This is a genomic window from Collinsella sp. HCP28S3_E9, from assembly GCF_052065455.1.
GTDB lineage: Bacteria > Actinomycetota > Coriobacteriia > Coriobacteriales > Coriobacteriaceae > Collinsella.
The window spans coordinates 1-57671 of sequence record NZ_JBQHTZ010000011.1 but is presented as its reverse complement, the minus strand read 5'-3'; the positions used below and the strand labels follow the sequence as shown (position 1 = coordinate 57671).

Annotated in this window: 45 protein-coding genes (1 of these 45 running past the window's edge); 25 read left to right on the top strand and 20 right to left on the bottom strand. The window is 60.9% G+C overall.

Features of this window, described 5'->3' with window-relative positions:
* The 3 genes from ACTNA2_RS06650 to ACTNA2_RS06640 form a co-directional block, all read left to right on the top strand.
* Positions 1-918 carry the 3' portion of an ROK family protein gene (locus ACTNA2_RS06650; RefSeq protein ID WP_294121694.1) on the top strand. Its footprint begins 21 nt before the window's first position, so 918 of the gene's 939 nt are visible here — the last part of the coding sequence; its start codon lies off the left edge, out of view; the stop codon is at positions 916-918.
* Between the two features lie 271 nt (positions 919-1189).
* Entirely contained in the window at positions 1190-1678 is a 489-nt protein-coding gene (locus ACTNA2_RS06645; protein ID WP_118652431.1) for an S-ribosylhomocysteine lyase, read from the top strand.
* Between the two features lie 143 nt (positions 1679-1821).
* The gene (locus tag ACTNA2_RS06640; protein ID WP_346963377.1) at positions 1822-2466 is read left to right on the top strand and encodes a DUF4867 family protein; all 645 of its coding nucleotides are present in this window, start codon (positions 1822-1824) and stop codon (positions 2464-2466) included.
* A gap of 195 nt (positions 2467-2661) precedes the next feature.
* Here the strand turns inward: ACTNA2_RS06640 and ACTNA2_RS06635 are convergent, their stop codons facing one another.
* Positions 2662-3768, bottom strand: coding sequence for an ATP-binding protein (locus ACTNA2_RS06635; RefSeq protein WP_441048959.1), 1107 nt, complete (start codon positions 3766-3768; stop codon positions 2662-2664).
* A 464-nt stretch (positions 3769-4232) separates the two neighbouring features.
* Between ACTNA2_RS06635 and ACTNA2_RS06630 the strand changes: the two genes are divergently transcribed.
* The 4 genes from ACTNA2_RS06630 (at position 4233) to ACTNA2_RS06615 (ending at position 9805) form a co-directional block, all read left to right on the top strand.
* Positions 4233-5663: a 6-phospho-beta-glucosidase gene (locus ACTNA2_RS06630; RefSeq protein WP_441048958.1), complete on the top strand. Its 1431-nt coding sequence runs from the start codon at positions 4233-4235 to the stop codon at positions 5661-5663.
* 226 nt (positions 5664-5889) lie between these two features.
* Positions 5890-7689, top strand: a complete 1800-nt coding sequence (locus ACTNA2_RS06625; protein ID WP_441048957.1) for a histidine kinase N-terminal 7TM domain-containing protein — start codon at positions 5890-5892, stop codon at positions 7687-7689.
* Positions 7686-9185 (top strand): sensor histidine kinase, encoded by a 1500-nt coding sequence (locus ACTNA2_RS06620; protein WP_441048956.1) that lies wholly within the window; start codon positions 7686-7688, stop codon positions 9183-9185. The genes ACTNA2_RS06625 and ACTNA2_RS06620 overlap by 4 nt, the downstream gene beginning before the upstream one ends.
* The gene (locus tag ACTNA2_RS06615; protein ID WP_441048955.1) at positions 9182-9805 is read left to right on the top strand and encodes a response regulator transcription factor; all 624 of its coding nucleotides are present in this window, start codon (positions 9182-9184) and stop codon (positions 9803-9805) included. The genes ACTNA2_RS06620 and ACTNA2_RS06615 overlap by 4 nt, the downstream gene beginning before the upstream one ends.
* Positions 9806-9997: 192 nt before the next feature.
* Here the strand turns inward: ACTNA2_RS06615 and ACTNA2_RS06610 are convergent, their stop codons facing one another.
* The 6 genes from ACTNA2_RS06610 to ACTNA2_RS06585 form a co-directional block, all read right to left on the bottom strand.
* On the bottom strand, positions 9998-10840 hold the full coding sequence (locus ACTNA2_RS06610) for a hypothetical protein (RefSeq protein ID WP_427727291.1): 843 nt from the start codon (positions 10838-10840) through the stop codon (positions 9998-10000).
* Between the two features lie 81 nt (positions 10841-10921).
* On the bottom strand, positions 10922-12163 hold the full coding sequence (locus ACTNA2_RS06605; RefSeq protein WP_427795573.1) for an SPFH domain-containing protein: 1242 nt from the start codon (positions 12161-12163) through the stop codon (positions 10922-10924).
* A gap of 48 nt (positions 12164-12211) precedes the next feature.
* A complete protein-coding gene (locus ACTNA2_RS06600) occupies positions 12212-13534 on the bottom strand; it encodes a hypothetical protein (protein ID WP_441048954.1) in 1323 nt (440 codons plus the stop codon).
* A gap of 24 nt (positions 13535-13558) precedes the next feature.
* Positions 13559-14296 carry a DUF4428 domain-containing protein gene (locus ACTNA2_RS06595; RefSeq protein WP_441048953.1) on the bottom strand — a complete coding sequence of 246 codons (738 nt, stop codon included), beginning with the start codon at positions 14294-14296 and terminating at the stop codon, positions 13559-13561.
* A 208-nt stretch (positions 14297-14504) separates the two neighbouring features.
* On the bottom strand, positions 14505-16016 hold the full coding sequence (locus ACTNA2_RS06590; protein ID WP_441048952.1) for a nucleoside hydrolase-like domain-containing protein: 1512 nt from the start codon (positions 16014-16016) through the stop codon (positions 14505-14507).
* A gap of 262 nt (positions 16017-16278) precedes the next feature.
* Positions 16279-17613: a prolyl oligopeptidase family serine peptidase gene (locus ACTNA2_RS06585; protein ID WP_441048951.1), complete on the bottom strand. Its 1335-nt coding sequence runs from the start codon at positions 17611-17613 to the stop codon at positions 16279-16281.
* A gap of 490 nt (positions 17614-18103) precedes the next feature.
* Between ACTNA2_RS06585 and ACTNA2_RS06580 the strand changes: the two genes are divergently transcribed.
* The 4 genes from ACTNA2_RS06580 to pyrE all read left to right on the top strand — a co-directional run bounded on the left by ACTNA2_RS06580 (position 18104) and on the right by pyrE (position 23720).
* Positions 18104-19531: a PTS transporter subunit EIIC gene (locus tag ACTNA2_RS06580; protein ID WP_441048950.1), complete on the top strand. Its 1428-nt coding sequence runs from the start codon at positions 18104-18106 to the stop codon at positions 19529-19531.
* A gap of 210 nt (positions 19532-19741) precedes the next feature.
* Complete coding sequence (locus tag ACTNA2_RS06575) at positions 19742-21055, top strand: apiosidase-like domain-containing protein (protein ID WP_441048949.1); 1314 nt, start codon at positions 19742-19744, stop codon at positions 21053-21055.
* A 315-nt stretch (positions 21056-21370) separates the two neighbouring features.
* A complete protein-coding gene (locus ACTNA2_RS06570; RefSeq protein WP_441048948.1) occupies positions 21371-22915 on the top strand; it encodes a LuxR C-terminal-related transcriptional regulator in 1545 nt (514 codons plus the stop codon).
* Between the two features lie 121 nt (positions 22916-23036).
* Positions 23037-23720: an orotate phosphoribosyltransferase gene (pyrE, locus tag ACTNA2_RS06565; protein WP_154518188.1), complete on the top strand. Its 684-nt coding sequence runs from the start codon at positions 23037-23039 to the stop codon at positions 23718-23720.
* Between the two features lie 235 nt (positions 23721-23955).
* On the opposite strand, the gene ACTNA2_RS06560 is transcribed toward pyrE, so the two are convergent.
* Both ACTNA2_RS06560 and ACTNA2_RS06555 read right to left on the bottom strand, forming a co-directional pair.
* The gene (locus ACTNA2_RS06560; RefSeq protein WP_441048947.1) at positions 23956-24810 is read right to left on the bottom strand and encodes a MurR/RpiR family transcriptional regulator; all 855 of its coding nucleotides are present in this window, start codon (positions 24808-24810) and stop codon (positions 23956-23958) included.
* A 42-nt stretch (positions 24811-24852) separates the two neighbouring features.
* Entirely contained in the window at positions 24853-27423 is a 2571-nt protein-coding gene (locus tag ACTNA2_RS06555) for a glycosyl hydrolase (protein ID WP_441048946.1), read from the bottom strand.
* Between the two features lie 116 nt (positions 27424-27539).
* On the opposite strand from ACTNA2_RS06555, the gene ACTNA2_RS06550 reads away from it, so the two are divergent.
* The 4 genes from ACTNA2_RS06550 (at position 27540) to ACTNA2_RS06535 (ending at position 31759) form a co-directional block, all read left to right on the top strand.
* Positions 27540-28547, top strand: a complete 1008-nt coding sequence (locus ACTNA2_RS06550; protein WP_441048945.1) for an AraC family transcriptional regulator — start codon at positions 27540-27542, stop codon at positions 28545-28547.
* A gap of 172 nt (positions 28548-28719) precedes the next feature.
* Positions 28720-30168: a glycoside hydrolase family 1 protein gene (locus ACTNA2_RS06545; protein WP_441048944.1), complete on the top strand. Its 1449-nt coding sequence runs from the start codon at positions 28720-28722 to the stop codon at positions 30166-30168.
* Between the two features lie 263 nt (positions 30169-30431).
* On the top strand, positions 30432-30968 hold the full coding sequence (locus ACTNA2_RS06540; protein WP_427719835.1) for a PTS sugar transporter subunit IIA: 537 nt from the start codon (positions 30432-30434) through the stop codon (positions 30966-30968).
* Between the two features lie 233 nt (positions 30969-31201).
* Positions 31202-31759, top strand: coding sequence for a hypothetical protein (locus ACTNA2_RS06535; protein WP_441048943.1), 558 nt, complete (start codon positions 31202-31204; stop codon positions 31757-31759).
* Between the two features lie 147 nt (positions 31760-31906).
* Here the strand turns inward: ACTNA2_RS06535 and ACTNA2_RS06530 are convergent, their stop codons facing one another.
* From ACTNA2_RS06530 to trxA, 8 genes are all read right to left on the bottom strand, one after another.
* On the bottom strand, positions 31907-32575 hold the full coding sequence (locus ACTNA2_RS06530) for an HAD family hydrolase (protein ID WP_229770728.1): 669 nt from the start codon (positions 32573-32575) through the stop codon (positions 31907-31909).
* A 124-nt stretch (positions 32576-32699) separates the two neighbouring features.
* Entirely contained in the window at positions 32700-33734 is a 1035-nt protein-coding gene (gene hypE / locus ACTNA2_RS06525; protein WP_441048942.1) for a hydrogenase expression/formation protein HypE, read from the bottom strand.
* Between the two features lie 81 nt (positions 33735-33815).
* Complete coding sequence (hypD, locus tag ACTNA2_RS06520) at positions 33816-34931, bottom strand: hydrogenase formation protein HypD (RefSeq protein ID WP_441048941.1); 1116 nt, start codon at positions 34929-34931, stop codon at positions 33816-33818.
* A complete protein-coding gene (locus tag ACTNA2_RS06515) occupies positions 34931-35191 on the bottom strand; it encodes a HypC/HybG/HupF family hydrogenase formation chaperone (RefSeq protein WP_154518167.1) in 261 nt (86 codons plus the stop codon). Before ACTNA2_RS06515 ends, hypD begins: the two co-directional genes overlap by 1 nt.
* A gap of 134 nt (positions 35192-35325) precedes the next feature.
* Positions 35326-38001, bottom strand: coding sequence for a carbamoyltransferase HypF (gene hypF / locus ACTNA2_RS06510; RefSeq protein ID WP_441048940.1), 2676 nt, complete (start codon positions 37999-38001; stop codon positions 35326-35328).
* Positions 38002-38118: 117 nt separating this feature from the next.
* The gene (nikR, locus tag ACTNA2_RS06505) at positions 38119-38625 is read right to left on the bottom strand and encodes a nickel-responsive transcriptional regulator NikR (RefSeq protein ID WP_441048939.1); all 507 of its coding nucleotides are present in this window, start codon (positions 38623-38625) and stop codon (positions 38119-38121) included.
* Between the two features lies 1 nt (position 38626).
* Positions 38627-38875, bottom strand: coding sequence for a hypothetical protein (locus tag ACTNA2_RS06500; protein ID WP_006235225.1), 249 nt, complete (start codon positions 38873-38875; stop codon positions 38627-38629).
* 219 nt (positions 38876-39094) lie between these two features.
* Positions 39095-39415 (bottom strand): thioredoxin, encoded by a 321-nt coding sequence (gene trxA, locus ACTNA2_RS06495; protein ID WP_441048938.1) that lies wholly within the window; start codon positions 39413-39415, stop codon positions 39095-39097.
* A gap of 136 nt (positions 39416-39551) precedes the next feature.
* On the opposite strand from trxA, the gene ACTNA2_RS06490 reads away from it, so the two are divergent.
* Positions 39552-40127, top strand: a complete 576-nt coding sequence (locus tag ACTNA2_RS06490) for a hypothetical protein (RefSeq protein WP_441048937.1) — start codon at positions 39552-39554, stop codon at positions 40125-40127.
* A 60-nt stretch (positions 40128-40187) separates the two neighbouring features.
* Here the strand turns inward: ACTNA2_RS06490 and ACTNA2_RS06485 are convergent, their stop codons facing one another.
* Together ACTNA2_RS06485 and ACTNA2_RS06480 are read right to left on the bottom strand one after the other, a co-directional pair.
* Positions 40188-41465: a sensor histidine kinase gene (locus tag ACTNA2_RS06485; protein WP_441048936.1), complete on the bottom strand. Its 1278-nt coding sequence runs from the start codon at positions 41463-41465 to the stop codon at positions 40188-40190.
* Positions 41465-42187: a LytR/AlgR family response regulator transcription factor gene (locus ACTNA2_RS06480; protein WP_441048935.1), complete on the bottom strand. Its 723-nt coding sequence runs from the start codon at positions 42185-42187 to the stop codon at positions 41465-41467. The genes ACTNA2_RS06485 and ACTNA2_RS06480 overlap by 1 nt, the downstream gene beginning before the upstream one ends.
* Before the next feature lie 242 nt (positions 42188-42429).
* On the opposite strand from ACTNA2_RS06480, the gene ACTNA2_RS06475 reads away from it, so the two are divergent.
* The 5 genes from ACTNA2_RS06475 (at position 42430) to ACTNA2_RS06455 (ending at position 51368) form a co-directional block, all read left to right on the top strand.
* On the top strand, positions 42430-47235 hold the full coding sequence (locus tag ACTNA2_RS06475) for an MBG domain-containing protein (RefSeq protein WP_441048934.1): 4806 nt from the start codon (positions 42430-42432) through the stop codon (positions 47233-47235).
* Positions 47236-47500: 265 nt separating this feature from the next.
* The gene (gene nadA, locus ACTNA2_RS06470; RefSeq protein ID WP_154518146.1) at positions 47501-48526 is read left to right on the top strand and encodes a quinolinate synthase NadA; all 1026 of its coding nucleotides are present in this window, start codon (positions 47501-47503) and stop codon (positions 48524-48526) included.
* Positions 48527-48582: 56 nt separating this feature from the next.
* Positions 48583-49959, top strand: a complete 1377-nt coding sequence (locus ACTNA2_RS06465) for an L-aspartate oxidase (RefSeq protein ID WP_441048933.1) — start codon at positions 48583-48585, stop codon at positions 49957-49959.
* 3 nt (positions 49960-49962) lie between these two features.
* Positions 49963-50823: a carboxylating nicotinate-nucleotide diphosphorylase gene (gene nadC, locus ACTNA2_RS06460; protein WP_441048932.1), complete on the top strand. Its 861-nt coding sequence runs from the start codon at positions 49963-49965 to the stop codon at positions 50821-50823.
* Positions 50823-51368: a transcription repressor NadR gene (locus tag ACTNA2_RS06455; protein WP_441048931.1), complete on the top strand. Its 546-nt coding sequence runs from the start codon at positions 50823-50825 to the stop codon at positions 51366-51368. Before nadC ends, ACTNA2_RS06455 begins: the two co-directional genes overlap by 1 nt.
* 236 nt (positions 51369-51604) lie before the next feature.
* On the opposite strand, the gene ACTNA2_RS06450 is transcribed toward ACTNA2_RS06455, so the two are convergent.
* A complete protein-coding gene (locus ACTNA2_RS06450; RefSeq protein WP_158564522.1) occupies positions 51605-51856 on the bottom strand; it encodes an indolepyruvate ferredoxin oxidoreductase subunit alpha in 252 nt (83 codons plus the stop codon).
* 590 nt (positions 51857-52446) lie between these two features.
* Here ACTNA2_RS06450 and dnaK point away from each other — a divergent pair.
* From dnaK to ACTNA2_RS06430, 4 genes are all read left to right on the top strand, one after another.
* Positions 52447-54339 (top strand): molecular chaperone DnaK, encoded by a 1893-nt coding sequence (gene dnaK / locus ACTNA2_RS06445; protein ID WP_154518137.1) that lies wholly within the window; start codon positions 52447-52449, stop codon positions 54337-54339.
* Between the two features lie 2 nt (positions 54340-54341).
* Positions 54342-55184, top strand: coding sequence for a nucleotide exchange factor GrpE (locus tag ACTNA2_RS06440; RefSeq protein WP_441048930.1), 843 nt, complete (start codon positions 54342-54344; stop codon positions 55182-55184).
* A gap of 107 nt (positions 55185-55291) precedes the next feature.
* Positions 55292-56257, top strand: coding sequence for a DnaJ C-terminal domain-containing protein (locus ACTNA2_RS06435; protein WP_154518131.1), 966 nt, complete (start codon positions 55292-55294; stop codon positions 56255-56257).
* Between the two features lie 72 nt (positions 56258-56329).
* Positions 56330-56746 carry a heat shock protein transcriptional repressor HspR gene (locus tag ACTNA2_RS06430; RefSeq protein ID WP_427719306.1) on the top strand — a complete coding sequence of 139 codons (417 nt, stop codon included), beginning with the start codon at positions 56330-56332 and terminating at the stop codon, positions 56744-56746.
* The last annotated feature ends 925 nt before the right edge of the window (positions 56747-57671 follow it).

Below are 57671 nucleotides of genomic sequence, written 5' to 3'. Positions count from 1 at the left end.
GATATCGGCGGAACGAGCGTCAAATGGGCGATTGTGAATGAGAACTACGAGTTTGGTGACCGTGGTTCGATTCCGACGGCGTTCGTCTCGGCCGATCAGCTGGTCGACGCGCTCGCGGCACTCGTAGGGCCGTATCGCGGACAGGTTGTAGGCGTGGGCATCTCGGCCCCAGGTGGCATCTTCGGTTACGAGGTCGATCCAGACGGGACGATCCATCGCGGTGGTGCGCTGCCGTACATGGACGGGTTTCCGCTTGGCCGAGCGCTGCGCGAACGGCTGGGGCTGCCCGTGACCGTTGTCAACGACGGCAAAAGCTGTGCGCTTGGCGAGTACGCTGCCGGCGCGTTGCGCGGCGTGGACGTGGGTTGCGTGGCGGTAATCGGTACGGGCATCGGCGGAGGCATCGTGGTTGACGGCCGGGTGCTGACAGGTGCGGGCGGCTTCGCGGGCGAGTTCAGCTTCCTGTCCAACAACGTAAGCGAACCGCTTGATCATCGTGATACGTTCGCGACTTCGAGCGGATGGCACGGCCTGCAGAATCTCGTGGCAGTCGAACTTGGCATTTCGGATGAAGCTGAACTGGAGGCCCTCGATGGCCGACGGATCTTCGAGCTACTGGAGCATGGGAGCGCGTCCGAAGTCGCCGCCGTGCAGCGCGGATTGGATGCCTATGCTGAGCTGTTTGATCGTGTGCTTGTGAATCTGCAGTGCGTCATCGACCCGGCAGTCTTCGCGATTGGTGGTGGCATCAGCTGCCATCCCGCGCTGTTCGAGGCGCTCGACCGTAAGATGGATGACGTCATGGCGCACTACACTGGTTTTCTGAAAGATATGCCTCGTCCGCACGTGGTCCCGGCGCAGCTGGGTAACGACGCCAATATCTACGGTGCCGTCGCAACTTGTTTGCAGGTGCTGTAAGTGCAGGCCATCTATTGGTCTGGTGGCGATTCCAGTCGCTGCCGGGTTTTTGGCTGTTGAGCTGCTCGCACGCTCTGCATTGCGGACGACGCAGCATCAATAGGTGAGGGGTCAGAAAACTAGATGCTGAACGGTCGATATTATCGGCTGCGCGGCGCCCCGTCCCAAAGTAGTCATTTGGGACGGGGCTTTTTTGACTGCTATCATGGGTGGGATTGTTGCGACCAGCTAAAAGAGCCCTGTCCCAAATTGACTACCGAGAGGATCTGCCATGGAGCGCATCGCGAGTTTTTCCGTTGACCATCTGCTGCTTGAGCCCGGCGTGTATGTGAGCCGCGTCGACCGCGATCCGGCGACCGGTGCCGCCGTCACCACCTTTGACCTGCGCTTGACCACGCCCAACAAAGAACCGGTTATGAACACGGCCGAGTGCCACACCATCGAGCATCTGGGCGCGACGTTCCTTCGCAACCATGCCGAGTGGTCGAGCCGTATTGTCTACTTTGGCCCTATGGGCTGCCGCACGGGCTTTTACCTGGTTGTGTTTGGCGAGGTGACGAGTGAGGAGATCTTGCCGCTCGTGCGCGAGTTGTTCGAGTTTGTTGCTGGCTTCGAGGGCGATGTCCCCGGTGCCGCTCCCGAAGAGTGCGGTAACTACCTGGACCAGAATCTCCCTATGGCAAATTGGCTCGCGCGTCGCTATCTCGACCGCGATCTGATCGATATCGATGAGGCACACCTGCACTATCAGCAGGCGTAAAGGTTTCGTCGCTCAAAATGAGTTCACTGGGCGCCTTCGCTTATGCGGGGGTGCCTTTTTGTTGAGCGGACATGGCGGACGTTTAAACCGCGCGTGATTGTTCTAGAATGTTCGTAATATCACACAAACGAACAGGAGCGAACATGCATATCTACTCTGTTACCGACCCCGAATTCAAACCCTATGGCCGCGTGTGGGATGACGTCCCGTCCAGCCTGACCGCCCCGCTCGTCGAGGCGCTCTCCGCAACGCCCATCCCCGAGGGCAGCAAGTACGTGGCCTCCGCGCCTGAGCTGGAGCAGGTCGAGGGCGCCGATGCGCTCGGCCTGCTCATGTATGGCGGCCGTCCGTTCCAGCTGGGCTGGTGCAACGGCCACAACACGAAGCTCAACTGCTTGGAGTATCACCGCGCGAGCGAGTTCAACCTGGGTGCTCGCGACTTTATTCTGCTGCTCGCCAAGCGTGAGCAGATTGTCGACGGCAAGCTCGACACCGCGCAGGTCAAGGCGTTCCGCGCGCCCGCCGGCACGCTCGTCGAGGTCTACGCCACCACGTTGCACTACACGCCGTGCATGGTCGACGACGGTGGCTTCCAGGTGATGGTTGCGCTGCCCGCCGGCACCAACGGTCCGCGCCCCGAGGCTGCGGCCGACATGCCCGCGGCCGGTGATAGCTACTGCTACTGGAAGGCCGACAAGTGGGTTCTCTGCCACGCAGATAGTCCCAAGGCTGCCGAGGGCGGCTACGTAGGTCTCGTCGGCAAGAACCTCGACATCACCGTGGACTAGGGTCTTCCGTCTCAATCTGTAACAGTTGGCGCGCTAAATCGTCTCTATCTGTTACAGATCAAGACGAACCACGGAGGCCGCCCGAACAATCTCAATCTGTAACGCCAAGCCCGGTTTTGACGGCCTAACTGTTACAGATCGAGACAAGCGGGCCCAACCCACCACAAAGGTGCCTGTCCCCATTGTGGTGGCTGTCTAGAGCTGGCTGCGCAGATAGTCAGCCATATATGGAACAGCGAAACGCACGTAACCGCGGCGTGCCTGTTCGATAACGCCGACGTCGATGAGGCGTCGGCGATACTTTTGGGCATAGTCGGGTGTGACTGACATGCGCTCGGCCACATTGGAGATGCGCGACACGCCGTCTTTGTCATCAGTCATTGCGTCGAGAAACGCGACGTCTTGGTCCGATAGCGCGGCGAGCGTCGTTTCACAAACATCGTTTTCGAAATCGGCCTTTGACGCTTCGATAGCTCCGTCGACTTGCTCTGGCGTTACGTATTCTCCTGCCTGGCAGCGATTGGCGATGTTGTAGCCGATGAGCTGCAGCATATAGGGCGATCCTTGGGTTGCACGAGCGGCACGGAGGCGAAGATCGCCTGGAATATCAAGGTCGAGCTCTTCGAAAGCCCGCTGATAATAGGCATCGACATCTCCGACTGAAAGCGGTTCGAGCGTGACTTTGCGTGCGCGGTTGAGAAATGTCAGTACGCGGTCGTTGAGTGTCGCGGAGACTGCTCCCGGGAGGCCCGCCATGACGAGCGCGACGTTGAGTCCCTCGCCGACCAGCTCTTGATAGGCGGTGACGAGCTGTCTGATCTCGGGTGAATTTGCCTGGAGCTCGTCGATGAGGATGAGGATGCCGTGTCCCTGCTCGGTTAACTTGCGTGCCAACTGCGTGAGTTTGAACTGGAAACTCTTAGTTTCCTGTACGTCGCGCGTAAACTCGAGGCCGGCTGAGAAACCGAAGACGCTCAAACTGCCACCTGTAAGTTTGGGGAGACGATGCTTGTTGGCGTAAGGCTCGCCCGCTTCCTGGATTTTCTCAACAATGCGCTCGAGCATATCCTCGGAGGCTACGGTGGGCGTGGCGACAACAAAGCCGAGCTTGCGGGCGCGATCGGCAAGTTCCCACAACAGAACCGTTTTGCCGCTGCCTCGCTGGCCGAGCATGAGCATGGCTCGGTCTCGATTGCCCGGCTCCTGCTCAAGGCCGGAGATGAATGTCGAAATCACGCTCCCGCGTCCCACCAGATAGGACGGGCGATTTCCAAATGAGGGGGAGAAGATGGTTTCAGTCATAAGTCTCCTTTCCTTTTTTTCCTATTTTTTCCTTTTTTTCCTATTCAGTCAAATGAGTTGCTGAGCGAAGGCGGCTAAGTAGGTCTCATCGGCAAAAACCTCGACATCGCCTGCGACTAGAATCTTCTGTCTCGATCTGTAACATCTAGCGGGCTAAATCGTCTCTACCTGTTACAGATTTAGACAAACTGCAAGGGACTGGCCGAACAATCTCAATCTGTAACACCTGGCCCGGTTTTGGCGGCCTACCTGTTACAGATCGAGACAAATCGCCCCAAACCGCCACAAAGGCGCCTGTCCCCTTGGTGGTGAATTGGGCAGGCGGGTATCAAAAAGTGTCAGGCGGGGTGGCTGCCGGGCGCCTGCACGCGAAAAGAAGTATCGGCCTGTGCCACCGCCGTTGAGCGACGCGTTGTTTGCAGGGATACTGAGCCTATGACAACAGCGTGCGAAAGGATTGATACATGGCTTTCCGTAATGACTTCCTGTGGGGCGGCGCAACGGCTGCCAACCAGTGCGAGGGTGCCTACGACGTGGACGGCCGCGGCCTGGCCAACGTGGACGTGGCTCCGCACGGCCCCGAGCGCTATGCGGTGGTCTCCGGCCAGCGTAAAATGCTCGACTTCGAGGACGGCTATTACTATCCCGCGCAGACCGGCATCGATTTCTATCACCACTACAAAGAGGACATCGCTCTCTTTGCCGAGATGGGCTTTAAGACCTTCCGTATGAGCCTGGCTTGGACCCGCATCTTCCCCAACGGCGACGAGACCGAGCCCAACGAGGCTGGCCTGGCCTTCTACGAGGAAGTATTCCGCGAGTGTCAGGCGCACGGCATCGAGCCGCTCGTGACCATCACGCACTTCGATTGCCCGATTCACCTCATCAAGGAGTACGGCGGCTGGCGAAACCGCAAGCTCATCGACTTCTACAAGAACCTCGCGACCACGATCTTTACCCGCTACAAGGGGCTGGTGAAGTACTGGCTCACCTTCAACGAGATCAATATGATCTTGCACCTGCCGTTTATGGGTGCCGGTCTGGTCTTTGAGGAGGGCGAGAACAAGGAGGCCGTCGAGTACCTGGCCGCCCACAACGAGCTCGTCGCCAGCGCTTGGGCAACCAAGATCGCCCACGAGATCGACCCCGAGATCAAGATCGGCTGCATGCTCGCCGCGGGTAGCTACTACCCCTACAGCTGCCGTCCGGGCGACGTGCGCCAGGCGCAGCTCGATAACCAGGACAACTACTTCTTCGTCGACGTCCAGAGCCGCGGCTACTACCCGGCATATGCCGTCAAGAAGCTCGAGCGTCTAGGCATCGATGTGGGCATGACGGACGAGGACCGCGAGATCCTGGCCGCTAACACCGTCGACTTCATCAGCTTTAGCTATTACAGCACCCGCTGCTCTGCCGGTGCCGATAACCCCGATGTCGAGCGCACCCAGGGTAACGCCTTCGCCGGCGCCAAGAACCCCTACCTGCAGGAGAGCCAGTGGGGCTGGGCCATCGATCCTCTGGGCTTCCGCATCACCCTCAACGACCTGTACGACCGTTATCAGAAGCCGCTGTTTGTGGTCGAGAACGGTCTGGGCGCCAAGGATGTTGTCGAGGAGGATGGCTCCATCAACGACGACTACCGTATCGACTACCTGCGCCAGCATATCGCCGCGATGCGCGATGCGGTGACCGAGGACGGCGTTGACCTGCTGGGCTACACCACCTGGGGCCCGATCGACCTGGTGTCTGCCGGCACGGGTGAGATGTCCAAGCGCTACGGCTTTATCTATGTGGACCGCGACGACGCCGGCAACGGTACCCTCAAGCGTTCCAAAAAGAAGAGCTTCGACTGGTACAAGAAGGTTATTGCTTCTAATGGTGAGGACCTGTCCTAAGGAAGCTGAGACACTCAACTTCATAGCCTTCTAACCAAGGCGCCCGGCGAGTAGTTATTGCTCGCCGGGCGCCTTGCCGTCTGCGGATTTTGGGACATGCGGCCCGCTTTTTGGGCCCGCCTGTCGGTACACTAAAGGGACTATGAGTACCCGCGAGCGACATATCGGCCACGCGGCCGCCCGGACCGCTCCGGTTGCGGATCCCAGGGGCGGCAGGCTCTTCGCCATGCCGCGATTCCTTGTTGGCATAACGCATCAGGTGTACCGTCACCGCGTCTTTGCTATCGCCGGCGCCATCACCGCGCTGTTCCTCATGCTTTTGGCGATCTTGCCGGTGCTGTTCGCCTTCGACCCCAAACTTTCTAACGCCGTGCCCGCCTATAGCGAGGTGTCCGAAGAGGTCGTGGATGGGCTCACCCATTCGAGCCCTCTCCCGCTGCTTGTCGCCGCAATTGTATTTTCGATTTGGGGCGTGTTGGTCTATCTGCGTTGTTTGGACTATGTGTTGCGCCGCCGCCTTGTTGCCATCGCCACCATCTGTGCCCTGTGGATGATCGAGGTCATTCTCAAGTACAAGTCGTACACGCCGTTCTATGCCACCTTGCTGTGGTACCTGTACTACGTGCCCATGACGCTCATTCCGCTGCTCTACCAGCTCTGCGGCCTGCGCCTTGCGGGCCTGGAGCAACGCCGCCTGGGTCGCCGCTACCGTGCTGCGCTGTGGATTGTGGCCATCCTGCTTATCGGATTTGTGCTCACCAACGATTTTCACCAGCAGGTCTTCCGCTTTGACCGTACAAGCGACACCTGGAGCAACGATTACACGTACGGCCGGGGTTATTTCGCCTTCCTCGTGTGGACGGCCTTTAACTTCGTGGCCTTTTTTATCCTGGTTGGTCGGTCCTCGTCCTTTCGCATCCAACGTTTCTCGGGCACGGCGGCGCTCGTGCTGCTGGGCGGCGCATTCTTTGGCATCTCATATGCTCTGCGCGTGCCCTGGGCATGGAGGCTCAACTTTTCGCTCGTCTATTGCATCCTGTGCGTGGTGGCGATGGAAATCTGTCTCGATTGCGGTGTCATTCCGTCGTACCACGATATCGCCGGCATCTTCGACACCTTGCCGCTTGACCTCAAAGTTCTAACGCGCGACCTGCAGGAGGTCTATGCCACGCCGGTGTCAAAGCCAATGCCGGTAGGCGTGCGCGAGGGGTTGCGGACCCAGGAGCACGGCCGCGCCCATGCCTTTACCGTGGCGTCCGATCCCGATGTGATGTATCGTGCTTTTCCGCTGCTGGGGGGATCGGCCCTGCTTGCCCAAGACGTATCGGAGCTCAACGAGCTCAATCGCGAACTGGCACATCGTCGCATGGAGCTGCAACGCCAAAACGAGCTGCTTGCCGCCGACTACGACCTTAAGACACATTTGGCAGATCAAGAGGCCGAGACCTTGCTAGTCCAAGACGTGGACCAGGCGCTTGCCCGCGCGCTCGAAGAGATGTACGACTTGTTGAGCTCGCTGCCGCCGTTGACTGACGAGGAATCTTCGCGCGAGCGTTACCGCATGCTGCAGCGCGCCAAGATGCTCGTTGCCTATTGCAAACGGAAGGGGTCGCTCACGTTGGCACAGCACGGGGAGAGCGGTTTTGACCGCGACCGCATTCAGCTCATTGCCAACGAGCTCGCAAGCGACCTGCGCACGATCGATGTCGATTGCGCCTCGATTATTGCCATACGGCGCCCGATGCACGCCAGTACGGTAAGCGCGCTGTACGACTGCGTGTATGACTTTGCGTTTTTTGCCTACACCACCGATCATCCGGCACTTATGTATCACTTGGGCGACCATGACCGATGCAGCGTCGAGCTGCGCGCCACACTTTTTTCCAACGATGATGAAGATCTTTCGCAGACGCCCGCTGCGCAAGAGCTCGAAAGCGCTTTGCAAGGGCGCAACGTGGCATACCGCCTTGAGGGCGAGTCCGGTCAGCTGCGCATGATCGTCTTGATGCCGAGGGCGGGTGAGTGACGATGCAGATTTCGCTCATCCTTCCCCAAATCGTTGCGCTCGATGTTGTCTTTGCCCTGGCTGCGTGTCTGCAGACGATCCACGTCCCGCTCATCGCATCGCGCCGCTCGTCCTATAACCGTAAGGTGATTTGCGCCTACGAGGCTAGTCTTGTGCTTCACCTGATGATTTCGGCGCTCATCTTGTTCACGTCGTCTGGCTCGTATCTGGTGGCGCCGCTTGACGTTTGCGCCAGGGCAATGGGCGGAGCGTTGTGGCTCAATGCCGCAATCTTTGCCTATGGCGTGGTACTTATGGTGCACTATCGTCGTCCCGTCATGCTGGTCGAGCTGCTGCTTGTTGTCGCCGTTACACCACCGGTGGTTTTTGCCATGGGCTCGGCGTGGACCGTTGTCCTTATCGCAGAGGGAGCGTTCTTCCTGTTCCGTTCCATCGCGGCGCTCTTGATGGACGTCCGTAACCGCCAAGAGGATATCACCTTGTTCTCGACGATCGAGACCATCAACGTGATTCCCGTGGGCATCCTGTATCTAGACCCGAGGGGCCGTCCGCTGCTCATGAACCGCTGCATGCGCAAAAACCTCGTAGAGCTCCATATGCCCACCGACCTGGGCGACATGAGCAGCACATGGAACGACCTGCGCAAACTGAGCATGCAAATGCCCGAAAGCAGCGCTAATCGCGCCCATATCGACCTTGATCGCTTTGGTAGGGATCGCGCCGTGGTCGAGATCTCTCCTTCCGAGATTCGTCTGTTCGTGCGTGACTCCGTTACGGTCTCGAGCCGTCCGTTCGAGCGCGTCGTCGGCCTGGACGTGACGGAATACGCACACGCCTACGACCGTCTGGCGCAAGCCAACCACCTGCTTGAGCGTGCTGGCCAAGAGCTCCAGGCCCAGATTGAAGAAGCCAAAAAGGTTGCCGACAATGCGGCCTACCTACGTATGCGTGCCCGCGTTCACGATGTGATCGGCCAGCGCCTGTCCATTCTTCATCGCTATTTGGAGGAGGGACGTCTGGATGATGAGTCGCTCGAGCAGATTGACCCGTTGCTGCGCTCAATAGCCGCCGATTTGCGAAGTGGCGGTGCCAGCGAGCCTGCAGAGCAGCTGAGCGATATCGTCCACGCCTTTGGCTTGGTGAGTGTGCAGATCGATGTTGAGGGTGCGCTGCCTGAGGACGCGCGTGTCGCCGCCGCATTTTTGCAGATTATCCGCGAGGCCTCGACCAATGCTACCAGGCATGCGCAGGCGCATCAGGTCCACGTGCGCCTGTGGCAGGAGGGGACGAATGCTAGCGCCGTCGCGCGCATGACGATTTCTAACGACGGGTCCCCGGCCCCCGTATCGTATCGCGAGGGAACGGGTATCCCAGGTATGAGGCATGTCGCGCAAGATTTGGGCGGCGGCCTGGAAGTCCACGCCGCCCAGCCCTTTACGCTTGCGGTGTCCATCCCGCTGAGCCCCAACGCCACGGTCCAAAGGAGAAGTTCATGATCCGCGTGTTAATTGTCGAAGATCAGGCCATTCTGCGTGAAAGCCTGGCGCGCTCCATTGGCGACCAGCCCGATATGACCGTCGTCGCCGCGATCGCCGATGCCTCCGAGGCCTTGGGTGTCGCGCTCAAGGAGCGCCCGGACATGATATTGATGGACGTGTGCACCGAACACGATTCAAACGGCATCGTGGCGGCGGCGCGCATCAAGGAGCAGCTGCCCGAGTGCCGCGTCATCATCATGACAGGCATGCCCGAGATCACCTTTGTCGATCAGGCTCGCGAGGCGGGCGTCGATAGCTTTGTGTACAAGAACGTTGGTATCGACGAGCTGTTCGCCGTGATGCGCTCCACGCTGGCGGGCTACTGCACGTTTCCCAAGCCGCCCGAGAGCATTTTTTCGGGTACGGCGGCACTCGACGATGTCGAGCTGTCGATTTTGCGCCTTGCCTGCGAGGGCAAAAGCCGCCGCGAGATCGCGGCCGAGCTGTTTATGAGTGAGGGTACCATCAAGCGTCGCATCTCGGAGATTCTGAGCAAGACCGGCTACGACAACATCATGCGTCTTGCCGTGCGCGCGGTAACGGAGGGCAGCATCGTCCCCAACATGGAGCGCCCGTAATCGACGCGCTCGCCGTGTTCCGGCGCCGTAAAGATAGGCCGCCCGCCGTTTTGCATCAGAAAACGACGGTCGGCCTGCTTGTGCGGCTGTACTGTCGGCATAAAAACGACGGGGCCGCAGGATCAACTCCTGCGGCCCCGCCTGGCAAGTGCGCGGATGTGTCCGCCAATCCGTGGCTGATGTTACGTGCCGCTACGCGATGGTTGCGGTGTAGGAGGCGACGTCCTCGTAGGAATCGGTCAGATAGGCGTCGATGCCGATGGTCGTGTTGACCAGGTCGTCAAGGCTGTCAAGCTCGCCGCTCGAGAATGTGAATTCCTCGGTGGCGTTGGTGCCGGGCATCAGGTTAGCCGAGAACCAAGGTTCCTTCATGGTGCCGTTGACGTTGGTCTTGCCGGAGGGAGCGTAGAAGGTCAGGTCCTTGTCGCTCTTGTTGGTGATGTTGACGACAAAGCCGATGTCGCCCCATTCGTCCTTGAACTTCTCGGTGATGGTGATGGTGCACAGATCGTCATCGGCGACGGTGACGGCGGGGGAGATTTCGACGCTCTGGACGTCGTCGTCTTCGACGGCCTCATCGATCTCCTCTTCCTTCTCGGCCGCCTCGCGATCCTTTTTTAGCGTACCGGACAGATCCTTGTCGGACTTCGTAAAGATAAGCTTGTCGCCTTCCACCTCGAGGACGAGCTTGCCGTCCTTGAGTTTCATGTCCTGCGAATCGCCGTCGGCGGTGATGGTTGCAGTGGTGGCGTCCTTGGCCTCCCATTTCAGGTCGGCGACCTCAAGGAACATGTCGAGGACGCCCGTGCCGTCTTCGTCGAGGATCAGGATACAGTTGAGGCCCCACTCCTTGAGCATATCCATGTACTCATCGGTGAGCTCTTCGCCCTCCAGGGTTCCACCCGAGAGTTCCCAGCTGCCGACGAAGTTGGCCTTGGGGTCCTTGCCGCCGCCGCTGCAGCCCGTTAGGGCAAAGGCGAGCGCCAGGACGCATGTCAGGAATGCGAGTACGGACTTTTTGAACGTTGTCTTCATGGTGTCCTCCTTTATCGAACGAAACCCATAGAAGCAAATGCGGGGGTGGCGGACCTCCCCGCCAATTACCAGGTAGAGGGGCTAGGGCCTGGGCGTTCCGCAGTTGCTGCAGAACTTGCCGCCGTTTTCGCTGCCGCAGTTGGGGCAGAACCACTTGGTCGGTGCCGGGGCGGGTGCGGGACTGCCACACTCGGGGCAGAACTTGCCGGTGTTGGTGGCACCGCAACTGCAGGTCCACGTGCCGGCCGCGGGGGCAGCGGCAGGAGCTGGTGCGGGGGCGGGTGCCGGAGCCGGCTGTGGGGCGGCCTGCTGCTGTGCCTGGCCGGCGGCGAACAGCTGGCTGGCGTTCATGCCGCCCATGCCGCCCGCCATACCCATGCCCATAAAGCCGGCCATCGCGCCGTTGGGGTTGGCGGCTGCCGCGCGCATCGCATCGCTCTGGGCGCTGGCGATGTTGGCGGCTGCCATGGTGGGATCGCGCATGACCGCGGCCTTCTGCAGGTCCTTGATCATTTGCTCGTCTTCTTGCGAGGCGGCGATGGAGTTGACGCCAAAGCTCACGATCTCGACGCCGCGCAGGTCGCGCCAGTCGGCGGAGAGAACCTCGTTGAGCGCGCGGGCGAGCTCGGTGGTGTGGCCGGGGATAGCGCTGTAGCGGATGCCCATCTCCGAGATCTTGGCAAAGGCGGGTTGCAGAGCGGTGAGCAGCTCGGACTTAAGCTGGCTATCGATCTTATCGCGCGTGTAGCTATCGGTCACGTTGCCGCACACGTTGGTGTAGAACAGCAGCGGGTTGGTGATGCGGTACGAATACTCGCCGTTGCAGCGAACGGAGATGTCGACATCCAGGCCAATGTTGTTATCGACCACGCGGAAGGGCACAGGCGAGGCGGTGCCGTACTTGTTGCCGATGATCTCCTTGGTGTTGATGAAGTAGACACGCTGGTCCTTGCCCGCGTCGCCGCCAAAGGTAAAACGGCTGCCGATATTGGCGAACGTCTCCTTGATGGAGTCGCCCAGGTTGCCGCTAAAGACGCTCGGCTCGCTGCCGGTGTCAAAGACAAACTCGCCGGGCTCCAGCGCGACCTCGATGATCTTGCCGTTTTGCACCACGAGCATGCCCTGGCCGTCGTTGACGGCGATGACGGAGCCGTTGGAGATGACGTTGTCCTCGCCGCGCGTGTTGGAGCTGCGGCCGCCGGTGCGCTTGCTGCCCTTGCAGGCCAAGACGTCAGCGGGCATCGATTCGCAATAGATATATTCCTTCCACTGGTCGGCCATGACGCCGCCGGCAGCACCCAATCCAGCTTTCAAGAGTCCCATGGTGATCTTCCTTTCTCGTCAAAGGCCGGGTGGTATTGGTTAGAATGGCTAATCGTCCTTGTTGTCCTTCATGACAACGGTGGTCTCGGTGTGGCTGAAGGTGTCGTGCTTCTCGGTCAAGTCGAGCTCGCCGCAGTAGCAATCGGCGTGGGTGGCCTCGTTGGCCGTCTTGAGCTGGCCTACCAACAGCACGTCTCCGATGATTACGATGATCAGCGGTGCGACGATGTTGATGAGGATGCCCTCGATATCAAAGGTGAGGTAGTCCGGATCGAAGGCGTTCTCGCCCATAAAGAGAATCTGGGAGAGGACAAACCCGATTACAAAGAACAGCACCGAGGCGATGGCGAGCTTGGGCTTGGAGCAGGGAAGCTCGCCGACCATGCGGCCGGTTTGGCCGTTCATGGCAAACAGGTAACTCTTGCCGTTCCACGAGGTGGAAAGCATCCACACGGGGAACAGGGCATAATCGTTTTCTTCCCAGGTGTAGTCGAGCTGCTTGCTTTCGACTGTGGCGTCGTCATATTCGTCGACGACGGTCTCGCGCAGGGCCGAAATCGTACTTTCTTCCATACGACGCTCGGCGCGCGCCTTGCAGGTCTCGCAATCCTCATCGTAGCGGTTGGCGATGTAGCCGGGCATATACGCGACCGAGAACGGGCGCAGCGCGTCGTAGTCAAACGGCTCGATGGCATCCATATGGCCGTCGGGCATCTTGGACGATCCGTCGACGGGCACGCGCTCAAACGAGATTTTGCCCTTACGGTAGGCGTCGTAGTGGTCGGTGGTCGTGACAGTGCGGTCGGATTCCTCGGTCACGGTCTCGTTGGTCGCATCGAAGTACACTTCGCCATCCACGCGGGCGCCGTAGAGCCAAAACGGCACGTAAACGCCTTGGACCTCGTCGATGTGGTTGCCGGTGACAAAGCTCTTGGGCAGCAGGATTTTGCCCTTGTAGTGCTCTTTGAGTGCTGCCATAACATCATCGCGCCCGAGCTTAAACGGAATCACCAGGTCGGGTGAGAAGTCGCCCGAGAGCTGGCCGGGCGCCACGGCGGAGTTGCCGCAGTATGGGCAGGTGGTAACGGCGACGGTGCCGTCCGAGACCAGCTCGGCGCCGCACGACGAGCAGATGTAGCCGGCGTTTTGGGCCAGATCCTGCACGGCATCGTCGACAGCAGGTTTGGGGGCCGCGGCTGCGGCATCGGCTTTGGCATCTGCCTTGTCCTGGCGCTCGCGATAGAGGGCCTCGACTTCTTCGACTTCAAAACGCGAATCGCAGTAGTCGCAGACAAGCTTTTGTTCGGCACTGGCAAAGTGAAGGGGGCCGCCACACGCGGGGCACTGATAGTTGACACTCTCGAAGGCCATGATCGGTCCTTTCCGTGCCGGAGGCTATGCGCCGATGGCGCCGCCGCAGTATTCGCAGCGTCCACTGGCATCGGGAATGGTGGTTGCACCGCAGAAGGGGCAGGTGACCGCGGTCTTGGGGGCCTTGGCGGCCACGACGCTGTCGCGTGCCTCCTGACGCAGCTGTACCAGCGCATCGCGGACTTCGGTTGCCTGGCGCTTGGCCTCGCGATATTCGATGGAGCCACGCTGATCGATGGTGGAGTCGTTCACGCGCAGGTTGATCTCGGTAAAGTACGGCGTGTTGACGTGGATGGTCAGGTTAAAGTCGTAATCCAGGTCGTAGCGCGGCGGGTTGTAGCTCTCGCGCTCGCCGTCCTTGGTCTCGCGATAGATCTCGGTGCGATGCTCGTCGATATCCATATCGCAGCCGAGTACCTGTGAGAACTCGATGATGTCGGGATTGGCGTCGCGCCAGCGGCTCTGCGAAGTGATGATCAGCAGACCCGCGTCTTCGTCGAGCATGATGTTGGTGCGCCCGGCAGAGAGTGTGCGCGTGGGGTTGAACGAGGCCAGGCGCTCGGCGTTGGCCTCGCGGTAGGCGAGTTGCTCGCGGATATCGTCCGCGGTGCTGGAGCGCCAACCACTAAAGAAGGGGGAGAGCTTGCCTGCGCACTCTTTGCACAGGTAGCCTTCGTTGATCTTGGTCTTTCCCAAAATCCCCAGTTCGGTACCGCAAATCGCGCACTCTTTCTTCTCGAACATCTTGTCAAAGAAGCCCATGGCTGCCTCCCATCAACAGGTAGCGTGTGTCACTTTTGATGATGGGTGAGCGCGCGATCTTTCACGATACCCAGACGGCTCAAGGAGTCTCCACAACTGGGACACATGGCCCATTTTCGGCCACTCATTGGGGACGTACTTAAATGAGTGGCAGCTGGGGACAGTCCATGCCGAATGTGGCGGCTGCCGAATGTGGGCGCCGTCCCTGCTATGCCACGGTCACGGCAACCTGGGCGTAGCGGCTGCAGGGGCGCTCGGCGCGCGTCTGCACGGTAAGGGTGAGCACGAAGCGGTCGCCGGGCTGCGCGTCGGCGGGCACGATAAAAGCGGTGCTCACCGTGCATTCCTGCCACAGCGAAAGATCCTGCGTGCCTGCATAGCTCGACGGGTCCACGGCGACATCCCAATGTGCATCAAAGCCCTTGCCGTCGGGGTCGACGACGGTCGCTGCAAGGGTGACGTGCTCGCCGGCTGTAGCGCTGCGGTCGGCCGTGACCTCGACAACATGTGTCGGATGCGAACAAGCTGCCGGATCATGGGCGCACCATTGCGCGCGGGCGGCAAAGTCTTCCTGATAGGCGCGCAGGTAGGGATTGGGGTTGCCGTCTACGGGCGTGCCGATGGCGGCAAAACCGGCGGGTGCGTCCGTATCGGGATGTCCATCAAGAAACATGCGGCCGAGCAGTGTGTCGAAGCCGCGGTCGTCGATGCCGCGCAGGCCAAACGGCAGCAGCGGAATATAGGTCATGCTGTCGCCTTCGGCCATAAAGTCGCCGCGCTCAAACTGCATCGCGGGCATGCCTTCTAGACCCCAATCCAGACGGGCATGCTTGCCAAACTGAAAGCGCTCGGGCTCATTTTCGTAGACCTTGCCGTCGCCATAGAGCATGTAGCGTGCCATGAGGGGGCCGTTACCCTGCGTGAGATTCTGCTCAGGCCAAGGTGCCTTAAACAGCGGCAACGTATCGGGTTGAGCCATCTTGGCATCGACATAGCCGCCATACATATAGGGCACACACCAAAAGATGAGCTCGGGAAAGAGCTCGCGTCCATGGTCGAGCCATGAGTTGTCCTGCCCCACGCCATCGGCAACGCCCATCACGCGCACCTTCTGATAGACCCGCTGCTGCACGGCAGGCCATTCGGGCGTGGCGCGATAACGCTCGGCAATACTCATGAGGGCGCGAACGATGGTGTTCATGCCACCCCAGCTGAGCAGCCATAACGTACGCGGATCATCATCCAAGATTGCCTGCGCAATTACACGAGATCCCTCAGTTTCCTCAGTCACATCACCCTCAAAGGCAACATTTCCCACAAAGGTGCGCTCGATCATCTGGGCGGGCGTGGGAAACGGCGGCTCACCGGCAGCGCCCGCATTCGCCTGCAACTGCGGCCAAGCCTGGGCATATTCATTACTCCAGAGACTCTCAATCCAATGCTCGGGAAACGGACGATACTCACGAAGCTCGCCGGCCAGCGGATCGGGCTCATGAGGCACAACATCCCACTCATAAGAGCGACGCCCTTTGGTCCGCCAATGCGAATTCACCTCGCCCAGCGTATGAACCCCATCCCCAAGAAAGTGATACTGCGAAGCCGTGTACACCACAGCCTGAACATCAAGCACATTAAGATACAGAGCCAAATGAACGAGCGAGTTCATATCGTCGACTTCCATATCGGTAGTAACAATCACCCGAGTTAACTCTTGGGACATAGGAACAGCTCCAATCAAAATCAATTCAGCCAGTTACGCGCAAGGCAAGACGGGACCCGGTCCCCATCGCCGCCGACCCGGCGTGCTGCCGGAAGCGGCCGGCCAGGGCCAACGACAATGGCAACGCAGCGGGGGCCGGGTGTTAGTTTTGCAAACATTCCGCAGGGGGCATGGGAAGGCGCAGCGCGAAGCGCAAAGCGCCGCCCCATGCATGCCCGAGGACGTTTGCAAAACTAACATCCGGTCCCCGCGCCGGGACGGATTACCTATTGACCCTGGCCGACCACTCCCAGCAGCCCACCGGCTCGCCGTCGATGAGCACGCTGCCCCCGTCGAAGTCTTGATAACACAGGTCGTTGAATTGGTGGATCCACACGCCGTGGTTGAACGTCTTCTTGGGCGAGCCATCGGCCTCGCGATAGCGACCGGTCAGGTCCTCGACATGGCTAAAGTAGGTAAGGTGCACGTTGGCTCCGGCGTCACGCAGGCGTGCCGTGAGCGGCAGCACGGTCTGCTGCGGCGACACGAGCTCGTCGCCCTTGGAGTGCGTAAACCACAGCGGCGTCTTGGCGAGCGCGGCTACGTCCTCGTCCGTGGCGTTGTACCACGGGGCACAGCAGGGAAGGCCGGCGGCGAAGAAATCGGGGTAGTCGGCGCACAGACGCAGGGTCATAAAGCCGCCGTTGGAAAGGCCGGCGACCACGATGCGGTCGGTGTCGATGCGCTCGGCATGCTCGGCGACAAACTCGTCGATGAGCGCCTTGAGTACGGGGGAGTAGATGCTCTGGTTGGAGCGGCCGAGCTGCTCGACGCCGTTATCCATCCAAAACGTGGGAGACTGCGGCACGAGCACCCAGGCAAAGCCGCCAAAGTAGCGCTGGATTTGCGCCTGGCTAATGGCTGTCACACGGTTGCCGATATAGGCGCGCGTGGCGCCTTCGCCCTGCGTGGCACCCCTGCCTTCGCCAGCGCCGTGTAGGTACACCACGAGCGGGGCCTTTTGGGGCACGACCGTGGCCTCGGGCGCGAAGGGATTGAAGCAGGCCGAGTCCTCGGCTTTAAAGCTGGGCTCAAAGAAGCCGTACTCGAGCGCGATGCCATTGACGGCGGTCTTTTGCACGGCATTGCTCCAGCCCTTGAGCGCGGGGCAGATGTCGCCGCGACAGGTATCGAAGACCAGGCCGCAGGTGGGTTCGCCGTCGTCGCCGGGAAGAGCCGCGAGCTGCGTGACGTGAAGCTGGTTATCGAGCATGCGCGAGCCCATGACGCCGCCTTCGATCTTTTTGGTCAGGCGCTGCTCGGCGACCTCGAGTGCCACATGGGTGCCCACGGCGAGCTTGCGGCCGTTCTCGTCACTCGGATACGCGGCGAGAACGTCGATGTAACCCACGGAGGGCGTGGCATGGTCGGCGCCGTGCTCCTTGCGCATCAGGACCTCGCCCGTGCGCTCGTGACGCTCTACATATATATGGAAAGTGTTCGCATCGACATCGTTGGCGCGCACGGTGCAGGGTAGGTCGAGAACGACCTTGCTGATCCAGGGGCCAAAGTCGCCCAAGGTGCTGACGGTTGCGTAGGTGCACGATTTGAGTTCCATGAGCTGCCTCCCTTGTGCCGCGCGTGCTAAACAATCGCGGCAATACAATCTAAACATGTTTAGTGTAAAGCAGAATTTGAGAATAAGCGGATGAACTCGGTAAACGGTAGCATCAAACGTTCAATGAACTACTAAACACTCGTTTACTACTATCTAGCAGGGCTTTTGTTGATGAGTCAACAAGGCATTGAGATGCCAGATTATATAAAATCCCACGTAAAAGACCATTTATAAATAAATGTCACTATATGTAATGCCTCTGCATTCAATTACGTTCACCCCCGATTTCCTACCGTTCACCGGACTGCAAACGGCAAAACTGCCACAAATTCAATGCTGAGTGTAAACTAAGCGCTGTAAACGTTCAGTAAACAGATTGTTTACGACAGCGTATCCAAGGGTTCGGTAACCGTAAGGGGTTATAGTCACCGGGCCAAAGGCGTGCCTGCGCCCAAGCGATTAGGCACACGACGATATGGGGAGGGGTCCCATGGCAGTAGATAACAAGCAGATTGCCACCGATGTCCTCGAGCTCGTGGGCGGTGCGGAAAACGTCACCGTCGCCACCAACTGCATGACGCGCCTGCGTCTGACGCTCAAGGATAACAGCAAGGCCGACGTGGAGAAGATCAAGAAGGTCAAGGGTGTTCTGGGCTGCCAGTTCGCCGGCAGCCAGCTCCAGGTCATCATCGGCCAGAACGTGCCCAAGGTGCTCGCCGAGTTCGTCGCCATGTCCGGCGTCAAGCAGGGTGCCGCGGTCGACGAGAACCTCGACGCTCCTAAGGAGAAGTTCGAGCTCAAGAACCTGCCCAACATCATCCTCGACTACCTGTCGGGTTCCATGACCCAGCTGATTCCGCTGCTCATGGCCGGCGGTCTGTTCCGCACCATCGCTGCGGTTCTTGGTCCCACCATGCTCGGCGTTATCTCCGATACCGATCCGACCTACACGTTCCTCTACACCACCCTGTACGAGGCCACGTTTACCTTTATCCCCATCTACTTGGGCTATGCCGCTGCTAAGAAGCTCGGCGCCTCTCCGGTTCTGGGCATGCTCCTCGGCGGCGCTCTCATGGCCCCGTCCGTCGTGAGTGTCGCGACTCAGGAGGGTGGCGGAATCATCTCCGTCTATGGCATCCAGATCACCGCTGCCAACTACCAGCAGTCCGTCCTGCCGATTATCCTCTCGGTGCCGGTCCTCTACTTTGTTGAGAAGTTCTTTAAGAAGGTCATGCCCGACGTGCTGTCCACGGTCTTCACGCCGTTCTGCACCATGATCGTCACCATCCCCATCGCCTTCATCGTCCTTGCCCCGATCGGCAACGAGCTCGGTACGCTGATTGCCAACGCCCTCTTTGGTCTCGCCGACCTTGGCGGTATCGGCATCCTGATCGTCATGGCCGTCCTCGGCGCCTTCTGGCAGCTCTTCGTGGTCTGCGGCATGCACATGCCCGTCATCCTGCTCGCTCAGGTTCAGATCATCGCCGCCGGCTACGATCCCTTCGTCTTCGTTTCCACCAACTGCGCTATGGCCGCCGTCTGGGGCTGCGCTTTCGGTGCCTTCCTCAAGATGAAGAACCCCGACGAGAAGGGTCTTGCTCTGGGCTACGTCATCTCCGCCATCGCCGGCGGCGTCACCGAGCCCGCACTCTTCGGTATCCTCATGCGCTTCCGCCGCACCATGCTCGGTATGTTCATCGGCGGTGCCATCGGTGCCGTGTTCTCCGGCCTCATGGGTGTTACTTACTACCTGGCCGGCGGTGCCTCCAACTTCCTGGTCTTCACCAACTACCTGCAGGGTGGCCAGATGAACACCGTCTGGGCTATCGTCGGTATGGCAATCTCCTTTGCCATCGCCGCTGCCGTCGTCTTTGTCACTGGCTTCTCCAAGGAGGAGCTCGCCGAGATGGAGGCCTAAGGCCAAACCATTCGGTCACATACGACCTTACCTACACGACAGGGCCCCGTCAGGCGCAAGCCCGGCGGGGCCCTTTTTACAAGGTAGACTGATTGGGGGCGCGTGGCGCCTGCTCGCCGGGGCTTGCTAAGCGCCAGGGGCTTTCGCGCGGGGTTACCGCGAAAGAATCTGCCGGTTCGCAACTCCTTTATCAAACGAAAGGACATGCAGATGAGTTTGGGAAAGCTGACCGTCAACGGTCGTCAGGACGGCTTTTTGTGCGAGGGCAAGCCGTTCTTTTGGTTTGCCGATACGTGCTGGAGCGCGTTTACGAGCATTACCGAGGCCGATTGGGACTACTATCTGACCCGCCGCGCCGAGCAGGGCATGAACGTGCTGCAGATCAACACGCTGCCGCAGTGGGATCGCTGCTGCCCCGATCTGGGCATTTGGCCCTATGCCAGCGAGGATGGCGTGCATTTTGATTGGTCCCGTCCCAACCAGGCGTACTGGGATCGCGCCGCTGCCATGTGTCGCGCTGCCGTCGAGCACGGCATTCGTCCGGCGCTCGTGCTTATGTGGTGCAACTACGTGCCCGGCACCTGGGGCGCCAAGATCGCTGAGCATTGCGGTGCCGAGGTTATGCCGCGCGAGGAGGTTCGTGCCCACGTTGCCCGCGTCGTCGAGAACCTGGGCGAGTTCGACCCCGTCTACGTGGTGACGGGCGATACCGACTTTACCAGCGACGAGGCGATCGCCTACTACGAGGATGCTCTCGACGAAGTCGTCAAACGCGCGCCCGAGGCGTTGCGCACCATGCATATCAACCGCGGCAACCGCACCATTCCGGCACAGTACCTGGACCGTCTGGACTTTTACATGTTCCAGCCCGGCCACAACTACGAGGGCCAGCCCGAGGCCTGGCACCTGCCGCAGGACTTTATCGCCAACTACCCTAAAAAGCCGATGGTCAACTCCGAGCCCTGTTACGAGCAGATGGGTGCGTCGCGCAATGTGTACTGGCGCTTCACCGCGCAGGACTGCCGCGCGAGCGTGTGGTCGTCGATCCTTGCCGGTGCGAGCGCTGGCGTGACCTATGGCGCGCACGGCGTTTGGAACTGGCAGACCAGCAAGAGCCAGGGCTCGGCGCTGGGCGAGGGCTTCGACATGCCGTTCCGCTGGCAGGAGTGCCTGCAGTTTGCGGGTGTTTGGGACTTTGGCGCGATCGAGCATGTGCTTGCCGGCTTGGGCGCTACGGCTGGCGACGACGCACTTGCCGTGGTTCCGGCGCAGGAGCTGCTCGATGACGCGCGCGAGGCCATTCGTGTGGCGCGCGTTGGCGATCGCGTCGTCACGTACCTGCCGCGCACTACGGCGCTCAAGTTTAAGCTCGACGGCGCGTGCGGCTGGACGGCGACGGTCCTTGACATGGAGGACAAGCGCATCGCCAAGCTGCCCGTTCGCGACAACGGTGACGGTACCGTGCGCGTGGCTCAGCATCCCTTTGAGCACGACGCACTGGTGATCTTGGCTCCCGGGCGCTAACGGCTCTTCTCCAACATTTACAATCCAGTCCCTTTCATGAGGTTGCGACGGAATGGTTCCTGCATGACAGCTTTAAGCTGCCAAGGGAGCCATTCCGTCGCACTCATTGGGGACGTACTTAAATGAGTGGTAGTTGGAGACGCTCCTAGCCGAGCTAGAGGTCTCGCGTGTCCCTTCTGGTCCATGCGGCTCAAAATCGCGGCGTGATATGGACGGTGGGCTCGAAATGAGCGGCATTTCGAGCCTGGCTTCGATATTGAGACTGGCTCTGTATTAAAATAGATTTCCAGACAATTGAGCGGCTGGGGGTTAACCATGAGAGGCACGGGAGACACAACCGCATGTCTGCGTCGGGGCATTCAGGAGATTATATGCCTGGCTCTGTTCTTCTTTACGTTTTTGGCGTGCGAGTATCTCTTTGATGTGCGCATGGCCGAGTTCGTGTCTCCGAACGAGGTCGTTATTTATGAGAGCCTTGTCCTCGGCGCGAGTGTGATTGGCTTTCTTGTGCGTCCCGTTCTGTACTATCGCCGTCCCCATGCCATCGATGCAACGAGTGACGTTACGGGTGTTTTGCTGGTGGCGGCATTCCTGCTGTTGATTATGGCGGTTCGGACTGAGGTGGTAATCGCCGCCGGTTTGGTGGCGTGCTGCGCGCTGGGCTACTGCGGATCGACTGCCCATGCAAACTTTGCGCGGCGCTTTGCGCGGACGCCCTGCTTGGCGCGCGCCGCCGCACTTTCTTACGCCATGGGCGTTCTGGTGCAGGTCTTCAACCATATGGTGATACCTGCCGGCATTCCTCAGCAGGCTGTTCTGGTCGTCGGTGCGATCGCGCAGGTGGCGTTGCTTCACGGTGCCCGACGCGCCAAACTGCGCGATGAGTCCGATCCCAACTTTGAACCCAGTGCTGCCGGGCTTTCGGTAGATGCTTTGGAATATGGCGCCAAGTGGCATGACGAGCCCGAGACAAAGGCGGCATTCCGCCGCGCCGTAGTTCGCCTGACCGTGGCGACGGCGTATCTTTCCGGCGTATTCGCCGCTCTCAACGCGGGCCTCACAACCCTGCATGCTACCGGAGCCGTTGATTTGGGTGATTGGCCGCGCCTGCTGCTTGTTGCGAGTTCGTTGGCCGCCGGCGCCCTATTTGACCTGAGCGGCCGTTCGTATATGAATATCGGCATGACATGTGTCGCCATGCTGTCCACGCTTTCGTTCTTTGTGATCATCATCGATGGCAATGGCGGCAACGAGCTTGCTGCCACGATCATCTTTTATCTGGGCTCGGGCTTCTTTGTGGTGTTCTTTACCACAAAATTCGCCGCTATCTCGCTCTATGCGCACTGGTCATATTTTTGGCCGTGCATGGGTCGCGTCGTCAATAACGTGTGCTCGATGCTCGTGACGGCGCCGGCGGTAGCGATTATCTCGAGTCAAAACGTGCTGGCTGCAGTCGGCGCGGCACTCGTGATGTTTGTGGGTATTGCGATTACGCTGTTGGGACAGTTGGGGCAACGGGCCGATGATGCCGTGATGCAGGACGGGCTGGCGCTTGCTGCCGACAATCTTGGTGGAGATCTTGCGCCCGCATGTTCCGACCCCGCGCTTGTGGAGGCAGCGGAGCCCGCGCCCGATGAACGCCTCGATGCCTTCGTCACCACCTTTGGGCTTACAGAGCGCGAGCGCGATATTCTTGAGGCCTTGGTCGTTTCGGATCGGAGCGTTCAGGACATTGCCGCAACGCTTTTCCTTTCGCGCTCTACGCTCTACCGCCACATTTCCTCGATCAACAGAAAGACCGGTACCGACTCGCGTGTGGCCCTTATCAACTTCTTCTGGTCCTGGGCACCCAAGGACTAGCGTATGAGGTGCCGCCCAGTTCCTTACTCTAACGGGGGGATGTGGCTCCAAAGCGCACCCGCATCGATGCTTCGCCTGCGCTAAACTGGAGGGCACGTACGCGATTACGAGAGGAGCCCGCATGGAGGCTTACAAGCAAGAGTTCATCAAGTTTATGGTTGAGTCCGACGTTCTTAAGTTCGGCAGCTTTACGCTCAAGAGCGGCCGTCAGTCCCCGTTTTTTATGAACGCCGGCGCTTACGTGACGGGCTATCAGCTCAAGAAGCTGGGTGAGTATTACGCCCAGGCCATCCACGATAACTTTGGCGACGACTTTGATGTGCTGTTTGGACCGGCCTACAAGGGTATTCCGCTGGCCGTCGTGACCGCAATTGCCTACCACGAGCTGTACGGCAAGGAGGTCAAGTACTGCTGCGACCGCAAGGAGGCCAAGGATCACGGTGCCGATAAGGGCAACCTGCTGGGTTATGAGCCCCAGGACGGCGACCGTGTGGTCATGGTCGAGGACGTTACCACCAGCGGCAAGTCCATCGACGAGACCTATCCCAAGGTTAAGGCTGCCGCCGACGTCGAAATCAAGGGCCTGATCGTGTCTCTTAACCGCATGGAGGTCGGCAAGGGTGGCGTGACCACCGCTCAGAAGGAGATCGAGGCAAAGTACGGTTTCCCCGTCGCGAGCATCGTCTCCATGGCCGAGGTCGTCGAGACCCTCTACAACCACGAGATCGATGGCAAGGTCGTCATCGATGACGAACTTAAGACCGCCATCGACGCCTACTACGAGCAGTACGGAGCACAGGAGTAGTTACGGCGTTTTACCAAACGCCGTAACCGGCCGACGCTGCGCGCCGCCCAGGGCGACAGTTTGTCATTCAAAAGGCGAGGCATGACCAGAAGGTCAATGCCTCGCCTTTTTCACGCCAACTTGTTCGCCCTGGACGTCGCTCGCTGTCCGTCCTCTACTTGCGGCGTTGTCTTGCTCCGAATGCGGCCCGCTCGCTGCCGTTGCCAGAGTAGTCATTGGGGACGTTCTTAAACGACTACTTAAGCCCGGGCAGGCGAGTATAGGGGAACGAACGCTCCAGGAATTCGGAACAGCGGGCGTAGTCTTTGGCGAAGTAGCTGCTGTAGAGCGAATCGAGCACGTATTGCACGGCGATGTGGCTGGCGAACTGCGTGATGCGATGCGTCATGCTCTCGTGGTCACTCACCGTAAGGTAGGCGGCAAAGCCGGGGTGAATGCGAGCGCAATAAGGCGTGCCGATGACGATGACCGGGACATGCCGACTGCTGAGGATCGGCAAGATGTCCTTGAGGTTGGGGGCAAGGCCGCTGTAGGAGATGACGATTGCCGCATGGTCGGGATCCGAGGCGAGCGCCGTTCGCACCTGGGCCTCGACACCGTTGTGACACGTCGCGCTTTTACCGGCGGAGAGCAGGCGGTCGCGGAACATTCCCGCTGGATAGAGGTTGTGCGAGCCCGTGTAGATGTCGACCTGTCGGGCGTTCGCGATGAGCCTGGCGGCGTGGTCGAGCTGCGTGGGGTCGAGCAGCTCCTGCGTTTCGGCCAGCGTGGTCTGGTAGAGCCCCTCCATGCGCTCCATAACCTGCGCGGGAGTGGACGTAGCATCGAAAGGGAAGTTGATGTCCACGTCGCGGCGGTTTCCCGCCTCGGTTGCCAAGCGAATAAGCTCGACCTTGAGATCCTTGAAGCCCTCGAGGCCGAGCTTTTTGCAAAAACGATGCACGCTCGCGACCGAAACGTTGGTGCGAGCGGCAAATTCCTTAATAGAAAGCCCGCGGATGTCCTGACCGATGGCAAGGGCTGCAATGCCGAGCTGTTGCTCGGTGGGGGTGAGCCCCTGCGCCTCGATGATCTTGCGTTTGATATCCATGCGAACTCCCACACTCGCCAAACCTGCCAAAAAGGGACAGGTTTATTTTGGCAGGTTTTGCCCGCAAAGGGTAACGGGGCCGAGGATGCCGCTGGGGGCGACGGGCTCGGTGAGGGCGAAAATGTCGGGGATCGCATGGTCGAGCGTGTTGATGACGTCGATCGTGAGCTCATGCGCACCGGCGGAAAGTGCGCCGGCGGCAAAACGATAGGGCGGGCAGATGCGTGTGCCGAGCGGGCGTCCATCGAGCGTGAGCGTCGCGGTTTCGTAGATGTCTCCCAGGTCGATTGTGGCGTCGGCGCAATCGTTGGCCAGCTCAAACGACGCATGATATCGGTAGGTACCGCAGGTGCCGGTGAACAGATCGGCTGTAAGGTCGCACAGGCGCTTGAGCTTTTGTGATTCACCAAAGGCGCCATTGCTGCCGGCAGGAGAGAGGGCGACGGTCCATGGGCCTTCGATGCGCAGGCCGAGCGACGTGTCAGCGTCGATTGCGCCGTCTCCAGGCGCATTCTTGCTGCTCGTTTCCAAAACAACGATGCAGCTCTCGAAGGGTGCGAGCTCCAACGCACCGTCAAACGCAACGGGCCCGGCGCCGTTTAGCAGGTCGAGCCGCGTGCCGCAAAGGCGCTCGCCTGTCGCAAGTGCAACCGTGCAGTCGATACGCTCGCGTGGGTGTTCGTTGACGAGCATAACGTAGGTCTCGCCCACCCGCTCGTAGCGAAGTACGCGTAGCCAAGGCTGCGGTGTGTCAGGCACAACGGTCTGCAGTCCCGCGCTTGCAAGCGCGCGGGCGACATCGGCCAGCGGCGTTGCGACGAGCCTTCCCAGCTCGACCGCGCCATCGGTATCGTAGAATGTGCCGGGCACCTCGTCGACGGCAAGCACCATAACGCCTGCATCCGCCATGCGTCTCACTGCCTCCGCCGTCGCAGCGCCAATAAATGAAGCTCCTGGCATAACAAACGCCTGGTAACGACAATCGTTTACGGTAAGTAATCCGTCGGCAATCGAAACCTCGTAACGGTTCTCATCCTCAAAAGCCTCGGCGGGCACAAAATCAAAGTCGATCTGCGCGCGCGTGAGCTCTGCCGCCACGCGCTCGATAGGCATGGCGTTGCCGGCCCATTCGGCATCGGCATGGTACAGGATGGCAACGGGGCGCATGGCATAGCCTCCTGAAAGCAGCGTTGCCGTACGGTTCATATAGCTCATGAGCTGGCCAAAGTGCGGCCATTGCGGATTGTTGCCGTGTGCGTAAAAGTGCGGCGGGCAGTCCCAATCGGGGAAGGGCGCCATGCTAAACGCGTGCGGCGTAAACCAGTTAATACCGCGGACGAGCATGTGGTCGGCGATCCATTTCATCTCGCGCAAGCCCTCGTGCCAGCCGAAGGCGCCAAAGACCTCGGCCATGCAGCGCCCCTGCTTTTTGGGGTCGAGGCGTGCGGCCGAAGAGCCCAACTTGGCGAGCGCGTAGGTAAAGAACTCCATGTTCCACGCGCCGTGGAAGTAGCTGTAACGTCCGTGGTCGACGCTGGGGGCAAGCTGGTTGATGACAACGTCGATGCCCGCCATATCCTGCCCGGCGACCGCGCGGAAGTAGTGTCCGGCGCCCTGGCCCAGGCGCGTGTGGCAACTCTTGTCCTCAATCACATGTCCGATGTGCATGACGCCGCGCTTGCGGCACCAGTCACCAATCTGCTCGTCAAAGCACGCGCGGTAGAGTTGCGTGGCGATGTCCATGTAAGTGTGGCGGACCCGAGCGCCGGCGGGGTCGCGCGTCCAAAGGCCGCGGAGCTCGGCAAGCCAGCTCGCGCTCAACTCCTCGTGCAAGCGGCGGGCAAGTTCATCCGACCAGGGCAGTGCCATATCGCCGCGTCCAATAAAGCTGCTGGTGGAAGCGTCTTCGAGGGTCGCACCCTTCTCGTTCATAAAGCCCGGTTCATCGGTAAAGAAGCCCAGAATGGTCTTGCCGAACTCGTCGCCCAGATGCTCAAACGTGGGTTCGTAGACGGCGTTGATGAGCATACGGCACGAATCGGCGTCGACCATGTTGATGTACTCATCGCGAAAGCCGGTCTTTTGGCTGGTGACGTAGAGCTCGAGGGTGGTGATGCCGGCAGGAGCGTCAAAGCGCAGGCGGACGGGAGTGCCATCCTCGGTCTGTTCAACGGCGAGCTCAAGGTCGAGCGGTGCACCGGCGGCGTCGAAAGTCGCCGTGCCCACAAAGCGCTCCGTGGGATCCATAAGATTACCGAGCTTAATGGTCGTGGACGGCTGGGGACCGACGACCGTTACCGTGTGATGCTTAAGCACGGTCTTTTTGAGCGCGGGGTCTACATCCTCGCCTGCAAGCGCGCCGTTGGCGTAGCCCGTGGGAAAGTGGGCATCATCGAGCAGCCAGATCTTCAAGTCCAGGCGCTTGCACTCGCCAATGATAAAACGCAGGTCGGACCACCAGCCGTCGCGACAAAACTCGGGATGCGTGCGCGATTCGAGGCAGACCTCGTGGATGTCCGCCCCGGCAATCTGCTCTAAGTATTCGGTAATCGTCTCGCGCGCCTCGCCCTTGAGCCACAAGAACGGAAGCACATGGTTGTCGTATGCCGCCATATCCACTCCTCTAAAACAAACCTTTTAAATCGATTGAAGTCAGAGTACGTCGCGCGCACACTCCTGCTAATATCACAAGCACGGCAGAATATGACCAAATCAATGATGGTGGCGATATGGATATCGCACGTTTGGACAATCTTTTGCTCAAGCTGACCGACAGCGAGCGCGCTTACTGCGCAGGCGCCCGCTATGACTGGAACGATGCGTTCAGCTCGGGTCATCAGCAGAATAACGGTGAAAAACATATCCATAAAATCGGTGACCCGACGCGAGCCCTGCACCAAGGAGGCATGCCTGAGGGCCTGTCAATCGTGCGCAACTCGCGCTTTAACCCCGTGCCGGAGCATGTGCACAATTATGTCGAAATCAGCTATGTCTATCGCGGGCATGCGCCGCAGGTCGTCAACGGCGCACGGCTCACGCTTGCCCAAAACGAGGTGCTCTTGCTCGACGCGGCCTGTCCGCATGCCGTAGGCGAGCTCGGCGAGCATGACATTATGCTGAGCATCGTCATCTCGCGGGTGATGTTGCACCGCAGCCTAGAGCAGAGCCTGTCGCCGTCAAGCGCCGTCTCGCAGTTCCTCATTAATGCCCTCAATGACGAAACCGACCACCGCGGTCATGTGCATTTCCGCACGGGCAACAGCCGCCGCGTGCGCCGATATATGCAGGAGATGCTGTGCGAGCTTCTGGAGCCGACGGCGGCGAGTCCCCAGATCGTGTCGAGGCTGTTTGAGTTGCTGCTGGTCGAACTTATGCAAAGCTATGAGACATCGCTGCTGCAGGCGGACATGCCCACGCTGCCTTCGGCGCAGGTCGCGGCCGCCGTGAGCTACATCGAGCGCCATGCCTGCGATTGTACGCTCGAGGACGTAGCTCGCCACCTGCATCTGAGTCCCAACTACGCAAGCGCGCTGCTCAAACGGCAGACGGGCCGCACGTTTATGCAGCTCGTGCAGGAGAGCCGCCTGGCACGCGCGGCAACATTGCTCGACGCCGGCGCCACTGCCGAAACCGCGGCACGCGAGGCCGGCTACGCCAACATGAGCTTCTTCTACAAAAAGTTTGCCGAGCGCTATGGCTGCACGCCGGCCGTCTACCGCCGGCGTTTGTCCAGATAAAACCTGCCAAAATAAACCTGTCCCTTTTTGGCAGGTATCAGGAAGTGTCAGGGGCGGGGCGGTGACGGGGCGCAAGGGCGAAAAGAAGTGTCGGGTTTGGTGCGCCCGCTTCTGCCCGTCCCGCGCGTGGGCGATACTCGGCTTATCGACCCACGATGCAAAGGAGATGCTCATGGCAAACATCAAGTTCCCCGAGGGATTCTATTGGGGCGGCGCCACCGCTGCCAACCAGTTTGAGGGCGCTTGGAACGTGGACGGCCGCGGTCCTTCCGTCGACGACCATTTCTTGGGCGGCAGCTACAAGGAGCCGCGTCAGATTACGATCGATATCGATCCCAACCGCTTCTACCCCAATCATGACGGTATCGATTTCTACCACCACTACGAGGAGGATATCGCGCTGTTCGCCGAGATGGGCTTCAATATGTTCCGCATGTCCATCTCTTGGAGCCGTATCTTTCCCAACGGCGACGACGCTGAGCCCAACGAGGCCGGCCTCGCCTTCTACGACCGCGTCTTCGACTGCCTGCGCGCCCACAATATCGAGCCGCTCGTGACCCTCTCGCACTACGAGATGCCCTATCACCTGGTCGAGAAATACAACGGCTGGGCGAGCCGCGAGCTCATCGGCTTCTTTGAGAAGTACTGCCAGACCGTCTTCGACCGCTATCAGGACAAGGTCAAGTTCTGGCTCACCTTCAACGAGATCAACTGCGGTACTCAGGACATGGGCAACCTCTTTGAGACCAGCATGATTCAGGGCTTTGAGGGTCCGGCGTCGGCGGTCCACACCACGCCGCAGGCTCGTATGCAGGCGTTGCATCACCAGTTTGTCGCCAGCGGCCGCGTCGTGCGCTATGCCCATGAGCATTACCCGCAGTTTAAGATGGGCAACATGGACTGCTTCATCCTTTCCTATGCCGCCACGTGCGATCCGGCCGACGTGTTCGCCACGCAGCAGGAGATGAATACCATGAACTGGTACTGCTCCGACGTGCAGGTGCGCGGCAAGTACCCGTTCTATGCCAAGCGCTTCTGGGCCGAGAACGATGTCGAGCTCGTGATGGAGGACGGCGACCTGCAGGATATCGCCGACGGCAAGGTTGATTTCTACACCTTTAGCTACTACATGTCCGGCACCGTGGGCACCCACAAGGACCACGAGATGACCGAGGGCAACATGACCTTTGGCGGCAAGAATCCCTATCTGGAGTCCACCGACTGGGGCTGGCAGATCGATCCGCTGGGCCTGCGCATCGCCCTCAACGAGATTTACGCCCGCTACGAGATTCCGCTGATGGTGGTCGAGAACGGCATGGGCGCCTACGACGAGGTCGAGGAGGACGGCTCCATCCATGACCCGTATCGCATCGCCTACCTGCAGAGCCACATCAAGGCCATGGGCGAGGCCATTGCCGATGGCGTTGACCTGATTGCCTACACCTGGTGGGGTCCCATCGACCTGGTTTCCGCCGGCACTGGCGAGATGCGCAAGCGCTACGGCTTCATCCACGTCGATAAGTACGACGACGGCACCGGTACCTACGAGCGCCGCCGCAAGGACAGCTTCTTCGCATACCAGAAGATTATCAAGTCCAACGGCACCGAGGGCTTGGAATAATTGAGCTCCGGCGTTCCGCCGAACGCCGGACCGGCCGCCGACTACGTGACCACCGACGTCGATGACGACGGCATCTGGAACGCTTTTGTTCACCTGGGGCTTATCGAGGCTTAATCGACAATATGAGTGCCCATGGGAAAAGGTTTTGGAAGGGCTTGGAAGGGCTTGTGATTCGGGCCCTCGCCTTAGCATTTTGGCCATTTGGCACTATAATCACCATAGGTATGCGCATAACATTGCGCTTAATCAAGAGGAGAAAACGTATGGGTCTGTTTGATATGTTCAAGAAGAAGGCTGAGCCCGTGGCTGCCGCTGCTCCGGCCTCCATTTCTGCTTCTGCCGGCGCCGACGTGCTGTGTTCGCCCGTCAAGGGCAAGGTCATCAAGATGGCCGACGTGCCCGATCCCGTCTTTGCTGGCGAGGTTTTGGGCAAGGGCTGCGCCGTGTGGCCCGAGGACGACCTGGTCTACGCTCCCTGCGACGGCAAGGTGACCGTCACCATGGGTCACGCCGTGGGCCTGCAGTCCGATAGCGGCATCGAGGTTCTGGTGCACGTTGGCGTCGATACCGTCAACATGAATGGCGACGGCTTCGAGGGCTTCGTCAAGGCCGACGACGTCGTGAAGGCCGGCCAGCCCTTGCTCAAGATCGACCGCGCCAAGATCGCTGCCGCCGGTTACAAGGACTGCGTCGTCGTGGCCGTGTCCAACACCGCCGAGTTTGCCGATGTCGAGCTCGCCGTCGAGGCCGAGTCTGCCGTCGCCGCCGGTGACGCCATCGTTAAGGTCGTCCGCAAGTAGTCTGCGGCATCCAGAAGATGCACAAGGGTGGTCGGGTTATCCGGCCACCCTTTTTTAATAGGCCGAGTAGGCGCATTTTATTGCAGGGGGCTTGCTTTATGGGCCATTCACTCGTCAAATTGAGCCGCCCACGCTTTTGCGACGTAGGGGGTTGAACGGAGCCGCTAATATGGACCTACTGTTACGACGTGCGCTGCGCGGGAAACGCAGCGCCGCTTGTTTGGAGGAATGTCATGAAAAAGAAGCTGCTGCTTGCGCCCTTGATGGCTGCCCTGGTCGCGTGCGTGGTTTTGCTTTCCGGCTGCGGAGGGCCTTCGGTGGAGGAGCTCATCACCGACGACCTTACGAGTCAGTTTGACGAGATCAAGAACGGCGGCGATGATTTCCTCTCCAGCCTGGAAGAGGCTTCGGGCGACGAGTTTGAGCAGCTGGGCATCGATCCCGAGGAGTATGCCAAGAGCTATCTCGAGGGTTTTGATTACAAGATCGGTGATGTGACGGTCGATGAGGACAAGGGCACCGCGACCGCCGAGGTCACCATCACCTGCAAGTCCATGAACAAGATCGTCGAAGATTTCGCCACCCAGTATCAGGAGAAGATCGCCGCACTCGATACGATGCCTTCCGAGGACGAGCTGTACAAGATGGCCGGCCAGGTGATGGTCGACGTGACCAAGGCCGCTAAGACCAAGGACACCAAGGTCACCTTTAAGTATTCCGCCAACGAGGATAACGAGTGGTCTGCCGACGATTCCGCAACCACCGAGATGATGAATGCGATGATGAACTAGTTCGTTGCGGCGCTTTACCAAACGCCGCAACTGCTCGACGCTGCGTGGGCACCAGAGCGACAACTTGTCATTCAAAGAGGACGGCATGACCAGAAGGTCTATGCCGTCCTCTTTTCATGCCAATTTGTTCGCTCTGGTGCCCGCTCGCTACTCGCCCAGCACCAGCGCCGCGAGCTCTGCCTGGCTGTCCACCACGTAGTCGGCGCCGGCGGCTTCCAGCTCTGCGCGGCCGCGGAAGCCCCAGCTGACGCCTGCGCTCTTAAGACCGGCGTTGTGGCCGGTCAGGATATCGACATTGGAATCGCCTACGTAGAGCGTGGTCGCCGGGTCGGCGCCCAGCTCTTCCATCACATGCAGCGTGACGGGTGCTTCGGGCTTGGGCGGAAACGCATCGACACGGCCCTGTACCAGCGCAAAGCGCTCGGAACCAAAATACTTCTCGATAAGCGGGGCCGCCGAGACGTGGTCCTTGTTAGTGAGCACGGCAAGCTGCACACCCGCGGCACGCAAGCGGTCGAGCATCTCGATCGTGCCGGCATAGGGGGCGGTGTGGTCCTCCTTGTGCTCGCCGTAATAAGCCCTAAACTCGGCAAGCGTCTGCTCAAACATACGGCCGTCGCCCGCGTACTCGGCGGGCATAAAGCGCTCAACCAGCTTGAGCATGCCGTTTCCCACCTTGTAGCGGTACTCGTCAACGGCAAACGTGGGCCAGCCGTGCGCCTCGCAGGTATGGTTGCCGGCGGCTGCCAGGTCCTCGAGCGTGTTGAGGATGGTGCCGTCCAGATCGAAGATCACATGGGAAAAAGCTGCTGCCATGAAAGCTCCCGTCATTGGGTTTTAAAACGCACCCCATAATACTGGGCTTACGCGTTGGGTGTGCTTGGAATCTGAACATCTCCAGGGATATCAGGTGACATCGCGCCGACTGTGCGATTCCGCCCTAGCAAATCCTTGGCAGCTGCTCTCCCACGAGCATGTCGAGGATGCGGGTCGAGCCCCAGCCGGTGCGCACGCGCACGGCGGGACGGGAGCCCTCGGCAAGCGGCAGCACGCGACCGATGATGGCGGCATTCTCGCCGTAGCGGGCGGCGCGCATGGCGCTCAGCGCGGCATCGGCCTGCTCGGCCGGCACGACGGCAACCATCTTGCCCTCGTTTGCCACCTGCAGCACATCGCAGCCGAGCATCTCACATGCCGCCTGCACGTCGGGGCGCACGGGCACGGCATCCTCGTCGATCTCCATGGCAACACCGCTGGCCTGGGCAAACTCGTTGAGTGTGGACGCCAGTCCACCGCGCGTGGGGTCGCGGAAACAGCGCGTGCCGGGCGCTGCGGCCAAAACGTCGGCAATCAGGTGGTTGAGCGGCGCGGCATCGCTTTCGATCGTGCTCGAAAATGCCAGGCCCTCGCGTTGGCTCATGATGGCGATCCCGTGGTCGCCGAGTGTGCCTGACACCAGGATAACGTCGCCGGGGCGGCAGTTGGCGCCGCTGAGCGCCACGCCCGTGGGAACCTCGCCCACGCCGGCGGTATTGATGTAGACGCCGTCGGCCCCGCCGCGCTCGACCACCTTGGTGTCGCCCGTGATTATGGACACGCCCGCCTCGCGCGCCGTCTCGGCCATCGTCTGCACAATCTGGCGGAGCTTATCCATGGGATAGCCCTCTTCGAGGATAAAACCGCACGATAGGTAGCGCACGTTGGCGCCCGAGGTCGCGACATCGTTGACGGTTCCGCACACGGCGAGACGGCCGATGTTGCCACCGGGGAAGAACTGCGGCGAGACTACAAAGCTGTCGGTCGACATGGCGATGCGCCCGCTCGCGGGCAGCGCGGCGACGCCGGCGTCGTTGCCTTCGAGCAACTCGGGCGTCCCAAAGGCATCCAAAAAGACCTCATCGATGATGCGTTTCATCATCTGACCGCCGGAGCCATGGCCCAAAAGGACGGTGCTATCGGTGATGCTATGGGACATATCCAAAACTCCAATCGAGGGTGGAATTATATGGGTGAGGCGCAGCGTCGACCAGTCCGCCGCTCGTTAGAACGGCGGAACCTAATAGTCGCGGTAGCGGTAGTACGCCGCGCAGCTGCCTTCGGAGCTCACCATGCACGGGCCGACGGGGTGCTCGGGCGTGCAGGTGCGGCCAAAGAGCGGGCAGTCGCTCGGCGTAATGGCCCCGCGCAGCACGTCGCCGCAGCGGCACCCACGCGGCTCGACCGTCGCCTCAACGGGCACGTCAAAGCGGGTACGGGCATCAAAGCGCGAGAACTCGGGGCGGATGGAAAGGCCCGAGCTGGCAATCGGCCCCAGCCCGCGCCATGTGGTGTCGCATGGCTCAAACACCTGCTCGACCAGCTGTCGCGCCACGGGGTTGCCGCCTGCGTTGACGCCACGGCGGTAGGCGTTGCCAATCGTAGGCCTGTCCTCGACAACCATCTGGACCAGCATGCAGATGCCTTGCAGAATATCGACCGGTTCAAATCCCGTGACCACGCCCGGGGTATCGAACTCGTCGACCAAAAAGCTAAAGGGCGCCAAGCCCGTGATGGTGGCGACGTGGCCCGGCAGGATAAAGCCGTCGATGGCGGTCTCGGGATCGTTGGCGATGGCGCGCAACGCCGGCGGCGTGGTCTTGTGGGCGCAATAGACCGAAAAGTTCAAAAGCCCGCGCGTCTCGGCCTCCAAGATGGCAGCGGCGATGGTGGGCGTTGTGGTCTCAAAGCCGACGCCCATAAAGATGACCGGGCGTTCGGGATTTTGCTCGGCAATGTCGAGTGCGTCGAGCGGAGAGTAGACGATGCGGATATCGCGCCCTGCCGCCTTTTGCGCTGCGAGCGAGGTGGACGATCCGGGCACGCGCATCATGTCGCCAAAGGTGGTGATGATGGCGCCGTCTATGTTGGCGAGCGCGATCGCGTGGTCGATGTCACGGTTGGCGGTAACGCAGACGGGGCAGCCCGGGCCGCTCAGCAGCTTGAGCCCAGCCGGCATAATGGAGCGAAAGCCATAGCGGCCGATGCTCACGGTGTGTGTGCCGCAGACTTCCATAAGGTTGATGGTACGGTCGCCGACAAGACCGCGAATGCGTTCGATGAGCTCGCGAGCCAGCTTGGGGTCGCGAAATGCCGAAAAGTCGATACCGGAGCGCACCGGCTGTCCGGCCGCCACTAGTATGCCTCGGCCGGGTTACTGGCCAGTTGGTCTTCTTCGGCCAGTTCGGTCATGGCGTTAACGAGCTCGAGCGTTTCTTGCGCTTCCTGCTCGTCGACGATCTGGATGCCAAAGCCGGCGTGTACGAGAATATAGTCGCCAACCTGCGCCGTTGGCACGAGTCGCAGCGACACGGGGCGCTCGATGCCCATCATGTCGACGGTAGCCTTGAGGCCGTCGTCGCGTTTGACTACTTTACCGGGGACGGCAAGGCACATATTGTTCCCCTTTTAGACGCTTTGCGCTGGATGGGCGCTCAATAATCCATCAGTTGATGGTAACGCTCGCGGGGTTCGCGGGCAAACGCGTTACGCCTGTGAGACGGCTGGGCACAGCGGTGTGCGAGAGCGAGCTACTGCGATGCGATCTGCGCAAGACGAGCGCTTGCGACCGCCGCCTGACCGTAGGCGATGCAGCCGTCATTGACGGGCACGGTATGGGGGATAAGGACAGTAAGACCTGCGCTTTTGAGCTCGCGGGTGAGGAGCTGGAGCAGAAGTCGGTTCATGAACACGCCGCCCGAGAGCGCGACGGTGTCGATGCCCTCGCACGCGCAGATCTCGCTGGCGATGCGTGCCGAGGAGCGCGCGACGGCGACATGGAAGTCGAGTGCGAGCCTGTCGGCGGGCACACTGGCTCTGGTTCCCTCCAAAAGCGCCGCAAAAAGTGAGCTGGGGCTCAGGACGAGAGACCTGCTCGAGGTTGCTTGGACAGTTAGTTCAGATTTGTACTTTTTAGAGTGGTAATGGGTGGTATAGATCGTCTGCGAGGGCCCCGAATGGGTTGATTTGGGGTATCCGGCGGGCGAATTAACCGCAAATGAGGTGCCTGGAGAGCCCTCTTCGGGGTAATCTGAGCCAAAACCGTTGGTTAGAGGGTCTGTTTTTAATACAAATCTGAACAAACTGTCCAGTCGCAATGGGTCAGATGCGGAACAGCCGTCTTTATCGCCGGGAACATGGGTAATTTTGCTACCGAGCGCGCGCCAGGCGGCGGCTTCGAGTTCGATGGCGGGCTCGCCTTCGTAGGTTGCCTGCCCGCAAATGCCCAAAACTGCAGCGGCGGCGTCAAAGAGACGCCCCATACTGCTCGTGCGTGGGCTGTTGATGTTCCGCTCGATCATCGTTGCCGTCACGCTGCGTGTTTGCTCGTCTAGGCCGTCCAAGAGCCGCTCGGCCCCCGGATGTTCAAGCAGGCCGAGCTCGCTGAGCAGGGCAAAGGCGTTGCGGCGGGCGTCGCGCACGGAGGCCGCCCCGCCGGGGAGCGTCCAGGTGCGCAAATGCGCGGCGCGCTCAAAGCCGCCAAGGCTGGCAACAAGAAACTCGCCGCCCCAAATGGTCCCATCGGTGCCGGCGCCGGTGCCGTCAAAGGCGATGCCAAGGACGCGCGCGTCGGTTGTAAGCTGGCCCGCGGCAATCGCCTCTGCCATTACGCTCGCGATGTGCGCATGATGGTGCTGCACCTCGACGAGCGGCAGATTGCATTTTCGCGCCTGCTCGCGCGCCCACTGGCTCGATAGATAGCTGGGGTGTAGATCGCAGGCCAAGGCGGCGGGCGCCAAGTCAAAGAGATCTTCCAAGCGCGTGCGCGCGGCGTTCCAGGCATCGAAGGTCTCGCCGTTTTCAACATCACCGATATACTGCGACACAAAACAGGTCGCCTCGCCGTTCGTCCCTTCACGCGTGAGCGCAATCGTGGCCTTTTGTTGTGGCCCGCAGGCGAGCACGCAGGACGGAGCGCCGTCGAGCGCCGGCAACGGCAGCGGCTGGGGTGCATATCCGCGAGCGCGGCGAACGGGCATAACGGCGCCGTTCGCCGCGCGCACCACAGAGTCGTCGTAGCGCGAGAGAATCGCACGGTCGTTGCCAAGTAGCGCGTCAGCGATGCCGGCGGCAACAAGGTGCTCCCATGCAAGGGTATCATCGGTCTCGATAGGTTCCTCGCTCAGGTTTCCGCTGGTCATGACGAGCGCGTGCATACCGCGGGCTTCTGCCGCGGCAAGCAACAGATGCTGAAGCGGTGTATAGGGGAGCATAACGCCAAGCTCAGGAAGGTTGTGCGCGACGGACGGCGCGAGCGCGTTGGGGGAGCCGCCGCTCTCGCAAACGGCACGTCGGCGCAGCAGCACGATGGGGCGAATGCTGCCGGCCAGCAGGCCGCGTTCAACGTCGTTGACATGGCACAGGCGTTCAACATCTGCAAGGCCGCGCACCATAACGGCAAGCGGCTTGTTGCTGCGGCGCTTGCGACGGCGCAGCTCGGCTACCGTCTTCTCGTTGGAGGCGTCGCATGCCAAGTGAAATCCGCCCAGACCCTTGATGGCGATGATACCGCCGTTGGCCAGCAGCTCAGCACAGCGGTCGATAATGGCATCGCTGGCCTCGCGCGTAGATCCGATGGCTGGCGTTGCATCGGCGGTCGCTGGGGCAACGCCGCAATCCGCCTCGCGCCACGTAATGTGCGGCCCGCAATCAAAGCAGGTATCGGGCTGCGCGTGAAACCGCCGGTCAAGCGGGTTGCCATACTCTGCGGCACAGGTGGGGCACATGGGAAAGCAATCCATCGAGGTGGCCGCTCGGTCATAGGGCAGCGACCGGATGATGGTAAAGCGCGGTCCGCAGTTGGTGCAGTTGATAAAGGGATAGTGAAAGCGTCGGTCGGCGGGGTCGAACAGCTCGTGCAGGCAGTCGTCGCACGTGGCGATGTCGGGCGAGACGAGCGTCGTGTGGGCGGTTTGATCCTGCGATGCCACAATGCGAAAGCCCCGCTCGTTGGCGGCGTCCCAGTCGCCGGGCGCTAGGTCCATAACCTCGACATGCTCCACACGAGCTGCCGCAGGCGTATGCTCGGAAAGCGCGGCGACAAATTCGTCGAGCGCCTCGCTTAGGGCGTGCGCCTCGATATGCACGCCATCGCCCGCGTTAAGCACCCAGCCGCAAATGCCGTGCGCCATGGCCTCGCGATACACAAATGGCCGCATGCCAACGCCCTGCACAATGCCCGTTACATGGATATGCGCATGTCGCATGCGACCCTCCTTCATCGAGACCTGCCAAAAAGGGACAGGTTTATTTTGGTAGGTAAAACGTTAAACCTGCCAAAACAAACCTGTCCCTTTTTGGCAGGTGCGCCGCGCAAAGACCCGCTACAGCCCCAGGCTCTGCTCGGTGGCGGCGCAGGTGAGCTCGCCGTGCTTAACGCCGCGCAGGCCCAGCAGACGGTCAGCCAGCTCGTAGACACGCTCGCCGCGACCCTTGAGCGCCAGAATCTCCAAGCAGTTGTGGTGGTCCAGATGCACGTGCATGGTCGAGACAATCTCGTCGGTGTAGTCGTGCTGCACCTCGTCCAGACGGCGCGTCAGATCGCCGGTATGGTGGTCATAGATCATGGTGAGCGACCCGATAACCTGCTCGTTGGGCGTCCGCATCTGCTCCTTGGCAATGGAGGCGCGAATCAGGTCGCGCACGGCCTCGGAGCGGTTGGCAACGTCGCCGCGGCGCGCGATTTGCTCGTCAAAGCGGCGCAACAGGTCGTCGGGCGCGGTGACCGAAAAACGGACCAGCTCGGAGGCGGAGGCGCTGAGGCGGCGGCCCACGTCGCCGGTCGGCCCGTGCGGATGCTCGTGCTCGCAGGCGTGTTCGTGCTCGGCCACGCTACACCAGCTTTACGGAGCCGACGGAGTTGTGATCTGCCTCGATGGCCTCCTCGTAGCCCTCGAGCGCATCGTGCGCCTCGTGGAGCGCCGCCATGGCGGCCTCGAGCTTGGCGCCAATGCGCTCCATGTCAAAGTTCTCGGTCGCATGCAGCAGCTGATGGCTCCACTCGTGGGCGAGCTCAATGGTGTCGTCGACCTGCTTGACGCTCATGGCAAGCTGGCTCATGTTCATTCCGACGTCATGCATGGGAATCTCCTTTTGTACGGGTCTAATCAGTGGTTCAGATTCTACTACGCCCGCTTTACGCATCGCCGCATAAGAAAACGGGTGCGAGTCCGTCTGACCCGCACCCGTTCACTGGGGGCTGTTTGTGATTACCATACTATCCGTGGTCGCGGGTGCAACACCCGGCTCTCCGGCGAGCGGCACAAAACCACTCATGGACGGCAACACATGACCGGCGTATTACAGGTGCTTCTCCAGCAGCGCCTGCAGCCTGGCCTTGGGCAGCGCGCCGACGGAGCGGTCGATTTCCTCGCCGTTCTTAAAGACAACCAGCGTGGGGATGCTCATAACGCCAAACTTCATGGCCAGGTCCTGATTGTCGTCGACGTTGCATTTGGCGACGGTAATCTTGCCGGCCAGCTCGTCGGCCACTTCGTCAACAATGGGCGAGAGCGAACGGCAGGGACCGCACCACGGTGCCCAAAAATCAACCAGCACGGGAAGGCTGCCGTCAACGACGGAATCGAAATTCTCGGGGGTAATCTGCTTAATGTCAGCCATGGTGACCTCCATAATGCGACGCGGCTCTGCCGCGTAAAACTCAGTACGACTGTGCTTATACCCAACGGCCCGCAATGCAACCACTCGCGGGCGGCTCTTTTATATAATGGTGGGCATGCAAACGATTGGAGAGCGCATGCCCACGTCACAAAGCCAGAAAAAAGAAGCCATCGCCCAGGCGACCGAGCAGGAGCTCGCATCGCTCGCGGGCCGCGGCGTGCGTATCGCGGGTAACGCGTGCTCGCCAATTGTGCTGGTAAAAGGTGATTTAGACGATGCCGAGCGCGCAGGTGGCGAGTTGGCTGCCGGTCCAGACGGCGTCGCGTTGCGTAAGGCGCTCGGCGCCATCGGTTACGCGCCCGAGGATTTCTGCGTGCTGGCAAGTGTTGCCGGCGCGGGCGACGGGGCGGTTGCGATAGGCGAGGACCTGCCGTGCGAGCTGTTCCGCGAGGCGCTCGAGTCTTTGGATCCCGAGGCGGTCCTGCTGCTGGACGATCGCGCGGCCGATACCATGCGCGAGACCTACGCAGACATGCTCGTGGCGATCGACGACTTTGATACCGCCATGCTCAAGCCCGGCTTGGTCGCCCACGTGCAGGGTCGTCGCGTACTCGCGCTCGACGGCTTTGAGGCCGCGCTGACCGACAAGGCCGCCAAGCAGCGCATGTGGGCCTACATCAAGCAGCTGACCCCGGCCGCCGCGCCGCTGTAGCGGACTGGCGCCGGCAAGGCGGTCCTGATGGGTCGAGCGCGGCGCCGACTTGTCGCGCCCTTACATCACTGCGCGAAACTCAAACCGATCGCCGTGAATGCGAAACTGGCAGTTGCCGTTCATGCGCTCGACGGCAAGCTTAATGCTCCTGGTTCCAAAGCCGTGTCCGGTGTGCTCGGCCACGGGCATGCCGTCGACCATGCGCGGCGGGCGCCCAAACGTGTTGGAGACCAAAAGTAGCAGTTGTCCGTCCTCGCAACGCAGGTCCAGATCGACAAATCGCTTGCCCTGGGGAGCGGCGCTTGCGGCGACGATGGCGTTGTCCAGGGCGTTTGAGAGCACGCTAAACAGATCGACGTCGGCTACATGGACGCTCTCGGGCACGGCGGCGCGCAAATCGGCGCTGATGCCGTTTCGGTTGATATCGGAGCTAAATGACGAAAGCACGATATTGACCGTGTCGTTGGCGCAGTAGCGGCGCACAGCGGTGCGGTCGTTTGTCTCGCAGAGCTCGTCGATGCGCTCGAGCGCCTCGTCGATGCGGCCCTCCTCGATCAAAGCCGCAAGGCCGCGCAGGAAGTGCCGCATGTCGTGGCGGAGAACCGAAAGCTCACGTCCAGATTGGCGCCAGGCCTCAAGCTCCTTGATGGCTGCGCTGTCGCGGGTCGCGAGCATCCAGCGCTCGCGCTCGGCGATTTCCTTTGCCTCGTATTCGCGCAGATACACAGTAAGAAACATGAGGTAGAACGCGCAAAGCGCAAACGCCAAAAACTCAACCGTCACCACGGAGCCCGAGTGGAAGAGCGTGGTGTAGACGTTGGTGGCGTAGTCAAAGATGTAATAGACGAGCGGCAGGATGAGCAGAATCTCGAGCTCGGTGGGGGTTTTAACCGCCAGGCGCGGACCGATGTCGCTGGCCCAATGCAGCAGGATTGCAAAGACGACGGCCGTGGTGATAATGCGTGCCGCGTAGTACGCGATTTGCGAGTCGGTGGCGGCGAGCGCGGCGATGCCCATCCAGTTGCTAAACTGGCAGCTCAGATAAGCACTGGTGACGCCCAGCATAACGAGCAGCGGGTTCAGGCGATAGCGCGCGCACAGGTAGATGACGAGCGGCAGATGCACGACGAGCGGATATACCTGACGGGCGAAAAGCTCGCCGCCGACGGCATTGGCGAGGCCGAATGCGCATCCGGTTACGGCGCCGACCATCACCAGCTCAAGCGCATGACGCCGGTTGATCTCGATACCGCAGAGCGCCGCCGAGGCAAAAACGCCAAAAAGCAGGGTCGTTGCGTGGTGGATTGCCCAAAGTACCATCTCGGCCGCGGGGAGCATTAGCGCCTCCCGCTCTCGAACCGTGCCGCAAAGTAGGCATCCTGGAAACCCTGCTTGCAACTGCGCGCCAGCGGGATGCAAGCGCCCGAGCGCATGACGATATCCGTACGGTTAAAGTGGTCGATATTGCGCAGGTTGACCTGGTAGCTACGGTGACATTTAAAGAAGTTCGCGTTTTTGGCCAGCTGGTCCTCGATGTTGCGGAACGGCTCGAGCGCCTCGATATCGCGCCCGTCGCGCAGGTGGAATACCACGTGCTTGTTGCGGGCCTCGGCGTATTCGATATCGGACAGGCGCAGGGCATGGTATCCAAAGGACGTTTTGGTCACGAGCTCATCGGTCGCGTCAGGTCGCATGCGCGAAAGCTCGTCGAGCAGTTGCGCCAGGCGTTCGTACGTTACGGGCTTGAGTAGGTAGTCGAAGGCGCGGACCTCATAGGACTCCAGCGCGAACTCGGGCGATGAGGTGAGGAACGCCAGACGCACGGCTGTATCGGATTGGCGCAACTCCCGCGCGGTGTCCATGCCGTTGACGAGCGGCATGATCATGTCGAGCAGAATGATGTCGGCGCGCGATGCGGCATGGCGGGCCAGCAGGTCCTCGCCGCGCGTGACGAGTGCAACGTCGACCGCCGTGCCCGTCTCGGTCGACCAGCGGTCGATCATCCGGTGCAGTCTATCTAGAAAAGCGACGTCGTCGTCGCAGGCGATGATCTTGAGCATTCGGGCCCCCTTAGTAGTTCGATTTTGCCACATTGGGTGCGCGCCGCCCGCGGAGGAACACCCCGTTTGCGCCCCACGGTGCGCAACTCGCGCTGAGCGGCAGGGCGTCAGTTTTGACGGCCGCACAATACTCCATGGATACACATGTCAATCGATGCCGGCGGTCGGACGGGGAGTCAGGCCGACCGCCGGCGCCAAGCGATAGCGAACATTGCGAAAGCATAGGGGTAAGGGGAGCCGTGATGAGGGAGAAGAAGATGGGGATGCGCAGACTTGCTGCTTGCGTGCTGGCTGCAGCGCTGGCGCTTGGGGGCGTGGCGACGACGCTCGCCACGCCTACGGTAGCCGAGGCGTATCCGTCCGCCGCGATCAAACCGAAACACCTGAAAAGCGAGCTTTCGTATGGCGAAAGTGATGTAATCCAACTTTCCGGCGGCAAAGACTATCGGTTTGCCGGCACGGTTGATATCGACCACTATGAGGTCGAGGGTGGCACCAAGGAGAACCCGACCCGCCTATATTTCACTGACAGCTCGTCTCTGGGCGGTCCGCTGACCGTCGAGCGTGACCTTACATATTCGCAACACCCGCTCTTTGTGCTCAAGGGCGGTTATGTCGAGTTTATCGGTGATTCGGGTATCCCGACCGAGGTACGCTGCGATGGAAAAACGTTTTTGAGCGATAGCAATGATTACGAAGCGCGTGGAGGTGTCGATAAACCGAATACGGGCAAGAGCCTCAACCTTTCCGTGGAAAACCTCAAGCTTGTTTCAAGGACCGAGAACAAAGATACCGATCGGGCAATCACGCTCTATGGAACCATGGGTGCGGGGGAGACGGCCAGCTTCACGAACGTGAGTGTCAGCGGTTGGAAATGCTGCAAGAACAGCGCATTCAATGTTGACCAGGGTAATGAAATTTACGAAGCCTCGCCGGCGCCTGTAACTATCAGAGGCAGCCAGGTCGCGGTGGATGCAACGTTTGTCAACTGCACGTTTAAGAATAATAGTGATGACTGCGTCGGCGCCTTGAGCGTGGTCGGGCGGTCGAAGACTCCAAAAGTTACGTTGAACGGTTGCACGTTCGAAAACAACAGTCAGGGAATGATTGCATGCGACGAGATGAAGGTTGAGAGCGGTCATGTGCATGCGGGCAATATTGGCGTCAAAAATGCCATAGTTGCCCTGAATAACTGCAGTATCCGTTCAACAAATAACACGTCATGGAATGGCCCCTGCTCTTATATGTTCAATGTGTGGGGTATTCAATATCAGATGCACATGACGAGTGCCATTGCGGTGGCAAAGGATGCGTCGTGCACCATAAACGGTACGGTTATCGACGACTTGTACGTGTTCCCTTCTAATTACTTTAACGGTCACAAAATAATCAGTCATGACGAGAAGCGCTGCGCGGTTTACGCCCTTGGTTCTGTGACGCTCGCTGGCAACACGAAGGTCACTACGGCCAAGGCGAAGGGTGTCGATGCGTCCGATGTCGGTAGCTACGGTAAGGTTCATGTCGATAAGTCTTTTACGGGCGAAGCCGTCCTGTCTGTCGACGATACCAAGTTCGATCCCGAGTCCAATAAGCAGGATTACTACTATGGGTATGTGAACCTTGGCACGAGCGATCTTTCGCAGGAGGATCTTGCGAGCAGGCTCAAGTTTGCTAATGCCGACCTTGCATACGACGTTACCGATGGCAAGGTCAAGGTTATCCATCGTAAGCACGAGCACGAGTGGGCCTATTCCATCAACAAGGATGGGTACAGCATCGCGGCTACGTGCAACGGACAGTATGAGGCCTCGCACTGTGTCTACTCCAGGGACGGCGAGACGATCTCGCTGATGTCGTCCAAGAGCGGCGACCTGAGCTTTACCTACAACGGCAAGCAGCGCGACGCCGTGCTTGCTACGACCAAGCCGTCTCAAAAGGACAACGCTGTAGCCCAGGGCAAGGTAAAGATTGTGAGCGCACGCTTTTACCGTTTCGTGGATGAGAATGACACCGTGGGCATCGAGATGGAAGGGTCGCAGCCGTGCGATGCGGGCACCTATCGCGTGGTGGCGACGGTTGCCATCGAGGGGCAGAGCGATGTTACGCTCGAGCGCGTGTTCAAGATTAACCCCGCCTCGCTTGCGGAGAAGGACTCCAACCGCAAGGATCTTTGCAAGGTCGAAATCATTGGCTACGACAAGTTGAAGGATAACGTCAGGTTCAGCAACGGTGACGTGCTCAACGACGTTCCGTCTTATGAGTGGACGGGTGAGGAGATAACGCCTCGCATTAAGGTGAAGTATAAGCTTGGCGACGAATGGGTTGAGCTTAAAGAGGGCGTCGATTTCGAACGCCTCGCTTGGGGCGAATCGATTTCGGAGAAAGATCCAGGTGCGTACCGGAGCCAGCTCTGGGGCCTGGGAAACTTCGCATCCTACGAGTCAATTTTCTCCTGCAAGTTTTTCTACTGGAGCATCTACGGCACGCAGTTCGAGAATGTTCAGGCCAAGGGCTTTGACGGCACCTACGATGGCATGGCTCACTCGCCGTCGGTGACGGTCGACAATGCCCCCGAGGGCATGCAGATCAAATATAGCGTCGATGACGGTTTACTGTACGAAGACCGAATCCCCTCCTATACCAATGTCACGCGCGATATCTATGACAACGTGTGTGCTGAGACAATTAAGTACCGTATTACCGCACCCGACTACGTGCCGGTGAAGGGTGAGCTCCAGATTATGATCCGCCCCGTCGATCAGGCCGCTCCCAAGGACGTCAAGACGACGGCCGCGACCGGGCATGCTTTGGCGGATGGCAGCATCGACGGGGTTGATAACACCTACGAGTGGAAAGCCGAGGCCGCCAGCGACTATCAGTGGATTGCCGAAGGCGAGACGTCGGTTAAGGGCCTCGCCGCCGGCAAATACAGCGTTCGCCTTAAGGCCGACCGTAACCATAACGCCTCCAAGGCCCTGACGGTTGAGGTCAAGGACGGCCCTAAGAAGGCCGACGGTAACGGTTGGAAGCACGACGACGCCGAACACTGGAACACCTGCACCTGTGGCAAGGAGGACGTTGACCGCGCAAAGCATGACTTTGAGTGGGTCGTCGTCAAGGCCCCCACGGCAACCGAGAAGGGCTCCAAGCAACAGAAGTGCAAGGTCTGCGGTCACAAGCTGGCCGAGGTCGAGATTCCGGCTGCCGCCATCGTTGGCTACTCCGACAAGTACGACGGCGACTATCACACGGTTGATGCGACGAGCCTGCCCGAGGGCGCGACGGCCCAGTACAGCACCGACGGTGAGAACTGGTCCCCCGAGGCCCCCAAGATTAAGGACGTCGGCACGCTGACCGTTGCTTACCAGGTGACGATTGACGGTGCGACCGCCGAGGGTGAGGTCACGCTCGAGGTCAAACCGCGCGCGATTACGGTCACCGCCCAGGACGCCTCCAAAACCTACGGCGAGGCCGATCCCGTGTTTACGTGGGCGATCACATCCGGCGAGCTTGTCGAGGGCGAGAGCCTTCAGGGCATTGAGATTAAGCGCGAAGATGACGACAACGTGCGCGACGGCGGCTATGCTCTGCAGCTGACGCAGGCCAAGGACGCCAACCCCAACTACAACATCACGTTTGTCGACGGCGTGTTCACCATCAACCAGCGCCTGCTTACCGTGACATGGGGTACCAGCGAGTTTGTTTACGATGGCAAGGAGCACTGCCCTGTGGCCACGCTCGGCAACGTCATCGGCAAGGATGACCTTGGCGCGACCGTCGAAGGCTCCCAGACCGAGGCCGGCGCTTCTTACACGGCGACCCTCAGTGCACTGACGGGCAAGGCCGCGGGCAACTACGCGCTTCCGACTGAGGGCCTGACGTGCGACTTCTCCATCAAGAGCGCCGCGCAGGGCGCGCCGGTGGTCCAGGTTGCGGCCGAGACCGTGAGCGGCAAGCGTGACGGCAAGATCACGGGCGTCGACGCGACGATGGAGTGGCGTGCCAAGGGTGCTGACGAGTATCAGGCGGTGGACGAGGGCACGGCCGAGCTTACGGGTCTTGCCGCCGGCACGTATGAGGTGCGCTACCAGGCCAAGGCCAACTACGACGCTTCTTCCGCCACCGAGGTTACCGTGGCGGCCGGTCCCAAGCTGGTCGTGACGCTGCCGAGCAATCAGGTGGGCTACGCGCTCACCTCGACGGCAACCGAGCTCGATTGGCACGGGACTGCAACACTCACCATGGGCATCGACAGCGCGTACTTTGCGGGCAAGGACTACACCGTCAAGGTCAACGGCAAGGCCGTTAAGCTTTCCGCCAAGGGCACCTATGAGCTCAAGGATGTCGAGGGCGACGTGAACGTGACGGTCGAGGGCGTGCTTAAGCACGAGCCCGACGGCTCCGGCTGGGCACGCGATGCCAAGAACCACTGGCATAACTGCCGCTGCGACGACATCATCGACAAGGCCGGGCATACCTTTAAGTGGGTCGTCGACAAACCGGCGACTACCGAGGCCAAGGGCAAGAAACACCAGGAGTGCACCGTCTGCGGCGAGAAGGGCGCAACCGAGGAAATTGCGATTCTGGTACCCGAGATCATCGACGGTAAGGGTCAGACGATGGTGGTTGACGCCGCCAAGGACCTGAGCTTCCGTTCGAGCGCACCGCTCGCGTTCTTCCAGAAGGTACTGGTCGACGATAAGGAGGTCGCCCCCGAGAACTACGTGCTCACCGAGGGCTCTACGATCGTGACGCTCAAGGCGAGCTTCCTGAATACGCTCGGCGTGGGCGAACACAGGCTGAGCGTGGTTTCGACCACGGGCACGGCCGAGACGACCTTTACCGTTGCCGAGACTGCCAAGCCCGCTCCTGGCCAGACCACTACGACTACTACGACCACGACTACGACTTCCAAGCCTAAGAAGAGGGCTAGCAAGGAGGCGTTGCCTGAGTCCGGCGACAGCACTTATGTCATTGCGGGTGCCGTACTCGCTGCCGGTGTGGCAGTCCTGCTGCTGGCGTGGGCCATCATGAAGCGCCGCGCTTAACCGCGCACCAGCTCCCAGCGGGTCGGGATCGAGCGATCCGGACCCGCTTTTATGCCCACCGCCTCTCGGACCAAGATAAAACGGGCCGCTCGAACCGTGTGGCAGATCCATTTTCGACTGTCCTCAGCTTGCCAGTTCGAAAATGGACCCGCCCCAAAATTGAATCCTTATTCCAACTTTACACCTGGCTTTACAGCTGTCTTGTCAGCTGTAAAGCCAGGTGTCATACTAAAGCCCCAAGATTCGCCAAAAGAGAGGGGCCTTGATGGCACAGAGCGCGAACATGGATGCATCGGAGCTTGCACGCGATATCGCGGCCGGCCTGGCATCGGCAACGACGGCAACGGAGCGCGCGGCACTGGTGCCCGCAGAGCTCGTCGAGGCCATTCATCAGCTAAAAACCCAACGTGACGCAGTGATCCTGGCGCACTATTATGTGGCGCCCGAGGTTCAGGCTGTGGCCGATTTCGTCGGCGACAGCTTCTACCTGGCAAAGCTTGCCAAGAGCCTGCCGCAGCAGACTATCGTGCTGTGCGGCGTGGAGTTTATGGGCGAGAGCGCCAAGCTGCTCAACCCCACCAAGACCGTGCTGCTGCCCGAGCCGGGCGCGGACTGTCCCATGGCGCACATGGTCAAGCACGAGACGGTCGACGCGGCGCGCGCCGAATATGGCGACGACCTGGCCGTGGTGTGTTACGTCAACTCGACGGTCGAGATCAAGAGCTGGAGTGACGTGTGCGTTACCAGCTCTAACGCCGTCAAGATCGTCTCCGAGCTGCCGCAGCAGCACATCTTGTTCATTCCCGACCAGAACCTGGGCCGCTTTGTGGCCGAGCAGGTGCCCCAAAAGCACGTCATCCTCAACAACGGCTACTGCCCGCGCCATCACATCATCACCGTCGAGCAGATCGTCGACGCGCAGGAGGCGCACCCCGACGCGCTCGTGCTGGCGCACCCCGAGTGCAAGGCCGACGTCCTGGCCGAGGCCGACTACATCGGCTCCACTGCCGGCATCATCAAGTATGCCGAGGAGTCGGACGCGAGCGAGTTTATCATCGTGACGGTCCGCGGCGTGCTCTACGAGCTCGAGCGGCGCTGCCAGGGCACCGGCAAAAAGTTCTACTTCCCCGCGGTACAGCCCACCTGCGTCAACATGGATCTCATCACGCTCGAAAAGCTCGTGCGCTGCCTGGAGACGGGCGAGGGCGAGGTGCAGATTGGCGTGTCGGATGAGGCCGCCGACCAGGCCAAGCTCACGCTCGACCGCATGCTCGAATACGCGGCTCGCTAGAACGATGTGACATGAGGGACCATCCCTTATGCCACATTACAAGGGAGAGGATTCCTGTGGAAACCAAACAATGCCCCGACATGGAGTGCGACGTCGTCATTGCCGGTTGCGGCGTGGCGGGCCTATACGCGGCCCTCAATCTGCCGACGAGCACGCGCGTGATCATGCTCTCCAAGGGCGCTGTCGACGAGTGCGATTCGATGCTCGCGCAGGGCGGTATCTGCGTGCTTCCCGAAGGCTCTGACTACGACGCCTTCTTTGAGGACACTATGCACGCCGGCCACTACGATAACCGCCGCGAGAGCGTCGACATCATGATCCGCTCGAGCCGTTCGGTCATCAACGACCTGCTGGCCATGGGCGTGGACTTTGAGCGCAAGGCCGACGGCAGCCTCGACTTTACCCGCGAGGGTGCGCACAGCCGCCCGCGCATCGCCTTCCATGCCGACATTACGGGCAAGGAAATCACGACCAAGCTCCTCCAGGCCGTTCGCAAGCTGGATAACGTGCAGATTTTGGAGCACGTGGCCATGACCGACATTCTGACGGGCGAGCGTGATGGCGCCACGGCGTGCCTCGGCGTCGTCGCCGTTCCCGTGGACGAGGACAACTCGGTTCGCCCCGCCGACGAGCTGGCAAATGCCGCCGAGGGCGTGCATGCCGGCGAGCCGTTTAAGATCCATGCCCGCCACACGCTGTGGGCGACAGGCGGCATCGGCGGTGTATACGACCACTCGACCAACTACCCGCAGCTCACGGGCGATGCCTGCTACATCGCCCAGGAGCATGGCATTAAGATGGAGCACCTGGACTACGTGCAGATTCACCCCACGGGACTGTTCTCGCCGCAGCCGGGCCGCACCTTCCTGATCAGCGAGAGCTGCCGCGGCGAGGGCGCGATTTTGCTCAACGCCGCCGGCGAGCGCTTTACCGATGAGCTTCAGCCGCGCGATGTGGTCGCTGCCGCCATCCGCGAGCAGATGAAGCAGGATGGTACCGAGCACGAGTGGCTGAGCTTTGCCCCCGTTGAGCGCGACGTGGTAACCGGACACTTTGCCAACATTCGCGCACGCTGCCTGGAGGACGGCCGCGACATCTTGGACGAGCCCATTCCCGTCACACCCACGCAGCACTACTTTATGGGCGGCGTGTGGGTCGACAAGGACGGTCAGACCTCGATGCCCGAGCTCTACGCCGCCGGCGAGACGGCCTGCAACGGCGTTCACGGCAAGAACCGCCTTGCATCAAACAGCCTGCTCGAGGCGCTGGTCTGGGGTCGTCGCGCCGCGTGGCACATGCGTACCGGCCAGTCGCTCGCCGTGGAGCAGGCGGGCGAGCCCGCGCTCGATGGCCGTCATCGCGCCCTGAGCGCCGACACCCTGGCAATCGATGATTTGGCCCGTGCCGCCGGCACGCAGGCCGTGGAGGAGTAGACCATGAACCCCATTACCATGAAGCTCGTCGTCGATGATCTGATTCTGCAGGCTCTGCGCGAGGACATTACGTTTGAGGACGTGAGCACGGCGAGCGTGTGCCCCACGGCGCGTCCCGCCACGGTGGAGCTCATCGCCAAGGCCGATGGCATCATCGCGGGCCTGGATGTGTTCGCTCGTACCTTTGAGCTGCTGGATCCGCAGAGCTCGGTGCTGTTTGACGTTGCCGATGGCGACGAGGTGCACGCCGGCGACCATGTGGGCCAGGTACGCGGCGATGCGCGCGTGCTGCTTTCGGGCGAGCGCGTGGCGCTCAACTACCTGCAGCGCATGAGCGGTATCGCTACCTATACGCACCAGATGGCTGCGGCGCTCGAGGGCACCAAGACCGTGCTCGTCGACACGCGCAAGACCACGCCGGGTATGCGCGTCTTCGAGAAGGCCGCGGTCGAGATCGGCGGCGGCAGCAACCACCGCTACAATCTGTCGACGGCCGTCATGCTCAAGGACAACCACATCGACGCCGCCGGCGGCGTGACGCGTGCGATCGAGATGGCGCGCGCCCATGCATCGTTTACCGCGACGGTCGAGATCGAGTGCGAGAACCTGGACATGGTGCGCGAGGCCGTGGAGGCCGGCGCCGACATCATCATGCTCGACAACATGACCCACGATGACATGGCTGCCGCGATTGAGTTTATTGCCGGTCGCGCCAAGACCGAGTGTTCGGGCAACGTGGATGCCAGCAATATCCGTGCGCTTGCCGACCTGGGCGTTGACTTTATTAGCTCGGGAGCGTTGACGCACTCTGTGCCGATTCTCGACCTCTCGCTTAAGCACCTGCGTCTGCTGGACGGTAAATAATGGACGCCCGCGAGCGTCGCCGTTCCATCATGGGCGTGCTCGAGCGAGCCAAAGACCCCGTCTCCGGCAGTACGCTTGCTCGCGAGGTGGGTGTGAGCCGCCAGGTTGTCGTGCAAGACATCGCCCTGCTGCGCGCCGATGGGCACGATATCGTGGCGACCAATCGCGGCTACGTGCTGCAGGAGGCCCCCAGCAGCCCCGCCGTGCCCACGCGCCTGGTCAAGGTTCGCCATAGCGTGGAGCAGACAGGCGATGAGCTCACGAGTATCGTCGACGCCGGAGGCGCCGTGCTCAACGTGATCGTCAATCACCGCGTGTACGGTAAGATCACGGCCGACCTGGACATCCGCAATCGTCGCGATGTTGAGCGCTACCTGCACGATATCGAGAGCGGCAAAAGCTTTCCACTACTAACGGTGACGAGCGGCTATCACTTCCATCGCATCGCGGCAGAGGATGAGCAAACCCTCGACGAGATCGAGGCTATGCTCAAGGAGAAGGGCTATCTGGCAGACCTGATGCCCTACGAAGACGATCTATCGTAGCCGATGCTGCAAACGCCCCTAAGCGGCAATCTGACGTTCAATCGTCGGTCGCGTACAAAAGTACGCTTCCCTCCTCTTTCACGTCACCTTGCTCGCTCAGGGGCGTTTTCGCTGACTTATGCTCAACCTGCGACGGTGCCAAATTAGCTATCCGCACAAAAAGAGGCCTCTGCGGCGATGCGGAGGCCTCCTTTTTTGTGCACGGTGTACTTGTGAGTGTGCAAGTGGGGGAGTTGTTACTCCTCGACGATCTCGGTGATCGCGCCGGCGGGGCAAGCGTCCTGGCAAGCGCCACAGGCGACGCAGGAGTCCTCGTCAGCAACGGTAGCGACGTCCTGGAGCTCCAGAACGCCAGCGGGGCAGGAGTCGACGCAAACGCCACAAGCGATGCACTCGTCGGCATCAATTACGGGATGAGCCATGGTAGTTTCCTCTCTGTTGACCGACGCTACAGGCGATGCGCGCCGGTTTGATTCGGGCAAAAACATACCACGTGAGCGACCGTTTGCAATACCCTCTGGCCGGCATCTTCATACCATTCGCCGAGTATGCCACGGCTTACTAAGAAACGCACAGGTGAGGCTGGTGAGCTGTGCAAATGTTAGCTAAAGGTGACTCGAATTATTGAGCAATTGAGTGGGCTTTCGGAAAGCGCATCCCGTTATCTGGTCGAAAAACGGGTCGCAGTTTCCGGTTGGGCCCGCTAGCGGAAACTGCGACCCGGTATCAGCTCTCAAAACGGGATACGGTTTCCGGTTGAGCCTTCAGACGGAAACTACGACCCGGAATCCACACTCAAACCGGGACGAGCTTTCCGTAAAGCAGCCCCAGGCACCCCCGGCCCAAACCTCAGCCATCTCTACATAGATCTCGATAGATTTGCCGAGAACTCAATCAGCGCATCTACCTGCGTATTCGAGAACCTAAACTCTAAGTGATAAGAAATCTTATATGAATTGACTTAGATTTTGTATATTCCGGTCCATAAGGGGATACACTACATCCTGAAAGACAAACCGAAAGACCGCTTGGCAGACCGCCGAGTCGGTGCAAACGCACAAGAGAGAGGGAATTTCTAATGGGCAAGATTCTTGGTATCGACCTTGGTACTACTAACTCCGCAATGGCCGTTCTCGAGGGCGGTTCTCCGACCATCATCGTGAACGCCGAGGGCGACCGCACCACCCCGTCTGTCGTGGGCTTCCGTGCCGACGGCGACCGCGTCGTGGGCAAGGCCGCTAAGAACCAGGCGGTCACCAACCCCAAGAACACCGTGTTCTCCATCAAGCGCTTCATGGGCCGCAAGTACTCCGAGTGCACCTCCGAGCTCAAGACCGTGCCGTATGAGGTCAAGGAGGGCCAGGGTGGCCGTGCCGTCGTCGACATCGAGGGCAAGGAATACACCGCCGAGCAGGTGAGCGCCATGACGCTCGCAAAGATGAAGGCCGACGCCGAGAAGTATCTGGGCGAGACCGTCACCGACGCCGTCATCACCGTCCCGGCCTACTTCAACGACGCCCAGCGCCAGGCCACCAAGGACGCCGGTAAGATCGCCGGCCTCAACGTTAAGCGTATCGTCAACGAGCCGACCGCTGCCGCTTTGGCCTATGGCCTGGACAAGCAGGGCTCCGACCAGCGCATCCTGGTCTTCGACCTGGGCGGCGGTACCTTCGACGTCTCCATCCTCGACCTCGCCGACGGCGTGTTTGAGGTTCTGTCCACCTCGGGCGACAACCACCTGGGCGGCGACGACTGGGATCAGCGCGTCATCGACTGGATGGCCGATAAGTTCCAGCAGGAGAACGGTGTCGACTTGCGTCAGGACCCCATGGCCCTGCAGCGTCTGAAGGAGGCCGCCGAGAACGCCAAGAAGGAGCTCTCCGCCGCCCAGCAGTCCACTATCAACCTGCCGTTCATCACCATGAACCAGTCCGGCCCGCTGCACCTCAACTACACGCTGACCCGCGCCGAGTTCGAGAAGATCACCCGCGACCTGCTCGAGCGCTGCAAGCAGCCTGTCACCAACGCCCTGCGCGACGCTAACCTTAAGCTCTCCGATCTGACCGAGGTCATCCTCGTCGGCGGCTCCACCCGTATGCCCGCCGTCCAGGAGCTCGTCAAGACCATGACCGGCAAGCAGCCCAATATGTCCGTGAACCCCGACGAGGTCGTTGCCGACGGCGCTGCCGTCCAGGGCGGCGTGCTCACCGGCGACGTCGAGGGCATCCTGCTGCTCGACGTTACCCCGCTGTCGCTGGGCGTCGAGACCATGGGCGGCATCATGACCAAGATGATCGACCGCAACACCACGATTCCGACCTCCAAGACCGAGGTCTACTCCACCGCTGCCGACAACCAGACCAGCGTCGAGATCAACGTGCTCCAGGGCGAGCGCGAACTTGCCCGCGACAACAAGTCGCTCGGTAAGTTCCAGCTGACCGGTATCCCGGCTGCCCGCCGCGGCGTGCCGCAGATCGAGGTCACCTTCGACATCGACGCCAACGGCATCGTCAAGGTCTCCGCTAAGGACAAGGGCACCGGCAAGGAGCAGCAGATCACCATCTCCGGCTCCACCGCTCTGTCCGACGAAGAAGTCGATCGTATGGTCAAGGACGCCGAGGCTCATGCCGAGGAGGACAAGAAGCAGAAGGAAGAGGTCGAGGTCCGCAACCAGACCGACAGCCTGTGCTACTCCACCGAGCAGACCCTCAACGAGCTGGGCGACAAGGTTTCCGCCGACGTGAAGTCCAAGGCCGAGGCCGCTATCGCCGATGCCAAGAAGGCGCTCGAGGGCTCTGACGTCGAGGCCATCAAGGCCGCTGGCGAGTCCCTGCAGTCCGTGGCCTACGAGCTGGCTCAGGTTGTCTACGCCGACGCTCAGCAGCAGACCGACGGTGCCGCCGGCGCCCAGCCTGCCGACGATGACGTCGTCGACGCCGACTACGAGGTTGTGGACGACGAGGACAAGTAATCATGTCCGCCCGTAAAGCTCGCACGGAGGCGGCTGCCGTTGGAGCCGCCCCCGTTGACTCTGAGGAGAAGGACGTGAAGATTCCCGTAGAGGCCGTCGACGAAACCGAGGCCAACGAGGCCGAGGCGGCCGAGGCTGTCGAGAACCAGGTAGAGGATTCCAACAAGGAGGCGACGATGACCGAGGACGAGATGGTGGAAGCCGCTATCCGCGCCGGTGAGGAAGCCGCCGACAACGACTTTAAGCTCAAGTTCGAGCAGGCCCAGAAGGAGCTTGCCGACGTGCGCAACGAGCTCGATGCTGCGGCAGAGGCTCAGAAGGCTGCCGAGGACAAGGCGAAGGACGCCACCGAGCGCACCGCCCGTCTGCAGGCCGACTGGGAGAACTTCCGTCGCCGCACCGCCAGCGAGCGTATCGCCGAGCGTGAGCGCGCGACCGAGAAGCTCGTCACTGCGCTGCTGCCGGTGGTCGACGATATCGAGCGTGCGATCGACCATGCCCGCAGCCAAGAGCTTGCCGACGACTTTAAGCAGTTCGTCGACGGCGTCGACGCGGTGCATGCCAAGCTACTCGATGTGTTTGCGCACGAGGGCGTTGAGCCCATCGACCCCAAGGGCGAGGCGTTCGATCCGCTCGAGCACCAGGCTGTGGGTCGCGTCGAGGACTCGTCGCAGTACGACGAGACCGTCAACGACGTGTACCAGAAGGGCTACCGCATGGCGGACCGCATCCTGCGTTCCGCGATGGTGACGGTGACCTACGGTGGCGAAAAGCGCCCCGCACCGGAGCCCGAAGCGGCGCCCGAGGATGCTGCGGCCGATACGGCCGAGAGCACCGAGGAGTAATTGAGAAGGGCCCCGGGGCAACACCCGGGGCCCTTTCTGGCCTAGTGCCATATGAAAGCATGAGCCGCCGCCCGCTGGGCGACGGATAAAACAGGAGAGGAGCTACGATGGCTGCAGGCAAAACCTTCTATGACATCCTGGGCGTATCCAAGAGCGCCTCCGACAAAGAGATCAAGAGCGCGTTTCGCAAGCTCGCGCAAAAATATCACCCCGACGCCGGCGGCGACGAGGCCAAGTTCAAGGAGATCAGCGAGGCCTACGAGACGCTTTCGGACGAGAAGAAGCGCAAAGAGTACGACCAGATGCTCATGTTTGGCGGCATGCCGGGCGCAGGCGGCGCGTATGGCGGCGGCTACGGTGCCGGCGCGGGTGCCAGCGGCTGGGGCGACATCTTCGACAGCATCTTTAGCGGCAACGGCGCTTGGGGCAGCGATTGGGGCTCGGGCTTTGCCGGGGCTGCGGGCGCTGCCGGTGCCGGCGCGGGTCGCAGCCGCGCTCGCAAGGGCGGCGACCTGTCGCTGACCGTCGATGTGACGGCCGAGGACGCGTTTCGCGGCGTGACGCACAAGGTCACCTATCGCATTCCCTCGACAGGCGAGCAGCAGACCATTACGGTCTCGGTGCCCGCGGGCGCGGTCGACGGCGGCAAGCTGCGCTACAAGCGTCGCGGCGAGTATGGCGTCGCCGGCGGCGAGCGCGGCGACCTGGTCGTGACCACGCATGTGGAGGAGCACCCGCTGTTTAAGCGCAAAGGCGCCGACGTGACCATGGAAGTACCGGTCTCGGTCTACGAGGCGGCGCTCGGCTGCACGGTGGACGTGCCCACGCCCGGCGGTGCGACGGTCCGTTTGAAAGTGCCTGCGGGTACTCAGACGGGCAAGAAGTTCCGCTTTAAGGAGATGGGGGCGCCCGACGTTAAGCACCGTGGCCGTACGGGTGCGCTGCTCGTCGAGATCAAGGTACAGGTTCCCACGAACCTATCCGATGACGAGCGCGATGCCATGACCAAGCTGCGCGAGGCCGACACGCGCGACTACCGCGAGAAAGTTAACCGTTACAAGGCGACGTTCTAGGGCGGTCGCGGTGCACGCCCACGCCTGCGGGCTTATGATGGACGATAACGAGACGGAAAGGGGTCAGGTAGCATGGCCGAGGACAATAGGAACAAACCGCTGTACATGATCAGCGTGGCGGCCGAGCTGACCGGCATGCATCCGCAGACTCTGCGCGTCTACGAGTCCAAGGGTCTGGTGAACCCCCAGCGCTCGGGCGGCAACACGCGCCTGTATTCGCGTGCCGATATCGAGCGCCTGGAGCTCATCAACCAGCTGACCGACGAGGGCATCAACCTTGCCGGCGTGGTGCGCATCCTCGATATGAAGGAGCGTGCCGAGGAGCGCGAGCGCGAGAACGAAAAGCTCCGCGCCCGCATGCGCCAGCTCGAGGACGAGCTGCACGAGTACAAGATGCAGAAGAAGATCACCTCCCTGGCCCCGCGCGATGGCTCGGTTAATCCCGAACAGGTCATGCGCAAGCTACTGGGTGCCGGCGGGGATCTCTAGGTTCCGCCGTTCTAACGAACGGCGGACCGGTCGACGCTGCGCGCCGCCCAGAGCGACAATTTGTCATTCAAAAGGCAAGGCATGACCAGAAGGTCTATGCCTTGCCTTTTTCATGCCAACTTGTTCGCTCTGGACGTCGCTCGCTGTCCATCCTCTACCTGCGGCGTTGCCTTGCTCCGGATGCGGCACTTGGGGACGTTCCTCACTTTGGAAATGCGGCCCGCTCGCTCATATGACCCAATCCGCTGTCAAGAGCCACAATGGCCCCGCCGACCGCTTGCAATCGGTCGGCGGGGCCTGCCGTTGAACCCGTCCCGGTCCGCCCCCGGCATGTCATCGACGCCTTCGGCTCAGTCTCATATCCGCGGATACCGTTCTGTCGGCCCGCACTCCATTCCTTCGGCGGGGTTCCCCAAGTCTGTCGAGGCGCATGCGGAGGGCTCCGCGCGCACAGCGAAATAGGGGGTATCCCCGAAGGCCGCCCGGCTCGCCGGGACGGGGGCTATGTCTATTCCGCGCCCTCCCGGCACATCATGCCGAGGGCCCAGAGCCACCTCACGAGCTCGGCCGCGGTGGCCGCGTTGGCCTTCGCCGCGGGCATGCCGCGGGCGAGCATCTCCTCGCGCCGCCGCAGGAGCCGCTCGGACCCCTTCCCCCCGTGCATCCTTATCTCGAGGGGCACGCCCGTGTCCCTCGGCATGAGCTTCGGCTGGTGCCGTGCCGCGGCGTAGCACCATGAGCCCTCAACGGCCAGCTTCCTCACGAGCGCGTTGCCCGCGCCGCTGATGCCTCCGAGCCGCGCGGAGTCGCCACTTGTTAGCGCTAATCTAAAATTGACCACTTTCGCAAACGCATCTCGCCGAATGCGCTAACGCGCTTTCGCCGACCCCGCTAACGTACTTTCACCAACTGCGCTAACGGAACT

Excerpts from the sequence above, each read along its gene's own strand:
- ACTNA2_RS06535 (WP_441048943.1), top strand. The coding sequence starts at position 31,202 with ATGAAAAAGAAGCTGCTGCTTGCGCCCTTGATGGCTGCCCTGGTCGCG.
- ACTNA2_RS06550 (WP_441048945.1), top strand. The coding sequence starts at position 27,540 with ATGGATATCGCACGTTTGGACAATCTTTTGCTCAAGCTGACCGACAGC.
- ACTNA2_RS06480 (WP_441048935.1), bottom strand. The coding sequence starts at position 42,187 with ATGCTCAAGATCATCGCCTGCGACGACGACGTCGCTTTTCTAGATAGA.
- trxA (WP_441048938.1), bottom strand. The coding sequence starts at position 39,415 with ATGGCTGACATTAAGCAGATTACCCCCGAGAATTTCGATTCCGTCGTT.
- ACTNA2_RS06640 (WP_346963377.1), top strand. The coding sequence starts at position 1,822 with ATGCATATCTACTCTGTTACCGACCCCGAATTCAAACCCTATGGCCGC.
- hypE (WP_441048942.1), bottom strand. The coding sequence starts at position 33,734 with ATGTCCCATAGCATCACCGATAGCACCGTCCTTTTGGGCCATGGCTCC.
- nadA (WP_154518146.1), top strand. The coding sequence starts at position 47,501 with ATGGCACAGAGCGCGAACATGGATGCATCGGAGCTTGCACGCGATATC.
- hypF (WP_441048940.1), bottom strand. The coding sequence starts at position 38,001 with ATGCGACATGCGCATATCCATGTAACGGGCATTGTGCAGGGCGTTGGC.
- ACTNA2_RS06605 (WP_427795573.1), bottom strand. The coding sequence starts at position 12,163 with ATGGGACTCTTGAAAGCTGGATTGGGTGCTGCCGGCGGCGTCATGGCC.
- ACTNA2_RS06625 (WP_441048957.1), top strand. The coding sequence starts at position 5,890 with ATGCCGCGATTCCTTGTTGGCATAACGCATCAGGTGTACCGTCACCGC.
- ACTNA2_RS06610 (WP_427727291.1), bottom strand. The coding sequence starts at position 10,840 with ATGAAGACAACGTTCAAAAAGTCCGTACTCGCATTCCTGACATGCGTC.
- ACTNA2_RS06645 (WP_118652431.1), top strand. The coding sequence starts at position 1,190 with ATGGAGCGCATCGCGAGTTTTTCCGTTGACCATCTGCTGCTTGAGCCC.
- pyrE (WP_154518188.1), top strand. The coding sequence starts at position 23,037 with ATGGAGGCTTACAAGCAAGAGTTCATCAAGTTTATGGTTGAGTCCGAC.
- ACTNA2_RS06560 (WP_441048947.1), bottom strand. The coding sequence starts at position 24,810 with ATGGATATCAAACGCAAGATCATCGAGGCGCAGGGGCTCACCCCCACC.
- ACTNA2_RS06475 (WP_441048934.1), top strand. The coding sequence starts at position 42,430 with ATGAGGGAGAAGAAGATGGGGATGCGCAGACTTGCTGCTTGCGTGCTG.
- ACTNA2_RS06490 (WP_441048937.1), top strand. The coding sequence starts at position 39,552 with ATGCCCACGTCACAAAGCCAGAAAAAAGAAGCCATCGCCCAGGCGACC.
- ACTNA2_RS06555 (WP_441048946.1), bottom strand. The coding sequence starts at position 27,423 with ATGGCGGCATACGACAACCATGTGCTTCCGTTCTTGTGGCTCAAGGGC.
- ACTNA2_RS06430 (WP_427719306.1), top strand. The coding sequence starts at position 56,330 with ATGGCCGAGGACAATAGGAACAAACCGCTGTACATGATCAGCGTGGCG.
- ACTNA2_RS06575 (WP_441048949.1), top strand. The coding sequence starts at position 19,742 with ATGAGTTTGGGAAAGCTGACCGTCAACGGTCGTCAGGACGGCTTTTTG.
- ACTNA2_RS06615 (WP_441048955.1), top strand. The coding sequence starts at position 9,182 with ATGATCCGCGTGTTAATTGTCGAAGATCAGGCCATTCTGCGTGAAAGC.
- ACTNA2_RS06515 (WP_154518167.1), bottom strand. The coding sequence starts at position 35,191 with ATGTGCCTTGCCGTCCCCGGTAAAGTAGTCAAACGCGACGACGGCCTC.
- dnaK (WP_154518137.1), top strand. The coding sequence starts at position 52,447 with ATGGGCAAGATTCTTGGTATCGACCTTGGTACTACTAACTCCGCAATG.
- ACTNA2_RS06450 (WP_158564522.1), bottom strand. The coding sequence starts at position 51,856 with ATGTTTTTGCCCGAATCAAACCGGCGCGCATCGCCTGTAGCGTCGGTC.
- ACTNA2_RS06630 (WP_441048958.1), top strand. The coding sequence starts at position 4,233 with ATGGCTTTCCGTAATGACTTCCTGTGGGGCGGCGCAACGGCTGCCAAC.
- ACTNA2_RS06580 (WP_441048950.1), top strand. The coding sequence starts at position 18,104 with ATGGCAGTAGATAACAAGCAGATTGCCACCGATGTCCTCGAGCTCGTG.
- ACTNA2_RS06545 (WP_441048944.1), top strand. The coding sequence starts at position 28,720 with ATGGCAAACATCAAGTTCCCCGAGGGATTCTATTGGGGCGGCGCCACC.
- ACTNA2_RS06570 (WP_441048948.1), top strand. The coding sequence starts at position 21,371 with ATGAGAGGCACGGGAGACACAACCGCATGTCTGCGTCGGGGCATTCAG.
- ACTNA2_RS06590 (WP_441048952.1), bottom strand. The coding sequence starts at position 16,016 with ATGTCCCAAGAGTTAACTCGGGTGATTGTTACTACCGATATGGAAGTC.
- ACTNA2_RS06485 (WP_441048936.1), bottom strand. The coding sequence starts at position 41,465 with ATGCTCCCCGCGGCCGAGATGGTACTTTGGGCAATCCACCACGCAACG.
- ACTNA2_RS06600 (WP_441048954.1), bottom strand. The coding sequence starts at position 13,534 with ATGGCCTTCGAGAGTGTCAACTATCAGTGCCCCGCGTGTGGCGGCCCC.
- ACTNA2_RS06455 (WP_441048931.1), top strand. The coding sequence starts at position 50,823 with ATGGACGCCCGCGAGCGTCGCCGTTCCATCATGGGCGTGCTCGAGCGA.
- ACTNA2_RS06435 (WP_154518131.1), top strand. The coding sequence starts at position 55,292 with ATGGCTGCAGGCAAAACCTTCTATGACATCCTGGGCGTATCCAAGAGC.
- ACTNA2_RS06585 (WP_441048951.1), bottom strand. The coding sequence starts at position 17,613 with ATGGAACTCAAATCGTGCACCTACGCAACCGTCAGCACCTTGGGCGAC.
- ACTNA2_RS06595 (WP_441048953.1), bottom strand. The coding sequence starts at position 14,296 with ATGGGCTTCTTTGACAAGATGTTCGAGAAGAAAGAGTGCGCGATTTGC.
- ACTNA2_RS06440 (WP_441048930.1), top strand. The coding sequence starts at position 54,342 with ATGTCCGCCCGTAAAGCTCGCACGGAGGCGGCTGCCGTTGGAGCCGCC.
- ACTNA2_RS06530 (WP_229770728.1), bottom strand. The coding sequence starts at position 32,575 with ATGGCAGCAGCTTTTTCCCATGTGATCTTCGATCTGGACGGCACCATC.
- ACTNA2_RS06500 (WP_006235225.1), bottom strand. The coding sequence starts at position 38,875 with ATGCATGACGTCGGAATGAACATGAGCCAGCTTGCCATGAGCGTCAAG.
- ACTNA2_RS06635 (WP_441048959.1), bottom strand. The coding sequence starts at position 3,768 with ATGACTGAAACCATCTTCTCCCCCTCATTTGGAAATCGCCCGTCCTAT.
- ACTNA2_RS06540 (WP_427719835.1), top strand. The coding sequence starts at position 30,432 with ATGGGTCTGTTTGATATGTTCAAGAAGAAGGCTGAGCCCGTGGCTGCC.
- nadC (WP_441048932.1), top strand. The coding sequence starts at position 49,963 with ATGAACCCCATTACCATGAAGCTCGTCGTCGATGATCTGATTCTGCAG.